The organism is Rossellomorea sp. NPDC071047 (assembly GCF_050270195.1).
In the GTDB taxonomy this organism is placed as follows: Bacteria; Bacillota; Bacilli; order Bacillales; family Bacillaceae_B; genus Rossellomorea.
The window spans coordinates 173014-230475 of the sequence record NZ_JBNNJT010000001.1 but is presented as its reverse complement, the minus strand read 5'-3'; the positions used below and the strand labels follow the sequence as shown (position 1 = coordinate 230475).

Sequence of the window (57462 nt, the reverse complement as noted above, 5' to 3'; positions counted from 1 at the left end):
CAAGGTTGTCCCATGATGCTGCTCGGCAATATCGACGATTTCCTTTGGCAGCTTATGCTTCCGCAGCATGTCGGCACCATCTGAAGCATGACTTATAATAACATCCCTGCTCGTCTCAGGCGAGACCCGATCATGTGGATTTTCCATATTAAGCTGGTTTTCTATAAAAAAGTGTGGCCTTTTTGACTTTCCGACATCATGATAGTAGCACCCGACTCTCGCTAATAGTCCGTTTGCACCAATGGATTCACATGCAGATTCTGCAAGATTCGCTACCATGACACTGTGATGATATGTACCAGGTGCATCGGTCAGCAGCTTCTTCAATAATGGTTGTGTAGGGCTTGAAAGCTCCACCAGCCTCATGGAAGAAAGTATGCCAAACCCGGCCTCGAAAAACGGCAGAAAACCGATTGTTAATATAGAGGAACTGATTCCTGATACCAGGGCAAACACGAGATAATACACATATTCACTGTTCGAATAAGAGGTTCCGCTTAATAGAATCAAGAAACCGAGGATCAAAATATTCACAAGAGCTACGTAAATCCCCGCCCTTAATATATTGGAGCGCTGATTTCGGCTCACTAGGAAAAGAATCCCGGATACGCCACTGAATAATGTATATATAGCAATTTCAATATCGATTGATCCTGAGAACTGCTGATGGAATACGATACTCGAGCACGCTGAAAGGATAAACACCATCATCATGGCGATCCGTTCATTCAGGAGGATCCTAAGTATCATCCCTGTGAACGCTGCAGGGAATATGAAGGCTATATCATTGATTTCCAGCTGCTCTATGAGTCCCACAATCTTCATGATTAAGAGTGATATCACAAACACGATGCTCGTGAGGATTAAATAATTTTGTTTACGTTCCTCGGTTACTTCCAACGTGTAGAAGAAATAATACAGTGAACTGATCACGACAAGTACAAAGAGCGCCAATCCGATGTATGGCCGGAAGGAAAACGTATTTTCCACCATACCCAACGACTTCAGGATACTGTATTTTTTAGTGGTGATCAGTTCGCCATCTTGCACGATGACGCCACCTTCGATAATTTCGACCTTCTGTACATTTGCCTCGGCAAGTTTCTTCAACTCATCCGTTTTTTCAGCATCATAGTAAAGTGTCGGCTCCAAAGCGACTTTCCCCAATTTAACGGCTGCAGTGGATAAATCACCTTCGAAGGAATAATTGGTGATCCGCTGTTCTAAGTTCAATTTTGCTTCGTTTAGTTCTTCCTCTTTCACCCCGTTTTCCATGATGATTTTCATCTGTGTGGATACGATGGTCTCTAGGCGCGACAGGTCATCTTCTGTAGCCACCAGGAGTATCTTTAACACATCATCACTTAAACTGTTGGTTATATTATTATTTTTATCCTTAGGCAATTTTGCTTTCAGGAGTTTCAGCTGATCATTAATATCGGAAATTGGTGAAGGCTTTAGATCATCTTCTTCACCTGCCTGTGCTGAAGATTCTTTCTTCACTTCGTTTACACTTTCAATCAGAGAGCGAAGGAGGGATATGGAGTTGTCGACAGCTCCTTCTTTCGTGGTATAGACATTTGCTACCTCAGCCTTCGCTTCTTCCTTCTTCTTCTCGGTGGCCTCATCGTCGACGAACTTCTTAGGAGCCCTTATCGTAGTAGGAGCTTCTTCGTACAAATTGATATCCAGGGTTTTCGGTTTTACATTACCAAATAAAACCCCGAAAACAATAATGCCAAGTAACACAAATAAGAGATTAGTAAAGAGTCGGTAGCTAAGAAAGCTCCTTATTTTGAGTAAGAATGGGTGCGTTTGCATAAAGAACCCCCTGTTATGTAAGTACAATTTCAACCAGTGCAAGGTATAGAGCTCACAGAAAGCATGAGAAAAACAATCTAGCAATTATGTAAAATGATAACAGTTTTTCACTTAATTATCCATGTTAACCCTATAAAAAAAGATTGACCCCTGCATGCGCCGCCTGAATGAACAGGTGGCATGAACACATTGGATCAATCTCTTTATCGTTTTACTTTTCAATTGTTTCATAGGCATTGATTATTTTAGCGACTAACGGGTGACGTACCACATCTGCTTGATCAAGATAAATAAAGGATACGCCTTTTACATTTTTCAATATTTTTTCAGAAGAAATCAGTCCTGACTCGCTTCCCCTCGGTAAGTCCACTTGAGAGCGGTCCCCTGTAATAATCATCTTAGAATCGAAGCCAAGTCTGGTTAGAAACATTTTCATCTGTGCTTTCGTTGTGTTTTGTGCCTCATCGAGGATGACAAACGCATCATCCAGTGTACGACCTCTCATATAAGCAAGAGGGGCAATTTCAATGGTTCCTCTTTCTATCAACCGAGCTGTATGCTCAGCCCCCAACACATCATGCAGAGCGTCATATAAGGGACGTAGATAAGGGTCCACTTTTTCTTTCAGGTCACCCGGAAGGAAGCCAAGACTCTCTCCCGCTTCAACAGCAGGCCTTGTGAGAATAATCTTCTTTACCTGCCCGTTTTTCAATGCATGTACCGCCATCACCACAGCAAGATAGGTTTTCCCCGTACCTGCCGGACCAATCCCAAACACCATATCGTGTTTTTTGATAGCCTGAATGTATTGGCGCTGTCCAAGGGTTTTCACCCTGATGGATTTACCTTTTGCATTTTTCGTGATTTCTTCATTGTACAAGTCTGTAAAGTATTCAAGTGTCCCTTGTTTGCCCATTTCCAGTGCATAATGGACATCTCTTTGGCCAATATTGATCCCTTTACGTATTACAGCTACGAGTCGATCTGAAACATCAAGGGCGAGACTTACATCTTCTTCCTTACCTGAAACCAGCAATTCTTCGCCTCTTGTTACGATCGAAACGTGTAGTTCCTGTTCTATTAATTTAAGGTGAGAATCTGAAACACCAAACAAAGCGATGGCTTCATTAGGGTTTTCAAGTTGTAATTTCATTAAGATTTCATCTGACATTCGTTAGTCTCCTTGAATAATTGGTTGTCCTACTGCAATATTTTCTAATACTTTGAAGTGAATTGTTACCCTAACTTTACCATTCTCAACCTTTTCTTGCAAAATTTTTTCACCTATGACTTCTGCATCCTCCGGGAGAGTGGATTCCAAATTACTCTTGGCCAGCTTCTTCGCGGCATCGATGGCTTCTGATTTCGTATAAGTTCTTTCCACATCCTCTTTTTCTTTAAAGCTTTTATCAATATAATATATTGGCAGCTCCCATTTCAAGAAACGAAGGTTTTTTTTGTTCTCTTCCACGATGGACTCTTTATACTCAACTTTCCCGAATCCCCAAATCGGAATATCGAAAGAGCCGACCCCGACATAATGCTTTCTTTTTTCATTGCCGCTAAAAACCAAAAACTGGGATTTCAACGGTAGATCAACGTTAGATTTATACCAAGTTTCCCCCAGGATTTTCGCCTTGGCCGGGACACCTTTAGGATCTTTTTCATTCCCGATCAAACCGGATACAAGGAGCTGACCTTTATTCACATAATCATTGACGTTCACCTGGGGATCTCCTTCTTCTACGAACATCTGAGTGATGATCGCTTTCTTCTTCGCTACAATATGCTGCAGACCGGAGGATTCAGAAGGCTCAGGGGCGTTCTTCTCAACCACTTGGAAGTGAAAGGTTGTCCCTTGCAATTCCACCCCTACCCATGTAATATTGTTCATCCTGTAGGATAGCTCTCTTTGAATATTTTCTACATCCGGGAGTGAGAATTGCAGTTTCCCTTTTGATACTCCCATTTCTTCCAGCTCTTTTCTTATACTGTGCTCCGTTTGCGGTGACGCCCCCTTAATTTGAATGCCCCACACCATATTGGAGAGCAGGAACACGATGATGAAGAAAGCAAGTCCACCAATCATGAACCCTGAGTTCTTCAGGGAGCGCTTGAACAAAAATGGAACTCCCTGACCTCTTAGAAATGTCACTTTACACTCGGATGTTCGAACAGCTCTTCTGAAGTTATGTACATCCTCTAAGGATAAGTAAAAGGTGATGGTTTCTGTTCCAGCTCTCTTCACATTCCAAATCGTGATACCCGCCCGAAGCAATTGATTGATGACCCTCTCGACTAGTCTGCCTTCCATTTTCACAAATACCTTTCCCCTTAGAAAGGTGAACCATTGATTCTTCAAATCCGTCCCTCCTATTGTTCTAAATAGATCACTTCTACGATCTTCCCCTGAAGAAGAATTTCTTCCGGAAGAATCATCTTGATGACAAATTGTTCACCTTTTATTAAAAGTTGACCTTGTTTTAGCAGAAGTCGTACCTCTCGATCTGTGAACGTTAACAGACCACGATGGTTTTCTATATAAATATGAATTTGTCCAATCATTGTGACGCGAGGAAGGTCCATCATGACATCTTCAGGTAAATCCATTTTCTGGGTCATCCATTTACGCATGTGTTGTAAAAAGCTTTTTGCCATAAAAAAAGAACCCCCTTTCATCTCATATTTATGAAATGAAAAGGGGTTTCATCACTCTTATTTTTGATGATGGCGTTTTTTTGATCTCGGAGGTCCGAATACCTCAGAAAAAATGAATCCTTTTACGATATCATCTTCCTTGTTGAAATCAATATTGAGAGTTGAACTTTTCTCCCGTATCTTCTTTGCCTGGGTTTGATGAGCTTCCAGCCTGCGGGAATAACGCTCTTCCTTCTTTTGCAAATCCGCATAAGTTGTTTCTGCTTCCTTCCTCTTTTCTTCAAATCGACTTTGAATGGAAGAGGCTGCGTCTTTCAATGGTTCTTTGTATTCTCTCGGCACTCTGCTCCGTGCCGGTCTATCTCTCTCCCTTTCTCTCTCTCTTGCATGAGGTTCGGATGGAGGGGCAGATGCCGTTTGAATCGGTTTTTGCCTTACCGGTTTATCTGAAGGCGACTCTTTCACTTTATTGAAAATCGACGTGATAAGCCCGATCAGTATGGCAATGATTAAAGGTTCCATGGAGAAAACTCCTTTCTCACAAGGGGATATTACTTATCTTTAGAATTTTTCGGATCATTTTTATCCCCGGTTAGTTTGCCAATCGAGTCTCTCATTTCCGTATCGGCGTCGATATTCTTTATGTTCATATAGTCCATTACACCGATATTACCTGACCTGAGCGCTTCAGCCATGGCAAGAGGTACTTCTGCTTCTGCTTCCACAACCTTCGCTCTCATCTCTTCTACTCTTGCTTTCATTTCCTGCTCATTGGCAACGGCCATTGCTCTTCTTTCTTCCGCTTTCGCTTGAGCAATGTTCTTATCAGCTTCCGCTTGTTCTGTTTGCAGTTCTGCTCCGATATTCTTGCCGATATCAACGTCCGCAATATCAATCGAGAGAATTTCAAATGCCGTACCTGCATCCAGGCCTTTTGATAGGACCGTTTGAGAAATCAGATCCGGATTTTCCAATACCTTCTTGTGGTTGTCGGATGAACCTATTGTAGATACAATCCCTTCCCCTACACGGGCAACGATCGTCTCTTCCCCGGCACCCCCGACAAGGCGGTCGATATTCGCACGGACTGTAATACGCGCTTTCGCTTTCACTTCAATTCCATCCATTGCGACACCGGCAATGAATGGTGTTTCGATCACTTTAGGGTTAACACTCATTTGAACCGCTTCAAGTACGTCACGACCTGCAAGGTCAATCGCCGCAGCACGCTCAAAGGTCAATTCAATATTTGCACGATGAGCTGCAATCAATGCATTCACCACTCTGTCTACGTTACCACCAGCTAAATAGTGACTCTCAAGCTGATTGATCGTTACCGTGATTCCTGCTTTATGGGCTTTAATCAATGGATTGATCACACGACTCGGGATAACACGTCTCAACCTCATTCCCACAAGTGTGAAAATACTGATTCTTACTCCTGCTGCAATCGCTGAAATCCACAGCATGACTGGTACAAATGTAAATAAAACTGCTAATACAATCACTCCCACCACAATGGCAACGAGCAATAAAATCGTACTTGGTCCTATAACCATATTCTTTTCCTCCTAAGTAATTATGAAATGTCTCTTACAACAATCCGTGAGCCTTCTACTTTCACAATCTTAACTCTTTCGCCAGCTTTAATAAAGCCGCCCTCTGTCACTGCATCAATTCTTTCATCATCCACGATCACGGTACCGGAAGGTCTTAGAGGAGTTTTCGTTACTCCTTCTTTACCGATCAACTCTAATCGATTGATGTTTGATACATATCCACTTTCTGTGCTTGTTGAATCTTTTAAAATGATTTTGTTGAAAAATTTCATTTTTTTACCAAACACCTTTACAAATATAATCATTGTAGCAACGGCAATAAGTAAAGCGATAAGAAGAGAAATTCCCATTTGCACTACATCGCCCCCTGCCAACATAATACTTGCGAGTATTGCCCCGATGCCAAGTCCGCCTGCTATGCCCCCCGGGATGAAAAATTCCGCAACGACCAGAGCGACCCCAATGATAAAGAGGATTATCGTTTCGTAACCGGCAAGTCCCGCCACTAAGTGTCCATAAAAGAATAATACAAGTGAAATCAACCCGATAGAACCGGCAATGCCAAAGCCTGGTGAATACAATTCGACAATCAACCCAAGGCTTGCCAACGAAAGAAGAATGGGTACCACGACCGGGTTGGTTATAAATCGTGCCAGCTTCTCCGCAAAGGTCTCTTCAACATTTACCACAGAAGATTTATCGACACCAAGTGATTCGTATAACTCATCCAGATTCGCAACGGTTCCTTCAGAGTACCCGACTTGCTTGGCTTCTTTTGAACCGAGGGTTAATAATTCTCCTTTTTCAATCCCCAATTCTTCGATGACTACCGATTCATCCGCCATAGCTAATGCAACTTGAGGATCTCTCCCATTTGATTCAGCGGCACTCTTCATGGCAGAAAGCCAGTAACTCTGAGCTTTCTTATCAGCGGCATTTCCAGCTTGATCGATCACGGCCGCAGACCCGATTTGACCATTTGGAACCATATAGATTTCATCTGCATGAAGGGAGATGAAGGCACCCGCCGATAAAGCATGATTATTCACGAAGGCAACCGTCTTTGTTTCTACGCCGTCTAGAAGCTGACCAATATCACCAGCTGCAGTGACCAGACCTCCAGGCGTATCGATATCAAAAACAATCAGTTCAGCATTGTTTTCCTCTGCATCCCTTATCGCTCTCTCCAGAAATGCATGAAGGCCTTTTTCAACTTCTTTGTGAATAGGAATAACATATACTTTTTTTGTATTCTCAGCAGAGCTTAACAAGGGCTGTAGAAAACTGAACCCAAGAATCATCATGAAAAATATAAGTAGACCTTTTTTCAACGCAACCCCCTCGTTTCAGGTAATATTCCTTGATACTCTATGTACGATTGACCTTTAAAAAAGTTTCAACTTTTTTAAGAATATTATGTTGTTGGCGTGGAATTTATTAATATTGCAAAAAACTTGATGGGCTGATCTTGGTTATTAAGATACTTTACTTTTTATTATCAACTTGCTCAAGCTTATTTTCAACCTTCAAACCTTATTTTTAGCTTTCCCAAATTTATTACCAATCCTCCCCGCTTATGGCACTGCCGCCCTCTTTAACGCGAATAAAAAAACCGGAAAGCATTATGGCTTTCCGGTCTCTTTAATCTTATGATAAATGTTGAAGAACAAGTTTGTTGACGAGAGCTCCATCGGCTTTCCCTTTTAATTTAGGCATGATTGCTCCCATCACTTTGCCCATGTCGGCTTTAGAAGTAGCGCCTACCTCCGCTACTGTCTGTTGGACAATAGCAGAGACCTCTTCTTCTGAAAGCTGCTTCGGCATATATATTTCGACGTAAGTCAGTTCTGTTTGAATTTTTTCAACGAGGTCTTCGCGACCAGCGTTTTGAAATTCCTGGAGGGAGTCTTTCCGTTGCTTCACTTCTCGAGAAAGGACAGTCAACTCTTCGTCTTCAGAGAGTTCCTGTTTCCCATGTTTAATCGCTTCATTTTGAAGTGAGGCTTTAAGCATGCGAATCACAGAAAGCTTCTCTTTTTCTTTATTTTTCATCGCTTGTTTCATATCATCATTTAAACGATTGAGAAGACTCATGCTTACACCCTCTCTTAGAACTTACGCTTTCTTGCAGCTTCTGATTTCTTTTTGCGTTTTACGCTTGGCTTTTCATAAAATTCGCGCTTTCTAAACTCTTGTAAAGTTCCTGTTTTAGAAACTGAGCGTTTGAAGCGACGAAGAGCATCTTCAAGCGATTCGTTTTTACGAACAACTGTTTTTGACATCTCTCTTTCCCTCCCTCCGAACACACTACACTTACATGTTCAAGTCAAGAAATGGTTTGTACCAATTTCTTAAGACGCAAAATATTCCCGCGTCCTTTACTTCACCAATAGGTTATGGCTTTGCCCTTGGATCATTGTCACAAGGGGACAGAAAGTGTATGTCTTTCTTGGATGAATTCTTTATTAATATAAAGAAATCCATGTACTTTGCCATTATAATATATGATATGTAATAGGTCAACAATTTATCATAAAACAGGTCACATAAATAGGCATGTCTCTCTCTTTTCTTCCATACATTTGTATAAAGCAGGCTGGTGTGTGGGAGGAATATCATGATTTTACATGGAGTTGCCTTTATTTTTTTTATCTTATGTTTTTTGCTGGGGATGACTTGGCTTCGGTCAGGGCTCTTTAATATTGCCAATCAGAAAATTAAGAAATGGCTTCATTATTTAACGAGCACTCCCGCTAAGGGTGTTCTTACCGGGACGGTAGTGACAGCGTTTATCCATAGCAGTTCTGCCGTTATGGTCCTCACGGTGGGACTGGCCTCTTCAGGCTTGATACCATTCAGACAGACTATCGGGATCATGCTTGGATCGAATATCGGGACAACGTTCACCCTTGAAATGTTCACACTGGATATGAATTATCTTATCGTCCCCTCCATGATTATCGGGTGTATTCTTTACTTCTTCCGCTCACCTTCCATCCGAAGTGCGGGGATGATATTCATCGGGTTTGGATTAATCTTTACGTCGATCCGCGCGATTCAGTGGTTAGCTACTCCATTAACGACTCACGAATCCTTACGCACGTATATCATTGAAGTGAACGAGCATGTTGTACTCGCCCTACTTGTTGGTTGTGTATTAACGGCGATCATCCAATCCAGCACCGTTGTGACAGGGGTTACGATGGGATTTCTGGCAGCAGGTTCCATCGACCTGCATGCAGGAATCGCCATTATGCTCGGCGCAAACGTCGGGACGTGTATTACAGCCTTTATCGCAAGCATCGGTGGAGGAATTCAAGCGAAACTGACGGCGTACGCTCATATATGGCTTAACGTTATTGGGGTCGCTCTTTTCATCCCCTTCATTCCACTACTCGGATCGGTTGTTCGATCTTTAGCAGGCTCACCCGATTTACAATTGGCACATGCCAGTGTACTATTTAACATTTTATGCTCGATCCTAGTGTTGCCATTTGCGAATCAATTCGCCCGATTCATCGAAAGAATTCATCAGCCAAAAAAAAGCTGAACAAGGATTGAGATCCCCGTTCAGCTTTTTTCTTATTAATAGTCAGAGTCGCTTGTCAAGCCTTGTACGATTTTTACACCTGAGCTTGCTCCCAGGCGAGTAGCTCCAGCGTCAATCATTGCTTGAGCATCTTCAGAAGAACGAACGCCTCCTGAAGCTTTCACACCGATATCAGGTCCGACTGTTTTTCTCATAAGAGCGATATCTTCCACTGTCGCTCCACCAGTAGAGAATCCAGTAGATGTTTTCACATAGTCTGCTCCAGCTTCTACAGATAATTGGCAAGCTTTCACTTTTTCTTCATCCGTCAGCAGACACGTTTCAATGATCACTTTTGAAAGTGCCTTACCTTTAGATGCTGCCACAACAGCTTCAATGTCGCGTTTAACCAACTCATGATCGCCACTTTTCAAAGCGCCGATATTGATTACCATATCAACTTCTGTAGCACCTTTTTCGATTGCATCCTTTGTTTCGAATGCTTTCGTTTCAGGCGTAGAAGCTCCCAGCGGGAACCCGATAACCGTACACACTTTCACTTCAGTGCCGCTTAATAATTCGCTTGAATATTTTACCCATGTCGGGTTAACGCATACAGAAGCAAACTTAAATTCTTTCGCTTCCTGGCAAAGTACTTCTACTTGGTCTTTCGTTGATTCAGGTTTAAGTAAAGTATGATCAATCATACTTGCAACGTTCGTAGTCATTCATTATCTCTCCTTTAACAGTTGTCCGTACCTCTCTTATCATAACAAAACAAAGAGAAAAAGACGAGCATTTCTTATTAGCATCTCCAAAAAAAGAAAACCTTTTCATTTTTAATAAGAAAATAAAAACAACCCCGGCAATCTTTGCCAGGGTTGTGCATTTATCATTTTAAACAGTACACTCTCGCCTCGTATGGCTTAAGAGTTATTTTGCTTACAATTTCATGTCTGTCTACATCATAGTTATTCAACAGAAGATTAGAAGAGGAGACTTCCAATTCACCAAGGTCACAAACGGCATCATCAGTGGAAAGGTTTGTGATTACGATCATGGATCGATCTTCTCCTGTGCGGGTATATGCATAGATTTGCTTGTCTTTTTCAAGAAGCAGGTCATAGATCCCGTACGTGAAGACATCTTCTTTTTTCTTTAGCTGAATCATTTTTTTATAGAAGTTCAGAATGGAGTCTTCATCCTTTTCCTGAGCTTTTACATTAATTGTTTTATAGTTTGGGTTCACTTTCATCCAAGGCTTGCCGTTTGTGAATCCACTGTTTACCTCATCAGTCCATTGCATCGGTGTTCTGCTGTTGTCTCGGGAAGAAGCCCATATGATGTCCATGATATCCTGGTGAGGTACTCCTTCTTCACGTTTCAGACGATATAGATTCTTGACCGCTACATCATCATAATCTTCAATGGATGGGAATTGGACATTTGTCATACCGATTTCCTGACCTTGATAAATAAACGGAGTCCCCTGCATCAAGAAGTACATGGTCGCCATGGCAGTGGCACTTTCTCTCCAATATTCTTCATCATTCCCCCAAGTGGAAACAACTCTTGCTTTATCATGATTTTCGATGAATAGAGCATTCCACCCGTTACCTTCAAGGCCTTTCTGCCAGCGGGTCAGCACCTTTTTCAATTCGACAATATCAAGGTCAGGGTTGGTTTCTGCGTCCCAGAGACCAAGATGTTCGAATTGGAAAATCATATCCATCTTACCATATTCTTTTCCGACCCACAGTTCCGCTTCATCGGCTTTTACACCATTCGCTTCCCCAACGGACATGACATCATAGTTTGCATACGTCCGATCCTTGAATTCTTGCAAAAACGTATGAATCCCTTTTTGATTCATATGCATATCGAAAGAAGAAACATACTTTTCCTTTTTCGGATTTGGCATATCAGGAAGTCCTGGACGTTTCTTAATATGGCTGATGGCATCGATTCTGAACCCATCAATCCCTTTATCAAGCCACCAATTGACTGTGTCATAAAGAGCGTCGCGGACTTCTTCATTTTCCCAGTTCAAATCCGGCTGCTTCGTAGAGAATACGTGAAGGAAATATTGATCTGTTTCATCGTCATACTCCCATGCCGATCCTCCAAAGATGCTTTCCCAGTTATTTGGCTCCTTGCCTTTTACGCCATCTCTCCAAATATACCAGTCACGCTTTGGATTTTCTTTAGAGCTCTTAGACTCAACGAACCAAGGGTGCTCATCACTTGTATGATTAAGTACTAGGTCAATGATCAGTTTCATATCTCTCTTGTGAACCTCATTAAGTAATTGATCGAAGTCCTCCATCGTACCGAAGTCTTCCATAATGTCCTGATAATCAGAAATATCATATCCATTATCATCATTAGGTGATTTATACATTGGACAAATCCAAATCACATCGATACCTAATTCTTTAATATAATCCAACCGTTGAATCACGCCCTGCAAATCACCAATTCCGTCGCCGTTTGAATCCTGAAAACTCCTTGGATAGATTTGATAGCCTACCGCTTCTTTACGCCATGCCTTTTTCATCATAACACCTCATCAAAGTATAGTAAGATACAAACGCTTACATTTAATGCAATCGTTTGCACTATTAGTTTAAAAAAAAGACCTGTTTCATTTATTATATTGACATTAATAGTTTACAACCTTCTTCTTCACTTATCAATAGATAAATTGATTCTATGCAAAAAAAGAAAGTGGTTTCAAAGTATTATTGTGCAAAAACAAAAAGCACCCAACCATCGTCAGGTGCCTTGATCTATTAAATTGCAGCTTTTTCTTCTGTTTCTTCAAGGACACGTACGAATTGGCCTTCGTTTAGAGGATAACCTGCTTTTGTGATCTTCACTTTCACAAGCTTTCCTACCATGTCTTCTGTTGCAGGGAAAACCACCTTCAAGTAATTATCCGTATATCCTACATAAAGGTCATCCTTATAGATCTCTTCAGGGATTACCTCTAACACTTCATTTTCGAATTGAGAAGCGTATTCTTTCGCTAATTGGTTAGAAAGTTCAATTAATCGGTGAACTCGTTCGTTTTTGATATCTTCATCGATTTGGTCGTCCATACGTGCTGCAGGAGTCCCTGTTCGCTTTGAATAAGGGAACACATGAAGCTCAGAGAATTTATGTTCATTGATGAAATTATATGTTTCCATGAATTCTTCTTCCGTTTCACCTGGGAAACCGACAATGACATCAGATGTAACGGCAAGTCCCGGTAATGCCTTCTTAAGCTTTTCCAAGCGCTCTGCAAAGAATTCCATCGTATATTTTCTGCGCATTCTCTTAAGGACCGTATTGGATCCTGATTGAAGTGGAATGTGTAAGTGTCTGACAACAATATTTGATTGATCGATCACTTCGATGACTTCATCCGTCAGTTGACTGGCTTCGATGGAAGAGATACGAATTCTCTTCAGCCCCTTCACTTTTTGCTCCAGGTCTTTAAGGAGCATGGCAAGGTTGTAGTCTTTCATGTCCTCTCCGTATCCACCTGTGTGAATACCTGTCAGCACGATCTCTTTATAGCCGGCATCCACAAGCTGTTGAGCTTGATGAATGACTTCTTCAGGATCACGGGATCTCATAAGTCCACGGGCCCATGGAATAATGCAGAATGTACAGAAGTTATTGCACCCTTCCTGGATTTTAAGAGAGGCACGGGTACGATCCGTAAATGCCGGAACATCCAGCTCTTCGTAGACACGATTCTTCATAATGTTTGTAACGCCATTGATTGGTTGGCGTTCTTGTTTATATTCTTCAATGTATGTTAGCATTTTTCTTCGGTCCTGCGTTCCTACCACAACGTCAACGCCCGGTATCGCCATAATTTCAGCAGGGGATGTTTGAGCGTAGCATCCTGTTACACAAATCACTCCGTCAGGATTCTTACGGATGGCACGACGAATGACCTGTCTGCTTTTCTTATCTCCTGTATTCGTTACCGTACACGTGTTAATGACATACACGTCGGCAATCGAATCATATTCTACACGTTCATATCCTTCTTCTTTAAACAGTTGCCAAATGGCTTCTGTTTCGTAGTGGTTCACTTTACACCCTAGAGTGTGAAACGCTACTGATGGCATTACAATCACCTCATAAGTTCTAATTGATAGCTGATGGCTGAGAGGACATACAATGGAGCAGTCTCCGTCCGTAAGATTCTTGGGCCAAGACCACATGGGATAAAGCCCTCGCTCTTACACATCTCTACTTCTTTTTCTGTTAATCCGCCTTCAGGACCGAATATGACAAGGACACTTTGTCCATTTTCAATCGTTGATAACACCTTCGAAAGATTTCCCTTTTCTCCGGCTCTTGCCTCTTCTTCATATGCGATCAGTTTGTAATCAAACTGTGCCTGTATTAATTGCTTCAATGAAATGGGGGCAGATACGTCGGGAACAAGGAGTCTATGAGACTGTTCCGCTGCTTCCTTGACGATTTTCTCCCATCGTTCCACTTTTTTCTTTGCTTTTTTATCGTCCCATTTCACAATAGAGCGATCCGCATTAAAAGGGATAAATTGAGTGGCTCCAAGCTCTGTTCCCTTTTGGAAAATCAACTCCAATTTATCCCCTTTCGGCAGTCCGCTCGCAATGGTTACTTTAATTGGTAATTCTTTAGTCGTTGTTTCCCATTTTACTATTGATAGTTGTACTGAGTCACTGGAAATCGTTTCAATACGGGCAATTGCTGATGCTTGATCCATAAAAACAACATAGACTTCATCATCTTCCTTCATTCTCATGACACGGATGATATGATGATAGTCATCCCCTGTTATCGTAATAGGATCATTTTCTCGATATGTGTCATTTATAAAATATCGTTGCATACAGTTTCAACTCCACCGTTTTTACTTAAATTCACATAGGCTTCTTGGCAATAATAGCGACCCAGTCTTCCATGACCATAATCTCTTCAATAATAAATCCGGCAGACTCCAATGCATCACGTACTTCCTGCTTCTTAGGCTGGATAATCCCAGAGGTGATAAAAAACCCGCCCGGTTTCACAAGTTCGAAGGCATCAAGTGTAAAGCGTAAAATGATTTCAGCCAAAATGTTCGCTACAATCACATCCGCTTGCCCAGTAACGCCATTCAATAAGTTATTCGCGTCAACCGTCACAGTTTGTTGAACTTTGTTCAGCTTCACATTCAGTCTCGCTGAACGAACAGCCACTTCATCCAGGTCATACGCCCTTACATTGTCTGCAGCTAATTGTGCAGCAGCAATGGATAATACACCTGAACCGGTTCCTACATCGATGACTGTATCGTGTTTTTTAACGATTCGCTCAAGGGCCTGTATACACATGACTGTTGTAGGATGCGTCCCTGTCCCGAACGCCATGCCTGGGTCCAATTCAATGATGAGTTCGTCACTATGAACCGGTGTATAGTCTTCCCAAGTAGGGACGATCGTAAATTTATCGGAGATTTTCACAGGATGGTAGTATTTCTTCCACGCCGTTGCCCATTCTTCCTCATTCACTTCTGAAATCTCCACTTTGTTTTCACCAATGTCAATATCATAGGTAACCAGGTTCGTAATGCCCTGCTTGATCTCGTCAACGGTTTCACCAAGAAAGCTATTCACGGGTAAGTACGCCTTGACTAAGACACCTTCACTCGGATAATCATCAGGATTGAGTTGGTAGATCTCTCCAAACATATCTTCTCTTTCCTTAATTAATTCGGCAGGGTCTTCAATGACCACACCGCTTGCTCCAGATTCATGAAGAATGTTTGAAATAGGTTCAATCGCTTCATTCGTAGTAAGAATACTGATTTCTGACCATTTCATTGATCTACCAACTCCGTTCTTTAGTTATTCGCCTTTAAAGGCTTTTTTCACTTTATCAAAAAAGCTTTCATGCTGTTCGTCTGGAACCTGTCCGCTAATATCCGCAAATTCTCTTAATAGTTGCTTTTGCTTATCCGTTAATTTAGAAGGGGTAACCACCTTCACCTGAACATGCTGATCACCTGTACCGTATCCACGTACATTCGGTACTCCTTTACCTTTCAAACGGAATCTCGTGCTTGTTTGAGTTCCTGCAGGTACTTTCAGCTTTACTTTCCCGTGCAGGGTCGGCACTTCAATTTCATCACCTAATGCTGCTTGTGCAAACGTTACTGGCATTTCACAATAGATATCATCTCCGTTACGCTCAAAGAAATCATGTGAGCGAACGTGGAAGACAACGTACAAGTCACCGGCAGGTCCACCATTTATACCCGGTTCACCTTGACCTGTCACACGCAGCTGCTGTCCATCATCGATACCAGCCGGGATTTTAACAGATATTTTACGGCGCTTCTGTACTTTTCCAGCCCCGCCACAAGTTGAACATTTCTCCTTGATTTGTTTACCTGTACCGTTACAGTAGTGACAAACGCGTCTGTTCACAATGCGGCCGAACGGTGTATTCTGTTCTACATTCAATTGACCAGATCCATTACAGTGAGAACATGTATTGACCTTTGTTCCCGGCTTTGCACCTGAACCATGGCAGGTATCACATTCTTCTTCTCTCGGAATCTCGATTTCTGTGTCTTTCCCAAAGACCGCTTCTTCAAATGTCAGTGACATCGTGTACTGAAGGTCGGCACCTTGCCTTGGTGCATTAGGATCTCTTCTGCGGCCACCGCCGCCACCGAAGAATGTATTGAAGATGTCTTCGAAACCACCGAAACCTCCACCGCCAAAGTCAGCGCCGCCGCCAAATCCCTGGTTAGGGTCAGTATGTCCGAAACGATCATATTGAGCACGCTTTTGATCATCACTCAATACTTCATAGGCTTCCGATATTTCTTTGAATTTTTCATCCGCATCCGCTTCTTTATTAATATCCGGATGATATTTTTTGGAGAGCTTGCGGTATGCTTTCTTCATTTCGTCTTTTGAGGCATCTTTTCCGACACCAAGAACCTCATAATAGTCCCGTTTACTCATTAAAACACCACTCCCGAATCCTTTGCATAAAGGTTATTTTAACATTGAGCTTTGACTATTATCAATAAAAACTCAACATTCCTTCTAATTGATTGTGTCAGTCAGATGAATGAATCACCTTCTGTTTCTTTCAATCATAGAAAAAGTCAAAGCCAAGAACCGCCCTGACTTTGACTTTTTCGTTCATACTAAATTATTTCTTGTCGTCGTTTACTTCTTCGTATTCAGCATCGACTACATCGTCGTCTTTCGAAGCTTCACCTTCTGCTCCTTGAGCTGCTTGAGCTTCCGCTTGAGCCTGCTCATAAAGTTTCATTGTTAAGCTTTGAACGATCTCCTGTAATGCATCTTTCTTTTCACGGATAAGATCCAGATCGTCTTTCTCGATCGCTTCTTTCAATTCTGCTTTTGCATCTTCCGCTTTTTTCACTTCATCTTCTTCTACTTTGCCTTCAAGGTCTTTTAACGTTTTTTCCGTTTGGAAAACAAGTTGGTCGGCTTCGTTGCGAAGTTCGACTTCCTCTTTACGTTGTTTATCCGCTTCGGCATTTTCTTCTGCTTCCTTCACCATGCGTTCTACTTCATCATCTGAAAGACCGGTAGAAGACTTGATTGTAATGTTTTGCTCTTTACCTGTTCCAAGGTCCTTCGCACTTACATTCACGATACCGTTCTTATCAATATCGAATTTCACTTCGATTTGTGGTACGCCACGTGGTGCCGGTGGAATATCAGATAATTGGAAGCGACCAAGCGTTTTGTTATCAGCAGCCATTGGGCGTTCACCTTGTAATACATGGATATCAACAGCTGTCTGATTATCAGCGGCAGTTGAGAATGTTTGAGATTTAGATGTCGGGATCGTTGTATTACGCTCGATCAGCTTCGTTGATACGCCACCCATTGTTTCAATACCAAGTGAAAGTGGTGTAACGTCAAGTAAGACAACATCTTTAACGTCCCCAGTAAGAACTCCACCTTGAATCGCAGCACCCATCGCTACAACTTCGTCAGGGTTAACACCTTTAGATGGCTCTTTACCAGTTTCTTTTCTGATTGCTTCTTGTACAGCCGGGATACGAGTTGATCCACCAACAAGGATGATCTTATCGATTTCACTTGCAGAAAGACCAGCATCTTTCATCGCTTGACGAGTTGGTCCCATTGTACGTTCTACAAGATCTGAAGAGATTTCATCGAATTTAGCTCTTGAGAGAGTCACTTCCAAGTGAAGCGGACCAGCTTCTCCAGCCGTGATGAATGGAAGTGAGATCTGAGTTGAAGTCACTCCTGAAAGATCTTTTTTCGCTTTCTCAGCAGCGTCTTTAAGACGTTGAAGAGCCATTTTATCTTTAGAAAGGTCAATGCCATTCTCTTTTTTGAATTCAGCTACAAGATAATCGATGATCACTTGGTCAAAGTCGTCTCCACCCAGACGGTTGTCACCGGCAGTAGAACGTACTTCGAATACACCGTCACCAAGTTCAAGGATGGATACGTCGAATGTACCGCCACCAAGGTCATAAACAAGGATCGTTTGATCTTGATCCATCTTGTCTAAGCCGTATGCTAGTGCAGCAGCCGTTGGTTCGTTGATGATACGCTCAACTTCAAGACCTGCGATTTTACCGGCATCCTTCGTTGCTTGACGTTCTGCATCATTGAAGTAAGCAGGTACTGTGATGACTGCTTTTTCCACTTTTTCTCCAAGATAGTCTTCTGCATATGATTTTAAGTGTTGAAGGATCATAGCTGAAATCTCTTGTGGAGTGTATTCTTTTCCTTCAGCTTCTACTTTGTGATCTGTTCCCATATGACGTTTCACTGAGATGATCGTATTTGGGTTTGTAATGGCTTGACGCTTTGCTACTTCCCCAACTTGCTTCTCGCCATTTTTGAACGCAACGACTGATGGAGTTGTGCGATTTCCTTCTGCATTTGCAATAACCTTTGGCTCTCCGCCTTCAAGTACTGATACACATGAGTTTGTTGTACCTAAGTCAATACCGATAATTTTACTCATAGTAAGAAACCTCCCTGTATTGTATATGTAATGTCTTTATTATTGATTGACCTTCACCATGGAAGGACGAATTACTCTGTCTTTCAATTTGTATCCCTTTTGGAATTCTTCAACAACTACATTGCTATCGAAATTTCCATCTTCTGTTTGCATAACTGCTTGATGCAAATGTGGATCAAACTCTTGACCTACCGCTTCAATTGGCTCTACTCCCTCTTTCTTAAGGGCTTCAACAATACTTCTATGAACCATTTCCATTCCTTGAAGCAGTGTTTTTGTTTGATCATTATCAGCATCTATATTTAAAGCACGCTCGAAATTATCAAGTGCCGGCAATAGTTCAGTGATCAGTCCTTGAGCACGATATTTCTCCTTCGCTTCGCTTTCTATATTGACGCGTCGGCGGAAGTTATCGAAATCAGCTCTTAAACGGAGATAACGATTCTCAGACTCATTCAGCTTCTCTTCCAATTGTGAAAGCTCATCTGATTCATGTTGTTCTTCTGCTACTTCCTCTGCTTGAGGTTCTTCAGCGAACACTTCTTCTACCGCTTCGCTGTTTTCTTCTTTCGCATCATGCTGCTCTTGTTTTGTTTTTTCAGACATAACATTCACCTCCTTAATAATCTGCGACCATTACAAGGCGCCAGTAGGCCATTAAACCTGCTTCCTGGCCCTATTTTCCTTTATACAATATGTCCACTAATCTTCACTTTGATACAGTTTCGTAAGAACCTTGGACATATCATTTGAAAAGAAATTAAGTAAACTCACGACACGGGAATACTCCATTCGGGTAGGCCCGATAATCGCGATGGATCCTAATTGTTCTTTACCAATAGAATAAGTAGCGGTTATGAGACTGCAATTCTCCATAGCAAGATGATCATTTTCTTTCCCGATTTTAATGTTCAATCCTGTAGCGGATGGACGAATCAAGTTGTAGACGCTCTCCTCTTGTTCAATCATCTCAAGGAGCATACGAACTTTATGGACGTCATTAAACTCAGGTTGGTTGAGTATATTGGTTTTCCCACCAAAGAACAGCTTATCCGTGACTGTTGGATTAAAGGAATCCGTGATCGAGTGAAGGATAAAATCATAGTTCTGAATATGCTCCCTTAGTAAAAGAGCGACTTCCTTGAAGATTTTATCGTTTAACTCACTGATTGGAACACCTGATAAACGGTCATTTAAGATGTGTACAAGCTTCTCAAGCTCTGCTGCATCCATTGTCGGCGGAATATGGAACAGTTTATTTTCAACATGTCCGTTATCCGTGACGATAATGGCGATGGCTGTATCTTTGTTCAAAGGAATGAGTTGAATCTTTTTCAGCTTGTTCTCCTTTAGATCGGGACCTAATACGATAGTCGTGTAATTCGTCAGCTCGGAAAGAATCTTTGCCGACTTCTGCACCACTTTCTCCAGTTCATATATCCGCTCAGTGAAAATGGAGCGTATTGCATGAACGTCATTCTTTTTTAATTTCTGTGGAGAAAGCAAGTGATCCACATAATAACGATAACCCTTTTCAGATGGAACACGCCCTGAAGAAGTATGTGTTTTTTCAATAAAACCCAAATCCTCCAAATCAGCCATTTCATTTCGAATCGTAGCCGAGCTGAAGGAAATTTCATCCTTCTTGGACAAGCTCCTCGAACCGACAGGCTGGGCTGACAGGATAAAATCATCAATGATCACTTGAAGAATTAGAAGTTGTCGATCTGTTAACAACATTCATCACCCCTGTTAGCACTCTATCAAGATGAGTGCTAAATCTAATTAATAAATTATCAAATCAGAAAAGGGATGTCAATATATTAGATTACTCCCAGAAAAGATTGAAATACTTCGTTACCTAAAAAGCGGCCCTGCTTCGTAAGTGCGATCCGTTCTTCATTCACAGTAAGCAGTTTCCTTTTCTTCATTTCTTCAATCGATGAACCGAAAACAGACTCGATGCTGCAGTCGAATTTTTGTTGAAAAACAGACTGACTTACACCCTCTACCTTACGTAATCCGAGGAACATTTCCTCTTCCATCATTTCGGCTTTGGTGACTTCATGCTGCTGGATGGTAGGCAGGGAACCTTCTGCAATAGGGTCCATATATTTTTTCAGGGGACCATAATTGGAATATCGTACTCCGTTTATATATCCGTGAGCACCTGCTCCTAAACCATAATATTCATTATTGTCCCAATAAACGAGATTATGTTTGCTTTCGAATCCCCTTTTAGCAAAATTACTGATTTCATATTGATTGATCCCGTATTTCTCCATCGTTTCGATCAGAATCTCGTACATAGCCGCTTCCTGATCTTGAGAAGGCAGTGACAGCTTCCCTTTCCTCATCAGGTTGTAGAAGACCGTCTTCGGCTCTACGATGAGTGAATAAGCCGAGTAATGAGGAAGATCAAGGTCAAGTGCTTTCTTCAATGTATCTTGAAAATCTTCCTCCGTCTGCTTAGGCAGGCTATAAATCAGATCAATGCTGATATTCGAGAATCCTACTTTTTGAGCCGTTTCAACAGATGTATACACATCTTCGCTTCTATGTGTCCGTCCGATTCCTTTTAGAAGCTCATCATTGAAGGACTGAACACCAAAACTCAATCGATTCACACCGTGGTCCTTTAACACTTGAAGTTTGTCCTCCGTCAAATCGCCTGGGTTTGCTTCAAATGTGAATTCCCCCTGATCAAAGGGCAGATGAGTGTTGATCGATTCGCATAATAGATCAAGCTGGCTTGCATTCAATGATGTCGGAGTGCCGCCACCGACAAAGATCGTATCCAGTTTGTCAGGAGACATGACTCTTTGCTTCATTTCATTGCCCAAGCGGATTAAATATTCATTTACGGGCTGACCTTCTAAAAAAACTTTATTGAAATCGCAATAGTGACAGATATGTTCACAGAAAGGTATATGAATATAAGCTGATTTCACCAAATATATCCCTCCTTCAGGGGCATTCATAGAGAAAAGGGGGTAAGCAGCGCTTGGTTGTTACAAGCCACTTTCCCCCTTTATCATCAAGATAATTATTTTTTATCAGTATCGTCCATCTTCAAGACGGCCATGAAGGCTTCTTGTGGAACTTCTACATTACCAACGGACTTCATACGTTTTTTACCTTCTTTTTGTTTATCAAGAAGTTTACGTTTACGTGAAATATCTCCACCGTAACATTTTGCCAGAACGTTCTTCCTAATGGCTTTGATGGTCGATCTTGCGACAATTTTCTGGCCGATCGCTGCCTGGACGGGGACTTCGAATTGTTGTCTCGGAATTAATTCCTTTAATTTCTCTACAATCAACTTCCCGCGTTCATATGCGAAATCACGGTGAACGATAAAGCTCAGGGCATCGACATTTTCAGCATTCAAAAGGATATCCATCTTCACAAGCTTGGATTCTTTGTATCCGATCAACTCATAATCAAATGAAGCATACCCTTTCGTATTAGACTTCAATTGATCGAAGAAATCATACACAATTTCAGCAAGCGGGATTTCATAGACGATGTTCACTCGTGTGTCATCCATATACTGCATGTCGATAAAGTTCCCGCGTTTTCCTTGGCAAAGCTCCATCACGGCACCAACGTAGTCGTTCGGAACCATGATTGTTGCTTTAACATAAGGTTCTTCAACATGATCCACTTTTTGAGGATCAGGCATCATGGACGGGTTATCCACTTTCACTTCTTGACCATCTGTCAATTTGACATGATAGATAACACTTGGCGCAGTCGTAATAAGGTCGATTTTGAATTCGCGCTCAATGCGTTCCTGAATGATTTCCATATGAAGTAGTCCCAGGAATCCACAACGGAACCCGAATCCTAATGCTTGAGATGTTTCAGGCTCATATTGAAGTGCCGAGTCATTCAATTCAAGCTTCTCAAGTGCTTCCCTAAGATCGTTATAGCGATTTGAATCGATTGGATATAATCCGCAATATACCATCGGGTTTAAGCGGCGGTAACCTGGTAATGCTTTTTCAGCAGGGTTTTTCGCAAGAGTGATGGTATCCCCAACCCGGGTGTCCCCAACATTCTTGATCGCTGCTGTTAAATACCCAACATCCCCGACCGTTAATTCTTTTTGTCCCGTCGGTTTCGGAGTGAAGACACCGATTTCCGTTACTTCAAACTCTTTCCCGGTCGCCATCATGCGGACTTTATCTCCGACTTTGACACTTCCTTCCATCACACGGATGTAGGCAACGACTCCTCTATATGCGTCATATAAAGAGTCAAAGATAAGGGCTTTTAGTGGGGCATCTGGATCTCCCTGTGGGGCGGGTACTTTTTCAACCACCTGCTCCAGGATCTCTTCAATCCCGATTCCCGCTTTAGCTGATGCAAGGACTGCTTCCGATGCATCCAGACCGATGACATCTTCCACTTCCTGTCGAACCCTTTCAGGATCTGCTGCAGGAAGGTCGATTTTGTTGATGACCGGCAGGATTTCCAGGTCATTATCCAAGGCAAGATACACGTTTGCCAATGTTTGCGCTTCAATCCCTTGAGCTGCATCCACAACAAGGACGGCTCCTTCACAAGCAGCTAAACTACGAGATACTTCGTATGTAAAGTCTACGTGCCCTGGTGTATCAATCAGATGAAAGATATATTCTTCTCCATCCTTTGCTTGATACTTTAATTGCACAGAATTTAATTTGATTGTGATTCCACGTTCTCTCTCAAGATCCATTGAATCCAGTAATTGCTCTTTCATCTCACGCGCCGTCAGTGCTTTCGTTTTCTCCAAAATACGATCGGCAAGGGTAGATTTCCCATGATCTATATGAGCAATAATTGAAAAGTTTCTAATTCTCGATTGTCTTTCTAATTTCTCTTCACGGTTCATTATACGTTCAACTCCTGTTATTTCCACACATGTACACTATTTTGAATTATAGCAGTAGACTATATATTATTCAATGTAAACTAAAAGGCTATACGGGAATTGTCCATTTTCAAAGTAATTCATTGAAGTTCCTATAGAAAAAGCCACAAAAAAAGAGAAGACTGGAACAAGTCCATACGCCCTCCCTTATATTAACGAAGCAATAAAGTTCACTATTTCATTGGTGATACTTTCAATCATATTCGCCAGCGCCTTTCCGATTGAGGAAAACGCATTAAAAGCTTTCATGTCCTCTAATTTCTCTTTCTTTTCGCTTAACGTTTTCGATTCTACTTCATTTCCAAGGAAAGACGCTTCCACGTTTCCTTCCCCATCCTGACTCACTCCCACCGGCGAAGTGAATTTTTGTTGTTCATGTCCCTTCATTTCCACGATGCCTTCATTCGCATACTGCATTCCGATCAGTACCCCGATAAATAATGCAGATATAAGTAATGCACATTTAAAAAAGAATTTTGTCATTGGTTCCTTCATCCTTTTTACTACTGACTTGAAGCAGGAGTGACAGGTGTATGATTCACCTTTTCAGCCTGCCAATAATATTCAGCGAATACTTCAGCGAAAACCTGTGCAGATCGTTCCAATTCCTCGAATGTATTATCGACTCCACCAAACTCCAGTAACATGGCATTGCTAGAAAGATCCTGGTTGAACTTCCCGTTGGTCCCGCTTCCCTTTTTCGCAATCACTCCACGTGAAATCCCTTTATAGTTCGCTTCCAATAATTTATGAAGCTCTGTTGCCACCTTTAAGTTCTGCTCGTAATTCGGATGCTCTTCCCCAACGACAAATGCAAGCTTGGCATACGATTTTCCATTGATCGTCCCTGTTGTGACAGCCCTTCTTTGAGAATCACGATGGATGTCAACGAGATACAGCAAGTCTTTATTACTTGTCATGGCAGCCTGCACTAAAGGTCTCGACTCCTGGTAAGCGGCCCAATAATCCAATCCTTTATTGTTTAAGGTCTGAATCACATCGGTTTTATCTATGCTTGTTCCGATACCCTGGTCCTCTAAGTTCCTCTTCACCATGTCTCCCACCTTGGTGACATTGACTTCTGAGTGCATGGCTGAATCCGGATTGGTCACACCGTCCAAATAAGGGAGATAGGATTCACGGGTATGAGTGAAGTAAAGATGAACCGTTTTTTTATTTCCGGTTGATAATGGCGGGGCCACGTCCCCACTCTTTTGATCCGGGTCTTTAAGATTCTCAACATTCTTGAGTGGAGCTTCATTTCCTGCCTCAAGTGCTTCAGGAGGCGGGACCGACTCAATCGGCATATTCGTAAAATCCGTTCCTTCCCCGGCCACAAGGATATCCCCGTCGAAAATCGAGAATCCCGGAAGCTCTCTCCCCAGGAAACTTCGGGGATCTTCAAAGCTCACATTGGTAGCCACCTGAAAAAGGAGGGATGACACATTTGGTAAATCCTGCTCTTCTTCAGTCAATATTTGATTAAAAGTCCGGTTTTCTAATGCCAAGATCTTATATAATGCATCACCCTTCACATTGGAAGCCGCTTGATTCAATGAATTCGATGTAATCCTATATTCAGGGTCCAGGGAGGTGAGGATGCCCGTTATCGAAAATATCGAGAGCAACCCTGCCACGAAGATCAACATCCCTTTCAGTATCGTTGACATATTAATCGCTACTACATAATTAGGAGCTTTATACGACCTCATCCTCCCACCCTTTCCTTTAATCTACTCTAGTACAACGTATGCCATTACTAGAGATAGTAGAACTATATTTAGTAGTCATTATGAGGTTATTGGCGGAAAGTTAAACGGGGGAATCTATTATTTTTAAACAATCTAAACTTTAGCGCACACTGATTCAGGAACCGGGAGATCCGAGAGCTGACAAATTCCTCAAGACCCGATCACTCTACTCCCAATTCATCAAAAAACGCCTCAAGGGTCAATACCTACCCCTAAGGCGCTACTTTCACCTGCCATCTATCTCGTCTGATAACCCGTATTCTCCTGATCAACCGCATCATGCAGTGCAGCATTCAAACCGCTTGCGATGAGGTTGGCCATATCTTCCATGAACACGTCCACTTCTTTAGGTGTGACCATCAGATTATGCCCGATGGGAGCCAATACTTCATGTATCAATTTTCGTTTTTCATGATCCTCGAGTGTTCCGACAATTCCCATGTAGGTTTGACGATGTTGTTCTTCCGGAAGATCTTCTTCTGTTAATTTTCTTCTCTCGCCGAAGCTTAATCCCGCCGGGGCAAGGGATCTGGATGGACGGTCCCCTTCTCTCATTTCCTTCCCAAAATGCTTTAGTAGAAAGTCGACTGTATCACTTACAATTGTGACAGCATCGAGTACGGTCGGAACGCCGATGGCAATAACGGGAACCCCTAACGTTTCCTGATCCAATCCTTTTCGCTTGTTTCCTACACCTGACCCTGGATGTATGCCTGTATCCGAAATCTGGATGGTTGAATTGACACGCTCAATGGACCTTGAGGCCAGGGCATCGATGGCGATGATGAAGTCGGGTTTGGATTTCTCCACTACACCGAAAATAATATCGCTCGTTTCAATGCCCGTGAGCCCCATCACACCAGGAACCAGGGCACTGACCGGTCGATATCCCTCCTCCACTGATTCCGGCTGCAGTTCAAAAAGATGTCTCGTCACAATGATATCCTCACATACGCGGGGCCCTAATGAATCGGGGGTTACATTCCAGTTACCGAGCCCAACAATTAAACAGCTGGCATTTTTACTGATTTTATTATTACTTAAAAATTGATTAAATTCATTGGCAAATACTTTTTCAACTCTTTGTTGCAGTTCTGCATCTTCCTGGCGAATTCCATGAGCCTCGATGGTTAAGTAATTACCAGGTTTTTTACCGATTTTCTCTTCTCCTTCAGGTGTAACGGTGACTAGGGAAACCTTTACACCATCCTCTTCTTTCTCTTTAATCATGACTCCTTGGATGGACGACGTATCTTCCGCTTTATCACTGACGACCATTTCTCTTGCTTCAACGGCAAGATCGGTTCGAATGGAATATTTACTAAGATCGATTTCTTCTTTTTTCATTTCGACTCTACCTCCAGGCTTGGGATGATATCTACTATTTTTTTATGTTTACCTTTTTCGTATGGGTTCATTCACTCGTTTAATTTCACTACATAGTATTGCAATATCACTGTTCGTTTGATAAAATATCATTTGTTCTTATTGTTTAGGAATTTAAATCGAGTCACATAGAATCTCGATCCTTTTATAGGAGGTGACAGGAATGCCAAATATCAAATCAGCTATCAAACGTGTAAAAACTAGCAACGAGCGCAACGCTCAAAACGCTGCTGTGAAATCTACAATGCGTACTGCTATCAAGAAAGCAGAAGCTGCAGCTGCTAACAGCGCAGATAACGCTAAGGAATTAGCAACAGAAGCGGTTCGTCAATTAGACAAAGCAGCTCAAAAAGGTCTTATCCACAAAAACGCTGCGGATCGTCAAAAGTCTCGCCTTATGAAAAAAGCGAACTAATTAAAAAAACCACCTCGCCCTATGGCCAGGTGGTTTTTCTTTTGCTCATTATTTCATCGTAATGACTCAGAAATCACGTGAAACTCTGATCATGAAGTTTAAACAGAAACATTTCAATCATCAGTTCTTTTTTGATTTTTCCAGTTTTGATTTCGTAATCTCCTTGAGATAGCAATTCGATGATATGGGCGAGTTGTTTATCGTTGAAGTGCTTTGCCTGACCTGCTGCAAGTTTCACTCTGAAAGGGTGTACTTTTAGGTAGGAAGCAATTTTTTGCTGTCCGTATCCTCTTCGTGAAAGTTCCTTCGTTCCATATATCAGTCTGAATTGTCCTGCCAGAATCGATAGAATCTTCAACGGTTCTTCATTTTGTTTGAGAAGATCGTAATAAATTCTCAATGCTTCATCGATTCTTCTGTGAACGACCTTGTCCACTAATGTGAAAATATTTTGTTCCAGCGACCGTGCTGTTAACCGTTCCACCACTTCTACGTCGATTCTGTTTGTATCGCTTGCGTATAAAGAAAGTTTGTCAAGCTCTTGTGTGAGCATCATTAGGTTTGTTCCAGCCAGGGTCAGTAATAGTTCAATCGCATCTTCATCTATCTGAACACTATTAGAGGCAGCACGTTCTCTTACCCAGGATTTTAGTTCATGCTCGTTCAGCTTTTTGGCCTCTACCACTTCTGCCAGTTTCTTCAGGGACTTTGTGATTTTCTTACGCTCGTCCAGTTTTTCGTAATTCGCTGTAATGACCAAAATCGTATAAGGAGCAGGGGATTGTATGTATTGTTCCAGTCGTTTAATGTTGTGCTCTACCTTCTCTTTTGTTTTTTCGGCTGTCAAAAAAACAGGGTTTTGTAGGATGACGACCCTTCTCTCCCCCATAAATGGAAAGGTTTCTGCATCTTCTATCGCCACTTCCACAGGAGTTTCCTCCAGATCATAACTGGAAAAATTAAAATCCATTTCTTCTTCGGAAAGGGCATTTGATACAATTCTTTGTTTCGTTTCATTAATAATAAATGACTCATTTCCGTAAACTAAATATATAGCTCCGAATTGAGATTTCTCTATTTTTTTCCAAATATCAATAACCAAGTCAGCACTCTCCATTAAGTCTTTTCTCTACTCTATGGTAAAAAAGCTTTTTGGTTTTGGCAAGGGGTAAAGGGGACATCCGTCATATGGGACACCCCCTATATCTATATTAACGTTAACGGAGAAGACCTAGGAACCATCTCCGTCAAGCGGTATTTCCTTTGTATTGATTAGTGTCACCTGAGCTCGGGTAACTTATAGGTGACAACTCTTGTCAGTAAAGGAAAAAGTAAAGTGAAGTATAGATTTTTCAGTAGCGATGTTCTATACTAGAATAGAAATAGGAGGGGTAGTTGTGAACCAATTTGAAAAGAATGTACAATCAAAAAGAAATGATGCAGTAGATTCAGGCGTTGGATTTATTGTTTCTTTTGGATTCTTTGCGACAATGTTCGTTATTGCAACTGTTATTCAGTTAATCGGCTCTTAATGAAGATAGGAGGCAGACCTTAAAGAGATTCCGGTTTCTTCAACTTCCACTTATGGTACTGGTGTATCATACAGATGGCTTGAAGGTGCCTGACTTCTTGTGATAGGTCTGCCCCTTTTTCATTAGCGCTTAATTTGTTTTGTCATACATCCTATGGCAGGTGGGCTGAAAACGTTCCTTTTTTATCCCAAAAACGATAGGTGATGGCCCCATTTTCTCCCGTGCTATATATAGTTATTCCTCTTCTCTTCAATCGTTCCATTACTTCAGGATGCGGATGCCCAAAGCGATTGGTTTCACCTGCAGAGATCACCGCCACAGACGGATTCGTTTCAACGAGGAACTCTTCAGTTGTACTCGTATTACTCCCATGATGACCTACTTTTAACACATCAATCGGCAGATCGAAGTTTCGGATGAGCTCTTTCTCACCCTGCTCTTCTAAATCTCCGGTAAATAACCATTTCAATGACCCGATTTCTCCATACAATACAATAGAGTCATTATTCCCTTCATACTCTTCATCCTGCGGGGAGACAATATGCAATCCATCATTATCACCTGCCCACCTGTACGGATAATGGGCTTCTTTCACAGGAATTCTCTTTTGTCGGGCGATTTTCATGATTTTCCTCATTTCGCCTTTCTCTTCGCTGTTAGGACTCATCAGGATTTCCTTCACTTTCATCTCCTCAAGAACCGCTTCTGATCCGCCAATATGATCGAGATCTCCGTGTGTTAAAATCAGGGCATCAACGGACGTGATACCTTTACTTTTCAAAACAGGAACGACGATGTCTTCCCCAACAGAAAAACGATTCTTTCTCTCTTCCCATTCTTCTTTCGGAAACTGCACTTCCCCACCTGTATCGATAAGATAAGTTCCCCGATTGTACGGCAGCTTAATCAATGTAGCATCCCCTTGCCCAACATCCATAAATACAATCTCTCCATGAGGATGATAAGTATTTAAAAGCAGATGAAACGCTGCATAAAATAGCAAAAAAAGCCCGGAAAGCATGTATTTCCTCTTTTCAAACCAAACAAACGCAAGGTAAATAGCAATGAGGTAACCAATCAATAACAGAAATGAAGGCTTTCCCGTTACTATTGTGCTTAATGGAAAAGAAGCGATAAAGGTTGATACCCATTGTATTCCATCCATAAGATGTTTATGGAGAAGAATCATCCACTCAACTGATAGAATATAGACGATGATGGTCAAGGGAAGAACAATGACTGAGAATAGGGGTACATAAAGAAGATTCGTGAGAAAGCCCATCAAAGAAAATTCATAGAAATGATAGATGACGATGGGTAACGAAGATAGCTGAGCAACAAGTGTTACTCTCATTAATTGTGCAATGGATGAAGAAGTATTTAGAATAACTGCTGAGGATACTACAAGTGAAAAACTCACCATAAATGACAGCTGAAACCCAACATTGAAGACAGTATAAGGATCATATAAAACCAACATCACAAACACAACGGACAAACTGTCGATTGTTCTTAACTTACTTGCCACTTTTCTACTTATCAGTATCACGATCAGCATGGAAGATGCCCTCATCACGGAAGGAGATGCGCCCGTCAGTACGATATAACATAGGAGAAAAACAATCCCTATCCATGTCACCGATTCTTTTGTGACGCCGATCCTCAATAGACAATAGTAAAGAACCGCAAAGATCAACCCGACGTGCAGGCCGGAAATAGCCAGTAAATGAACAACACCCAGCTCTCTGAATGCCTTCATCGTGTCTTCTGTGATCATCCCTGTTTCACCAAACAGTAACGCTTGGGTCACTCCTACCGTTGAAGATGGGAATTCCCTTTCTATTTTTTTCAACCCATCAAACCTTAGATGTATGAGGGCGTGTTTCCATTTGTTTTGATTCACGCATCCCCCGAATGCTTGTACTTCGAGTATCCAATAAACTCCTCGATGAGCCAAATAATTTTTATAATGAAACAAGTTTGGGTTTTTATTCGGTTTTGGTTCTGTAAGCTGCCCCTTCACTTCACACACAAAACCGGGTTTCACTTGTTGGAATTCTTGTTTTTCTTCTTCTGAAGAGAAATAATAGCGCATGAGAACCTTCTCATTCTTGATTTGAGCGAGGGTAACAAAGGAATTCCCATCGATGGTCGGAATGTCTCTGATCACAATTTGTAAGTCGACCGGTTCAGGTTGTGATGACAGAACGGTTTTCTGTTTCTTATCTTGAATAGTGGTGTTAAGAAAGGAAATAAGAAGAAATAGAAGACAGAGAAAAAGGATGGTGGAGGTCGTTTTTCTGAGGAAAAGGGATAGAAGGAGCACAGCAAGGACGACAGCACCCCATTGGAATTGAAGTGCAAGGAGCGTCCCTGTCAGTACTGAAAATGCCGAGTAAAGGCATATCCCTCTATTCATTAAAGAGTTTTATGTATTCTTGTTCATAGTAAGCAAGCTTCTCATCTTCAGCACCCTGATTTCTCAAGTCTTCGATTAATTGAAGCACCATGGAGGCTTTTTTATTGTGTTTTACGTCGATGCTGCTCTCTTGAAAGGGCACTTTCTCTACATGGACGTTTGCCTTTTGAAAAAGTTCAATCGCATAAGGATGATTTTTATAATCTTTTGCATAATAAACTGTTTTGATTCCTGCCTGGATAAGAGCCTTACAGCATTGAAGGCAGGGGAAATGAGTAACATATATATCCGCATTCTCCGTTCCGACCCCGAACTTTGAACACTGCAGCAGGGCATTCATTTCGGCATGAATGGTCCTCACGCAGTGATTGTCAATCACATAGCATCCTTCATCTATACAATGATCCCCTCCTGCAATGGAGCCGTTATAGCCTCCTGCAATGATTCGTTTTTCACGAACGATGGTTGCCCCCACCGCCAGTCTTGTACACGTGCTGCGCAGGGCAAGGAGCTGACTTTGGGCCATAAAATATTGATGCCAAGCGATTCTTTCCATCACCAATCCCCCTTCTATGTTTTTAGATGCTTGTTTAAGTGTATAAAGACTTCCTATGTTTCGTCAATTCATTGAACATAAATATATTCTTTTAATTTCTCAAACGTTTTTTCCCCGACTCCAGAGATGTTTTGAATCTCTTCTATAGTCGCAAACGGTCCATGTTCTTCGCGATATTGGATAAAGGTTGAAGCTTTCGCAGGGCCAATTCCGGGCAGTGTTTCGAATTCCTGTTGAGTGGCTGTATTAATGTTGATACGATCCTTTCCCGAATCGTTCCCAGACATTGGAGAAGCCAGCAGGGGCGGTTCTATTTCCCCGATTCTAGGGACATAAATCATCATTTCGTCTGAGACCTTTACCGCTAAATTGATCACTTTCTTATCTGCATCCGGGGTGAAACCACCGGCTCGATCGATCACAAACTTTAACCTGTCTCCCTGCCTGACTTCATATAATCCAGGTTTCACAACCTCTCCCTTTACGTCTACAAATACTTTTTCGACTATTTTCAATTCTTCAGGCTCCTTTTCTGTTTTAATGGGAGCGGCTGTAAAAGAAGCCTCTTTAACTGGAGGGGCGGAAGCGTTTTTTAATATATACGCAATCAGGACAATGGCACAAATCACAAGAATCACAAGAACCGTTCTGTATTTTTCAATTAGGGATTGCACAGGAAATCACCTCTGGTGGAATATTCATTGAAAGGAATTCATAAGTTTTAGGAGAGAGTGTGATAGAAGGAGGGCTGCACATGAAAGTGGGTATCATTGGAACGGGGAACATGGGGAAAATCATTATTGAAGCTCTCATTGAATCAAAGGCGATTTCTCCTTCACATCTTCATATTACGAATCGTTCATTAAAAAAAGCCGAGGATATAAAGGAAAAATGGAATGAATTGAATGTAAGCCATTCAAATGAAGAAGTGATCAAGTCATCTGATTTAATCTTCATATGCGTAAAACCTCATGATGTTTATGATGTGATTCAGGAGAATAAAAAAAGTTTTAACAGGGATAAATGCGTAGTTTCAATAACCAGTCCAGTAAGTGTGGAACAATTAGAATCGATCCTGACCAGTTCCTGTGCCCGATTCATTCCAAGCATTACGAATCGTGCACTAAGCGGAGTGTCACTTTTAACGTATGGAAGTCATTGTTCAGATAAATGGAGGCTGGATTTAATGACACTGGTTGAGCATATTTCCACACCGGTAGTCATTGATGAAAATGTGACGCGAGTGGCTTCTGACATTGTCAGCTGTGGACCTGCTTTTTTCAGTTATGTTACACAAAGGTTTATAAACGCCGCTACAGAAGTTACAGAAATCGACAGGGAAACGGCCACTGTTTTAGCATCTGAAATGCTTGTTGGTCTAGGGGACTTATTGAAGAAAAATATCTATACATTACCGACACTTCAAGAAAAAGTTTGTGTAAAGGGCGGAGTGACTGGAATAGGAATATCAGTAATGGAAAGAGAGCTGGGAGATGTTTTCGAGAAATTATTTGAAGCCACACAGGAAAAGTTCGTGGATGATATTGAAGGAACGAAATCACAATTTGGAGTCTAGTGAGGCTCCTTTTTTATATTTCGACACGAATTGATATTTTCCTTCTTTTTTAAAAAATCTTTTTCATAAAAAAGCCGGATCAATCTCTTTTCAAGAGATTGATCCGGCTTTTATCATTTCTTCTTACACGTAAAGAAAATTCTTTCGCTATGGTCTGTTGGGGCTTCTTCTGTGAAGTCTGCAGAGATATTCAACACTTCGAACCCTGCATCCTCCAACCATTCATTTAAGGTCAGAATGGGATATGTGCGCTGTTTGTGAAGCTCTTCTACTCTGTCGTACTGATTCGTTTCCTCATCTTTCACGAAAAAAGTCAGTTCATGCTCTACACTATTGGGAGCTTCTCCAGGGAAGCAATCCCAAATGTACGAGACATGTTCGTCCGAAAGGGTAAATGTCTGGTTTATAAATATTTGAGTCATTTTATAAATGGAATGTACATCAAACAAGAATAAGCCATCATGGTTAAGATGAGCATATATACTTTTGAACGTATTTTTCACGTCTTTTTCGTCTTCCAGGTAATTCAGGGAGTCACAAAAAATCGTGATGAGGTCGTATTCACCTAGAGAATCAAGCTTTGACATATCCTGTTGAAACAGATTAAGCCTTACGTTCATTTCTAAAGCCTTTTCCTGAGCTACCATCAGCATATCCTGAGAGAGATCGACACCTGTCACATCATAGCCGTCCCGGACAAGGCGCAGCGATAATTCCCCGGTGCCACAAGCGATGTCAAGGACGCTCTCCCCTTGGATAGAATAGGCTTTAGCTTGTTTATTGACAAACTCCAACCAGCCGTCGTATTGGACGTCCTGCATTAAATAATCGTACACATAAGCAAAACGTTCATAACTCATTTAGTTACTCTCACCTTGTCCAACCTCGACGAAGGATGCATCTCCCCATAAACGCTCTAGATTATAGTAGCCTCTTTCCTCTTTATGGAACACATGAGCGACTACATCACCTAAGTCGACTAAGATCCAGCGTGCTTGATCAAAACCTTCCAACCGTTTGACTGTATAGCCGTTTTCTTCTGCCCTGTCCTTTAATTCTCGTGCAATTGCCTGTACCTGTTTGTCTGAGTTACCGTGACAGATCAGAAAATAATCCGCAATTAAAGAAACACCTTTCATATCTAATACAACAATATCTTCAGCACGCTTATCATCAGCGGCATTAAACGCTAATTCTACTAAATTTTGTTCCATTCCTTCATCTCCTCTTGTTTAAAATTAATCCGTTATAAAAGCGGAATGTATCTGGGTAGATTGCTTGATTTTTTTTCATAAGAAACGTCATGGTATTTTGAAGTGCCTTCAACAGTCCTCGGTCTAATGATTCTTGTGCGAGTTCCCGCACTTCTTCCACTCCGGGAAAATGTCGATTCGGTTCGATGTAATCAGCTAAATAGATCACTTTGTCAAGGATGGTCATCTCTTCTTTACCCGAAGTATGGTATCGGATGGCATTTAAAATATCTTGATCCTGTATACCAACTTCACGCTCTACAAGTAGCGCTCCTACAGGTGCATGCCAAAGCTCGCTATTGTACTGCAAAAGATCCTGAGCCAGCTTCTCTTCTACAATGATGGTTTGCATTTCCTCTTTATCCCGGAACTTCGCATAGTCATGGAAAATCGCCGCTAATTCTGCCTTTTTCTCATCGGCTCCATATCGCTTTGCGAGCTCTATGCTTGTTTCCATGACTCCACAAGTGTGTATATAGCGATGTTCCGTTAAATGTTCTTTCACGATTTCCAAGGCTTTTTCCCTATTCATACAATTTCTCCTCCTTTATGAACCGATACACATCGTCGGGGACTAAGTAGCGTACTGATTGTCCCAGTTTCACTGTGTTGCGAATGTAGGAAGAAGAAATATCAATGGCCGGTACTTCAATCAATTGAACGTTAAACGAAGTGTCATGTGAATAGGAAGGACGATTGACACCAATGAACCTGACCATTTCCTGAAGCTCCTCTATCCGGTACCACTTCGGGAGATATTCAATCATATCCCCGCCGATGATAAATGAAAACTCGGTGTCCTCTTCCCTCTCGGTTAATAGCTTGATGGTGTCGTAAGTGAATGAGGCACCCTCTCTTTCAAGTTCAATCCGTTCAATGGAAAAGTGAGGGTTTCTCCCAATCGCTTTTTGCAGCATGAAGAGACGCTGTTCTACTGATACACTTTCATCCGCCTGTTTATGAGGAGGAACGTGATTCGGTAGAAATCGTATTTCATCCAAATTCGCCTTCTCTAAAACTTGTTCCGCAATAACCAAATGGCCCATATGAGGAGGATTGAATGTCCCTCCCAGGAGTCCAACCTTTTTCATCATTTTATCAATCCTTATCGTGGTAGGATTAATTGCTTGTTTTCTTTCGATTCCTTGTATAGGACAATTGTATTACCAATGATTTGGACAATTTCTGCCCCTACTCCTTTGGATAACTCGTCAGCAACCTCGGACTTATCCATATCACAGTTTTGGAGAATACTGATTTTCATCAATTCTCTTACTTCAATCGCTTCTCCGATTGTTTTGATCATATTTTCATTGACTCCGCCTTTTCCTACTTGGAAAACCGGATTTAAATGATGCGCTTCTGAACGTAAATATCTTTTTTGTTTACCTGTTAACATGTTGACCTCCTAGTTGTTGTAAAACGGTGTTTTTCATAATTGAATATGGTGGAAATATTCCCGTCCACTTTTCAAATGAAAGGGCTCCCTGGTACACAAACATATCAAGACCATTTTGAGTACGGGCACCTTTCTGATTCGCTTTCTTCAAGAATGCTGTTTCCAAAGGATTATAGATAATGTCACTAACGATGCATCCCTCTTTTAACTCTTTGATCGTTAAAGGACTATCTTCTATATGAGGAAACATTCCTATAGATGTTGTATGGATGATCACATCATACTGGTTCAATGTGTTTTCAGCAGCCCCAAGAGATAGAAAATCCGATTTCAAATCAAAAGGGCACGCTTCAATCATCTTCTCAGCTCTCGGTGCCGTCCGATTGGTCACATCGATTCTCTTCACTCCAATAGAAGCAAGGGAATAATAAATGGCTCTTGCAGCACCACCGGCACCGATGATCAGCATCGATTTATCTTCAAGTTGTTCATCAGTTATATTTTTTAAGCCTTCCACAAACCCAAGACCGTCTGTATTATAACCGATCAGCTTGCCATTTTCATTGACAATCGTATTCACTGCCCCGATCGCAAATGCCAATGGATCCATTTCATCTAATAATGGCATGACATGTTCTTTATGGGGAACTGTCACATTCACTCCTTGAACCCCCAACGCCTTTATTCCATCAATGGCTTGGGATAGCTGCTCTTTTTTTACGTGAAATTTCACGTAAGCAGAATCCATTCCACATTCCAGGAACGCAGCATTATGCATCTGTGGAGACATAGAATGAGCAATCGGATCTCCTATAACACCATATAGAGCCACAGAATCCCTCCTAGATTAATGATTTTCTCAAGAAAACACTAACGCCTTTAGGAACATGGGCAGCAATGGTAGCCCCTCTGTCATTCACTGTAATCCATCCTAAACCTGAGAAGACGATATCCGTTTTTGCTTCTTTAATTCTGAATTCATGCCTCACAAGTGGAGGGAATGTGTCCATATCATCTTTTCTTGGCGGCTGCAACAGTTCTCCAGCATGATTCTTATAGAGCTCATCGGCTTTCTCAATCTTTGTGCGATGAATGGATAGCTCATTTGAGAAATAACAGGTATATGCCTGACGCTCGCCAGCCATGAAGTCAAAGCGTGCCAACCCACCGAAGAAAAGGGTTTGTTCTGGATTCAACTGGAAGGTTCTCGGCTTGATTTCTTTCTTAGGAGTAATGATTTTCAAATCCTGTTTATCAACAAAATGGGCCATCTGATGATGATTGATAATTCCCGGCGTATCAATGAGTGACTCTTCGTCATCAAGTGGAATTTGAATCATATCAAGAGTGGTGCCAGGGAAGTGAGATGTCGTAATGACATCTTGTTCACCTGATACATGCTTGATGATACGGTTAATGAACGTTGATTTCCCAACGTTTGTACACCCTACTACATACACGTCTTTTCCATTTCGATAATGTTCAATCGCTTCGATGGCATCAGTAATTCCCTGACCTTTTGCGGCACTCACTAACTGAACATCAATCGGCTTTAATCCTAATTGACTTGCTTCATGTTTCATCCAATGAATCAGCTTGCTGGGTTTCACAGACTTGGGAAGGAGATCCACTTTGTTACCAATAAGCAGAATCGGGTTAGATCCTACGAAACGATGCAATCCAGGCAGCCAGCTCCCATTGAAATCAAATATATCGACAATCTTGACAATCAACCCTTCTGAATCACCAAGTTCATTCAATATTTTTAAGAAGTCATCATCCGTTAAGGGGACATCCTGGACTTCATTATAATGCTTTAATCTAAAGCAACGTTGACAAATAATCTCTTCTTTTTGAAGAGCTGAGGAAGGTGCATACCCCATTCCTTCCTTGTTCTCCGTCTGGATTTCAACGCCACATCCTATACATACAACTTGACTCACTTTTTATCCTCCCACTCAAGCATGCCTTTACGCTTGAAAAACTTCATTATTCTTCGTTCTACACGACGATTGAACTTAGTGATGAACCCATCTGATTGTGCAACGGGAACAACCAGTATCGTATGGAAGCCGTTTCGATTTCCGCCTAAAACATCCGTTAAAAGCTGGTCTCCAATGACTACCGACTCTTCCTTCTTTACACCCATCTCCTGAATCGCCCTTTTAAAAGCACGTCCCATCGGCTTACGGGCCTGGAATATAAACGGAACGCCTAAAGGTTCTGCAAATGCCCCCACCCGGTTTTTGTTATTATTGGACACAATCGTCACAAGGATTCCATGCTCCTGCATTTCTTTAAACCACTGAATTAATTTAGGGGTGGCATTGGGACGATCCCATTCCACTAACGTATTATCTAGATCTGTAATGATCCCTTTGATTCCTTTTTCTTTTAAATACTCCGGTCTGATACTGAAAATATCTTGAACCTGTTCATCGGGTAAAAATTGCTTTATCACTTGCAGCACCTCAAATTTCATTATCATTTATATACTCTAATGTTTACTTTTCTTCTTAGTCGTATAGCTCCACGTCCATTGTTCCTGCGGATACCTATTCTCTCTATAGTGTCATTAACCTATAACAGATTAATGATAACCAATTTTTCCTGCAGATTCAAAATAAATCACATATATTCCTGGAATTCCATAAATATTCCCAAGGAGATTAAATATTTTTCGACAAATTTCCAGATGCATTCATGGTTGTGGATAACCTTATTCACATTATACAAGACATAAACATCGCTTATTTACCAGTTATATACAAGTTAGTCACAACTTATCCACCGCGAACTGTGGATAACGGAACGCTTGTTCTGAAAAAACAAATTTGGTAAAGTTTAATTACTACTTAAAAACGTACTGACATTATGTTTCGAAATACAAAAAAGATGATGATTATTGGAGGTGGCATTAATGAGGAAATTATCGGACGAACTGTTGATTGATTCTTATTTCAAAGCGTTGGAGTTGAAACTCAATACAGAATTCATTCGCCTCATCGAAATGGAAATTCACCGTCGATCTCTTACTAATAAAATAAAAGCTTCATCGTAGAATACTAACATGAAATGGGACGGATTTGTTTAAAATCCGTCCTCTTTTTTATATAAGGATGTTTTCGTAATCTTTAGAAAGCAGCGTTATTAAATAAAATCTCCAATCGTTTCCCCTACCGTCACATTACTAGGTACTTCCTTATTCGGCGAGAATCGGAACGTACCTTTTTCAAAAAGAAGAATGACGGTGGAACCGAAGCTGAAGTATGCGACTTCTTCGCCTTGCTTCCATTCTTTCCCCTCATGCACATAATCAACACTGTTGACAAACATGGCCCCTACTTTTACGACGGCCAATTTGGCCTTTACATGTTGAAGCTCCGTAATTGAACGGAAGTTTTTTGAAAGGGCTTCTTTTCCGTACATCAATCCCAGTTCATTGACCGGGTAGGAATGCTGTCCCAATGACCATCTCTTTAGAATCGTGCCTGACACCGGGCTGTGAATGCGGTGATAATTTGCAGGGCTTAAATAAAATACCGCAAATTCTCCCCCACTATAATCAGAAGCATCCCCTTCACTGCCAAGCATATCAAGAATGGAGTAGGACTTTCCTTTCACTTCAATGACAAGGTCATCGGAAATGCTGCCCGTATCGGCCAATAATCCATCGACTGGACTGACCGCTTGATTCTCACTATAGTTCACGACCCTTGCATCTTCTTTCAGGTTTCTTATAAAGAAATCATGTAGCGTTTTATAGTCAGCTACTTGACCTTCAATTTCATCCACATTTATTTTGTACGTTTTAATAAATGATGAAATAAACGGCCGACTCAAAGGAGACTGTACAAATTTCCTGATCATATAGGAGGACCATTTTTTATTTGTTAGTTCGATAAATAGACGATAAATGGATTGCTTCATTAATATCCCTCACAAATTTCTAAAAAACGATTAACTTTAACAGTTTAATAAGTATATAATAAAATATTATTATATACTATATTTATAAGAATCTTTTTTCACTGTGGAATTTAACATTTATTGTTATTGCCGGTCCAAATGTATGTAAATCGAATATGCTAGCCAAAAGACATGTTCAGTAGTGAACAAACTTATTCAAAGGGAGTGAGTGATGATTGTTTCTCTCCGAAGTCGTCGATCAAACATTTAAAAAGCTTAAAAGTCAAACGGCCAACCTCATTACTTTGTCCAACTTATCATTAGGTGGATTTGCTATTATTTCAATACTTCATAATCAATTAAACCTAAGCTTGTTATTGATTTTCATTGCTGCCTTAACGGACCGCTTCGATGGAATGGTTGCGAGGAAAATGAACATTGAGTCAGAGTTAGGGAAACAGCTGGATTCCATGAGTGATATCATATCATTCGGTATAGCTCCTGCCTTGCTCCTGTATATATCCGTTCTTAATCAGTATGACTTTCCCGGAATGTTTTTCACCATATTCTATATAGGGTGTGGCGCTTTTCGGTTAGCCCGCTTCAATATTTCAGAAAACGATGGCTACTTTACGGGATTGCCGATCACCGTAGCCGGATGTTTACTGACCCTGTGCTACCTGGCTATCCCGTTTGTTTCAGGTGTACTGATTTTATGTATGACAATCACTCTAGCTGTATTAATGATAAGCCCTTTTACATTGAAGAAGATGTAAGAGGTATAAGAGAGCCCTGTTCACCTTGTGAACAGGGCTCTCTCAGGTTATTAATGTGGTCAGGCTAACAGTTATTGTAGTACCACCATCCACCAAATAGGAAAAGTAAGATTAGTAATACAACGACTAGAGCGAAGTAGAATCCGCCACCACCATAATAACCTGGATAGACTGGTCCATAACAAGGGTATCCATACGGCATTGCAATACCTCCTCACCTACTTTTACTACTAGTATATGTTCATAAGGAAATAGCGTATAGGCAGATTCCAACTTTCTTACCCGCATCCTCCCGAAAGAAAGTTTGCGTTTTCTCTGATTACTTTCTGAAGGACATGCAAGGACATCCCTTTCGTAACATATGAATGAGTATAGGCTTAAGTCCTCATGGAGGTGTGAATATGTCTGGAGTTCTAACGGCACTGGGGTATTTCTTTAAAGAGTTAATTTTCCTCGTTTCTTACGTAAAGAACAATGCATTCCCTCAACCTCTATCTGCAGCAGATGAACGAAAATATTTAAGGCTGATGGCAGAAGGAGATGAGCATGCCCGTAATATGCTCATTGAACATAATCTGCGATTGGTTGCTCACATCGTTAAGAAATTCGAAAACACAGGCGAAGATCCAGAAGATCTAATTTCCATCGGGACCATCGGATTGATTAAAGCAATTGAAAGTTATTCAGAAGGAAAAGGTACAAAGCTTGCTACCTATGCGGCAAGATGTATCGAGAATGAAATACTTATGCACCTTCGTGCACTCAAAAAGACGAAAAAAGATGTCTCTCTTCACGATCCTATCGGTCAAGATAAAGAAGGAAACGAAATCAGCTTAATTGATATCTTAAAGTCTGAGAGTGATGATGTCATCGATACGATTCAATTAAGCATGGAACTTGAAAAGGTAAGAAAATACATTTGTGTGCTGGACGAGAGGGAAAAAGAAGTGATCGTCGGTCGATTCGGATTAGACTTAAAAGAGGAAAAGACACAACGGGAAATTGCCAAAGAATTAGGAATCTCAAGAAGCTATGTTTCACGAATCGAGAAAAGGGCACTCATGAAAATGTTTCATGAATTTTATCGTGAGGAAAAAGAAAAGCGGAATAAATCATGAAAGCGATCCAGACTCGGATCGCTTTTTTCATTTTTTATTCTACACTGACTTCAGCGGCAATAATCAGACCAATCACAGATGTTACGACAAGACCCATTATCATTGAAAACACCGTAATCACACTCCCTCTTCAGCAGTCATTACTACCTGCTCTTCTTACTATTAATGTATCATGAAAAGCCGGATATTCCCCTCTCATCCGTGAACAACTTATTACTAAAGATTGACAGACCTGTGTCTGCCCTAAGCCCTCGTAAACCCCAATAAAAAATGAGGAGGACACCATCCAAAAAGGCATCCTCCTCACTCATTCTATTTCTTATCCTGCTTCTTCTTTTTATGGAAGAAAGCCGACCAAAAAACAATATTTAAAAACATCGTTCCACCCACCTTTTGTTTCGTTAGGCAGTATCCTTCTCTACCCATAGCGCATTAAGCATTTTCTCCTGTACATAAATCATATTTCATTCTCCTCTCCATTATTTAGATATCATTAGAACAATTGCGACATGTATTGGCTCTTGGTTTTCGTTTCTTCATAGGATTTTGAAACCGTTTCATTGTGAGTCGCTTCTTCAAACGTTTCTTGTTTCTTATTGAACGTTACCGTAATAAATAAAAGATTAAGTGTCATACGTATCACCCCTTTCAAAGTGCCCCAAAGCTTCAAGGCATACTAAAAAGCCACAAAGAGACCGATCCTTGTGGCACAAAAAAGCCACAGGAACCTACATTCTCCCTGTGGCTATCATTTAATGGATTTAAAATTAAACGTAAAACATCCCACAAGTGGTCGAATGATGAAAACAATATGAAGTTGTGTCTTTTTTTCCAATAAGCACGAACATTTTCTTCGACCTCCCTCTTGTGATTTTCTTCTTACATTGGTTAGTATATCCAATTTTCACAGTAAAGTAAACCACTTTCCTCATTATTTTTTCTACAAATTTCCACATAAACATCTAAGTCGGTTTTGAAGCAGGGTTGAACCAAACGAAAAAAAACGGGTCCTCAATGAGAACCCGCTTTCCATGATCTATTCATCTATAGATTGCATATCTTTTTTATATTTGATCGCTTTTGTAAAAAATATGAGTGACAATCCGAGTAAAACAACGGTCCCTGTCATGAGGGTCATGGTTTTACTTGGTGTGACGGTTTCTGTTGGAATAATTACCCCTAAATACATAAAGACACTAAGTGCAAGTAACGTAAAACCAAATCGTTTGAAGTCGTTCATCTTTTGTTGAATGGTTCTTTTTTTTGCGTTCTTCATGTGCATTCACCTACTTTAGAACTAGTAAACTCTCATTCTATGGTAACATACTGACCCATGTCAGCTGCCATGTAATTGATACCAGTTCTGCCAGTAGACGAATTACTTGGAAAGGGCATTTTCAATATCTTCAATCAGGTCCTCTACGTCTTCAAGACCGACAGAGATACGTACCAACCCGTCGGTGATCCCTAACTCATTTCGTCGATCCGCCGGAATGGACGCGTGAGTCATGCGGGCAGGTACTGATATTAAACTTTCTACCGCGCCAAGACTTTCTGCCAACGTGAAGTATTTTGTGTTCGTGAGCAGACGATCTGCATTTTCTTCACTACCTACATCAAAGGAAACCATTCCCCCAAAGCCGGATGCCTGTTTCTTGGCAATGTCATGGTTGGGATGAGTTTCTAATCCTGGATAGTATACCTTTGATACTTTCGGGTGTGATGTAAGATACTCGACTATTTTCTTCGTGTTTTCTTCATGCTCTTCCATTCTCAGCCCTAAGGTTTTAATGCCTCGAATCAGTAACCATGAATCCTGCGGTCCAAGAACCCCGCCCGTTGAATTCTGTACAAAGAATAATTCTTCAGCAAGTTCTTCGGAATTCACAACGACCAGTCCTGCCACCACGTCACTGTGTCCACCGATGTATTTCGTTGCACTGTGGAGAACGATGTCTGCTCCCAGGCTGATTGGGTTTTGCCAGTATGGCGTGCTGAACGTATTATCCACGATCGTCAATAGATTGTGCTTCTTGGCCAAAGAAGCCGCTGCCTCGATATCGGTAATTTTCAGCAGTGGATTCGTTGGTGTTTCAATGTAGACAGCCTTTGTATTCGGCTGAATAGCACGTTCAATATTGCCGATATCACTTGAATCAACGAAAGTGGATTCGATGCCGATGCGGTTTAAGACCTTGGTCATGACACGATACGTTCCACCATACACGTCGTCCGTCATGACTATATGATCTCCGCTATTGAACATCATCATAACTGCCGTAATACCTGCCATTCCCGATCCGAATGCAAAGCCTTTTTCTCCTCCTTCCAGATCTTTAATCAACTCTTCAAGTGCATGTCTAGTCGGGTTCCCTGAACGTGAATATTCAAACCCTTTATGCTTTCCTACTTCATCCTGCTTATACGTACTCACCTGATAGATGGGAGTTGATACAGCACCTGTTTGAGGATCTGTAGGAATACCGCCGTGAATTAGTTGTGTTTTCTTCTTCATGATTAGAGTCCTCCTTCATATATTTTCTTACTTAGATAGCGCTCACTCGAGTCCGGGAAAATCGTGACGATATGGCTTCCCGGCTCAGCTTCATCCGCTTCCTGTAATGCAGCATGCAGCACTGCACCAGAAGAACTTCCGACCAGCAAGCCTTCCAGCAGCGCAAGCTCTTTTACTCGTTTAAAGGCATTGTCGTCCGTCACAGTATGGATGCTGTTAAAATAGCTTGGATCCATATAGTGAGGTAAGAATTCCATGCCGATCCCCTCTGTTTTATGAGGTCCTGATGTTCCACCGTTCAAGATGGAGCCTTCAGGTTCAACAATGACTGTTTTGATGTCCTTATTTCTTTCCTTCAAGTACTGAGCAGTCCCCATGAAGGTACCCCCTGTCCCTGCACCCGCAACAAATGTTTGAATGTTGCCATCCATCTGATTCCATAGTTCAGGTCCCAACGTTTTGTAATACGTCTCAGGATTGGCCGAATTCCCAAATTGCTGCGGAGAATAAGAGTTCGGGATTTCCTTTACCAGTTCATTTGCTTTTGAAATGGCCCCCTTCATTCCTTCCTCGGTTGGGGTATGAATGATTTTGGCACCTAATGCTTTCATAAGCTCCTGCTTTTCTATGCTGAATTTTTCGGGTACGCAAAACATGACGTTGTATCCTGAATTCACAGCTGCAAGAGCCAGGCCGATCCCCGTGTTCCCTGCAGTCGGTTCGATGAAAGTGCCTCCCGGTTCTATTTTACCGTTACGGATGGCATCTTCTAATAATTCCCTGCCCAGACGATCTTTCACACTACCTCCAGGATTGAAGAATTCCAGCTTAGCAAAGAGGCGAACTCCCTTCTTTAATGGGAAGTTTGTAAGCTCGACAATCGGTGTATTCCCAATCAGGTCATGTACGCTATTATACACGTCCATGTATTCAGTCCCCCTTCATAAGAAAAGCTGACTCCATGCACCTCTCCTGTCCCCAAGTGCATACGATTGGAGGGCTCTCCTGAACACCCCTGTTCCATATGTTTTAATGAGAAAGTTGGTACCCGGGTCAGCTTTATTTTTCTCGTATTATACAGACTTTACAATGCTCATAACCATTTTGGCAGAGTGGAGGGCTGCCTTTTCTAAATATTGTTCGAAGGAAACATCTGATTCCTTGCCGGCAATATCAGAAAGAGATCGGATGATGACAAATGGTACGTTGAATTGATGAGCCACTTGCGCAATGGCGGCTGCTTCCATTTCAACTGCTTGTAAACCGATGAATTTGTCACGGATCGCTTCTACACGCTTAGGATCATTCATAAATGAATCTCCCGTGGCGATCAATCCTGACACCACTTGTGCATCTCCAAGTTCCTTCACGCTATCAATGGCTGTCTGCATTAATTTCTTGTCTGCTGTAAATGCGGCAGGAAGCTGTGGTACCTGTCCGTATTCATATCCAAAAGCCGTCACATCCACATCATGATGCCTTACTTCTGTTGAGATGACAACATCACCGACATCTAGCGAAGGATCGAATCCTCCGGCTGATCCTGTATTGATGATGCAATCCGGTTTAAAATGTTGCAGAAGAACGGCTGTTGACATCGCTGCATTCACCTTGCCGATTCCTGAGCGAAGTAAGATCACTTCTTTGTCTTTCATCATTCCACTTGTATATTCACACCCTGCGATTGTTTCCACTGTCGGGTTTAAAATATTTTCTCTAAGTAAGGCTACTTCTTCTTCCATTGCTCCAATGATGGCGATTTTCATTACTAAAACCTCTTTCTACTGTTTAGTCGCCTCCATAATCCACACAAAGGTATTAACTTGCTTAAATGTGACTGAAAACCCATTCTGGTCCAATAATTCCCTTAGAACACCCAAGGTAGTGTAATATTCCCGTTTTAAATCTTCAGCAAGGTTGTAATACTCTTTTTTGACTGCTTGGGATATGGCGGCTTGATAGTGCTGATCCGTTTCAAACATCGTATCGGCAAATACTATTTTACCACCATGTGCTAGGAGCTTTCCATATATGCGAAAAGCTTTTCCCTTTTCTTCATCTGTTAAGTGATGAAATGCATAGGAGCTCACGATGGAATCTGCCGTTCCCTCTAAAGAAAAGTCGAGAAAATCTCCATCCATGAACGTTACCTCTTTTCCAAGCTTCTGCATCCCAATGGCTCTCATTTCAGGGGAAGGTTCAAAAGGAACCACTTCAAGTCCTCCGTCCAATAATCTCCTGGTCAAGTTTCCTGTCCCCGGCCCAAATTCAACGACCCTTCCCTTTGACCGGGAAACCACTTCGTCAAGAATGGATTCATAGTGCTCGAAAACAGCTTGATATTCAACATCTTTCCCCGTTACTGTATCGTCATAAGAATCTGCCCAATCCTGGAACAAATCCAAAAATTCTCTACCCATGGTTAAGCACCTCAGCTACATTAAGTTTATAATCCCTATAAACATACTATGAATTAAAAATAAAACTGTTATTAAATTATCATATTCTTTGAATGAATTCAACAAATAATAATTGTAAAATCCTTTTTCCGACTCTAAAATAAGGGGGGGATATCCTGTCTGTAAGGAGTTCACAGTAATAGAGGAGGATAAACATATGAATATTTCATTTGACTTAATAGAAGATAAAGTGGAGTTTTTTGAAGCAGATAGCTTACGAACGTTGGAAAAGAAGGTAGATGAACAAATCCAGCATAATAAAGCGATCATGCTGAGCGTCCATCATGTAAATCATGCCGTTTCCATTGATGAAACTGGCAGAAGATTGTATAGTGCAGCTGTTCATTTTAAAGTGAAAAAATGATTCAAAAAAGGCTCTCCCAATGGGAAGAGCCTTTTTCATCATATATTAATCTTTATCATTTTCCACTAATTCCTGCACTTTGGTAGGCTGCCATCCTTTACCGTCCACCCATTGTAGATATACCCTGTAAGGCGTCTTTGTATCTTTAGCCGTCACGGTGGCCATGGACTTCTGAGGACCGCCATTCCCTTCCATCCACCAAACGGTCATGTTTTCTTCGGGAATGCCTGTTGCATAAGAAGTAGCCTTGATTTTTTCCTGCCAGTCTACGGTGCCTTCATCATATACAGACACGTGTTCACCGGTTTGCTCTGTTCCGATCGGCTTCCAGTTAGGGTGCACCATCGTTTTCTTCACATTGGGTTCGTCACTATCTTCCACTTTTAATTCGCTTTGTTCTTCACCCTCTAATGCGACAGTATCCTCTTCATCAGAAGCTTTGTCTTTTTGCTTTTCTTCATCGTTTTTCTTTTCTTCGTCCTTATTTTCTCCATTATCTTTTTCCTCAGATTTTTTATCCTCATCTAAAGAAACAGATTTATCGTCTTTTTCAGCATTCTTATTGCTAGAGCCTTTAGATTCTGTATCAGCAACGCCGGAAGATGCCTTCTCATCGCCGCCTCCCATCACTATTGTTGCTCCGACAACGACAATCAATAAAAGTACGACTGCAATCATTATGTTCAATATTTTATTAGAATTCTTCTTGGATCGTTTATCTAATCGAGATTGGTATTTCGCCATTACGTTCCCTCCCTATTATCCTAAACATTTTAACATGATTAGAGGAAAAGAATAAAGCGAAACATTATCCATCTCAGTTGGCTTTAATTACTTTCATAAGAAAGGGAAAAAGGTCGCAGGACCATTGTACATCAGGGCTAATTATTCTCAAGATTATATATGGCATCTACGCTATCTTTGAAAATCGGATAGATCCCTCCCTCATCGATCTTTACATCCATGTTGACGGCAACGAGGGAGTATTTGGGATTTTCAAAGGGAAAATATCCTGCAAACCATTTATTGTACAATTCATTTTCCTTCGTTTCTTCTCCCCGATAATTCCCTGTCTGGGCCGTTCCCGTTTTGCCGGCAATCGTGTAGGCAGCCGTTTGCAGGTATGGAGCTGTTCCTTCAGGGGAGTTCACCACTCCCCTTAAATACTGCTGAAGCTTCATGGCCGTAAATGGAGTGATCGTTTCACCCTCAGCCTCCTGTTTGGGGAAAGAAAACATCTTCGTTCCGTTTTGGTACTCGACTGCGGATACGGCACTAACCTGATATTTTCCCCCTCCCCTTGCGATGGTGGCCATCATATTGGCCATACCAAGGGGGGTGACACGAACTTCTTGTTGTCCAATGCCTGTTTGGGAAACAAGTTTTGGTTCTTTTCTGTGTTCTTCATTCGCGAAAATCCTTCCTTCACTCACCTGAAGCTGAGGAAAGCTTTCATAATGAAAGACGTTCCCTTTCCAGGCAATGTCTCCAAGCAAGCCGATCTTTTCAGCATATTCATCAAGAAGATTGGCATCTTTCTCCGTTAGTTCATTCGCCAGATCCGCAAACGTCCGGTTACAGCTGACCGCGATACTTGTCTTGATATTAATGTTTCCGTGGGGTTTTTCTGCAGGACCGCCTAGAATATCTTCATCACAAGCAAACAGCCTGCTTTCATCCACAATCCCTTCGTCCATGGCTGCAGCGGCGACAACGGTCTTAAACACGGAACCGGGGATCAACGCTTTCAGCATGTAATTCGTTGCCCCTCCACTAAACGGGTCACGGCTTTTCATGGAAGGTCTTGAAACACTTGCAACGATTTCACTTTTTTCAATATCAAGGAGCAGCAATCCTCCCTTTTGAATGTTATACGTATCGGCGACTTCTTCCAATGCTTTCTGCATCCCGGCATCGATTGTCGTTTTCACATTAAGAGGGTAGAAGGGATTGGCGGGGGCCAGATATTTCACGTCTACACCAAAGAGCGGACCTCCGATGGCATCCACATGATAGATCAGCTTTGCTTCTTCTTCAGCGACCAGCCACTCGTCAAAGCTTTCTTGAAGGCCGGACACGCCAATTTTCTGGTTCGCTCCTTTTACTTTATCCGGATAACGCTCATGAAACACCTCTGTATTTTCTCCTGTTACGCCGATCAACTGAGAAGCAGGGACTTCGGTGCTTTTGAACTTCTTAGTGAGTGCAAACACTCCCTGTATTTCAAGGGCATTAATGTCACTCATTTGACCTTCCGTCAGCTGTAAGGGTTCTTTTCCGCCAAAGATGATCGGTCCTTTCGCTTCCGCAAGCTTTGATAGGATTGTTTCAGGTGGTACATGGAGAACATCTGCCACTTTTTCTGCAGGCCAGTCCATTTTTTTCAAGAAAGGAAAAAGAACAAGAACATTTTTCTCCGTATACGTAAGTGGTTCCCCGTTCCGATCGAGAAATTCTCCCCGGCCTTCATCGATCACCAATTGCTGCGTTCGTTGAGAGACACTTTCTTCAAGAAGATTGATTTGATGTTTCGAATAGGATTCTGTTTGAAATAATTGCAATTGCATAAGTCTGGCTGATAGCGCAAAAAGAGCAAGTAATAAAAAGATACTGAGTAACCTGATTCGTTTTCGTTTCATTTTGTCACCTCGTCCCCATTGTTGACGAGTTTCGGATGAAATAATCTTTTTCAATGCATAAAAAAGAAGAGACTCCTAATGAGTCCCTTCTACATGATCAGCTTACTTCAACAATCTTCACATTCATTTCTCCACCTGGAGTTTGAACGCTTACCTTCGCCCCTACTTTATGACCTAGAAGGCTTTTCGCGATTGGTGAATCATTTGAAATTTTCCCCTCAAATGGATCCGCTTCTGCACTTCCAACGATTGTGTATGTTTCTTTGTCTCCGTCCGGCAGTTCAACGAACGTTACTTTTTTACCTAATTGTACTGTATCTGAGTTCATATCATCTTCTTGAATGATTTTCGCATTGCGAATCATGTTTTCTAATGTAGAAATACGACCTTCAACAAATGCTTGTTCATCTTTCGCTGCGTCGTACTCTGAGTTCTCGGATAAATCTCCAAAGCTGCGGGCGATTTTAATGCGCTCAACAACTTCTTTACGTTTAACCGTTTTCAAATTCTCCAATTCTTTTTCTAACTTCTCTTTACCTTCTGCTGTCATCGGAAATACTTTATCTGTACTCATGACCCTCTTCACTCCTTTTCTATCTAAGAGTTTCCCCATACTCTTTATGTAAATGTTCATTTGCAGGTTATGTAAAGGTAGGGAATGGAGAGAGAATTCATTCTCTCTCCATTCCCTGCTTCTTTACAATGTGGGAAAATGTAAAATCTACCTATATGTCTTTATCTATGCTATCGTATTACAAAAATGACTTTTGTTCAAGAATTGTTTGAATTTTTGTTACCATTAAATCGATTGCCACGTGATTATGCCCGCCTTCAGGAATGATCACATCAGCATATCGCTTTGTTGGTTCAATGAATTGATTATGCATAGGACGAACGACTGTGATGTATTGATCGATGACTGAATCGATAGAACGGCCGCGCTCTTTAATATCGCGAAGCATTCTTCTGATGATGCGAAGATCGGCATCTGTATCTACATATAGCTTAATATCCATTAAGTTACGCAATCTTTCATCTTCTAATACTAAAATTCCTTCTAAAATAATAACATCTTTCGGTTCAACGAGAATGGTATCCTCTGAACGGGTGTGCATTTTATAATCATAGACCGGTTTATTTACGGGCTGATGATCAATTAGACCGTTCAAATGTTGAATTAATAAATCATTATCAAATGCCAATGGATGATCATAATTCGTTTTAAGACGTTCCTCAAAAGGTAGATTCGATTGATCTTTATAATAATAATCCTGCTGCAGCATTAAAATCGAATGACCTTGAAATTGTTCATATATGGCTTTGGTAACACTTGTTTTACCTGAGCCGGATCCTCCTGCTACACCAATCACAACGGGTTTATGCTTCATAAGTATTAGGTGTTCTCCTTTCGCATCATGTTATCAGGATATACTCTCTGATGAACCTTGAATTTCACAATTTGTAATGGGTGACGTGCAACATCAAGCTCATTTCCTTTTTCATCCCACATCTTCTCGACAACTTGTGTAAAGTTGGAGATTTCAGGACCGAAAAATTCTACTTCCTGTCCTATTTTAAAATAGTTTCTCTGTTGCAGAGTGACGATTTGAGTTTCTACGTCGTAATCTAGCACAAGTCCGACAAATTCATAATTTGTGTTTTTCTTATTATGAACTCCAAACATTTGCTCCTTGAAGCCTGGAACTCCCTCAAAAAACGCTGGAGCTGTTTCACGATTTGCACATTTATCTAGCTCTTTCAGCCATTCTTCTTGAATCGTAAAGTTATCGGGATCTTTACAGTACTCGTCAATCACTTTACGGTATACACTTACGACAGTGGCTACGTAGTGAATGGATTTCATGCGTCCCTCGATTTTTAAGCTGTCAATGCCCAATTCAATCATTCTCGGTATCGATTCAACCAGCTTTAAATCTTTAGGGCTCATGGCAAATGGTGCATCACCATCGCCGTAAAGAGGATTTTCATTTTCTCCGTCGACTTCATATAAATCGTAATCCCAACGGCATGATTGACAGCAACCGCCACGATTTGAGTCACGGGCCGTCATATGGTTACTTAAAGTACATCTGCCGGAATAGGCAATACACATGGCACCATGGATAAAGGTCTCGATTTCAATATCTATCTTTTCTTTCATTTCACGGATTTCGTCGCCGCTTGCTTCACGTGCCAATACCACTCGATCAAGTCCTTCTTCCTTCCAGAACTGGACTGCTTTCCAGTTTGAAAGGGACTGCTGGGTGCTTAAATGCACTTCCACATTTGGTGCGACTCTTCTGCATGTTTCTATGATGAGTGGATCAGCGACAATAATCCCCGCGACTCCCGCCTCCTGAAGCCCACGTAAGTAGTCTTCCAGGCCATCCATATTCTCATTATGGGCATAGATGTTGGTTGTTACATAAATCTTTGCTCCATAACCTCTCGCAAAATCCACGCCCTCTTTCATTTGTTCGAAGGTGAAATTCCCGGCGTTTGAGCGCAGACCATATTCCTGTCCGCCAATATAAACTGCATCTGCACCGTAATGGACAGCTATCTTCAATTTCTCCAGATTACCGGCAGGAGCCAGTAACTCAGGTTTCTTCACAATGACACGTCTTCCATCTACAATCTTGGATATTGGTTTTTTTACAACCGTGGCCATCGTAACTCCTCCGTTCTAATCAATCTTCATTTCGTTCTTAATACACTGTTTCTTTAAAGAAAAATCCAGTATCCAATGGACGATTTTCTGGTTGCAAGCTTTTCGCTTCTTCCAAAAATCCGTCTTTTTGCTCGTCATATTGATCTTCGTCTTCTATACATAGATCAATGGCTTTTCGATATAGTTTCGTCACCCCAAGTATATATTCTGATGATTTCAGGACACCATCGATTTTGAAGGAATCAATGCCTGCCTCGATCATCTCACCCAGTTCATCGACAATACACATATCATTCGGACTCATAATATGAGTGCCATTCTCATCTTCATAGATTGGGTATTTATTATGACGTTCTTCATCGTGCAGGAACATATTACGTTGTTCTTTACGGTTTTCAATCTCCATCGCCTTTCCTCTATACTCAAAATAGTTTCCAAGTAAAGAGCGTTTTGATTGAAACATGCAGGTCATTCCGTGGACCTGGACCTCGATTTCTACTTCTGCATTCTCTTTCATCTCCACAATGGTATCCATGCTTAACTCCCTGGCCAGAACAGCGCGTTTCGCCCCTTTTCTGCCCCAATAATTACATGTATACCAATTGGTGGCGGTCGTTTCCGTGTTCCAATGAAGAGACATATCCGGTGCCACTTCTCGGGCAGCCATCAACACAGCAGGATCCCCGAACACAATCGCATCCGCGCCGGCTTCTTGAAGAAATGCAATATAGTCGTCAAGTTCAGATATTTTATCATTATGGAAAAGGGCGTTCATGGCTATATACACTTTTTTACCGTGTTTGTGTGCCACTTTGATCGTTTCTGCTACATCTTCTCTTGAAAACTCGCCAGCAAGCCTTAAGCCATATCTTTGCTCGCCAATCATAAACGCATCCGCTCCCGCCAACGCTAACGGTTCAATATCAGAAACAGAGACAGGGGTCACAAGTAATTCTGGTTTTTTCATGAGCGATCACCTCTTTTTTTACTGATGGCAATGCCGTCTCCAACGGGTAAAATACTCGTATCAAATTGCCCATGACTCATGAGCCACTCGTTATAATTCCTTAATTTTTTGACCATGTTCCGGATTCTTTTCTGTTCTACCTCTTCTTGGGCGACAAGTCCCTTGAACAAGACATTATCCGAGTAGACGACCCCTTCCTCTGAAAGCATTTCTGAGTATAGTTCAAAGAATTTAAGGTATTGTCCCTTGGCGGCATCTATAAATATGGCATCAAAAGGACCGTGCTTTTCGACTTCTTCGCCGAGCTCCAAGGCATCACCGAATAAAGTTACGACCCTCTTTCCCATCTCAGAACGGGAGAGAAAGCCCTGCGCTGCATCAAACCTTTCTTCGTCACGTTCAAGTGTAACGATTGTCGAGTTAGGAAGAGCCTCCGCCATTCTGAGAGCGGAATATCCAATGGCAGTCCCAATTTCCAAGATACGTTTCGGTTGTTGTATACGTAACATCCCCAGCAATGCTTCAATCCCTACCAGCTCCATAATCGGAACGTTATGAGCTTCTGCATATTGCTCCATCTCAGCAAGTAACGGGGGACGTTCTTTCACGATTGATTCTATATAGTGAATAACCTGTTCATTCATAAATAAGCCTCACGATCATGTTCATAAGTGGTCCCGGGTAACGATCCATTCTCAGACAACATGAAAAGAAGAAAGCTACAATGAGCTTTCTACTTCACACACATCTTCATAAAGATATCGCCCGTATATAAAAATAACTTGTACTATTTTATCACATAGAGAAGAGGAAAGCGAATATTTCTTTCCTCTTCTAACCGCGTTATTCTTCTTTGTTTGTAATGTACTTCGCCTTTTTCTCGTTATGTTCTTCTAATGTTTCAGAATAATAGACGGATCCATTGGCAGAAGCCAGGAAATAGTAATACTCTGTATCCTCCGGTTCCAAAGCCGCTTCAATCGAAGACACCCCTGCATTCGCGATCGGACCTGGCGGTAAACCCTTCACTTTATAAGTGTTATAAGGTGAATCCACTTCAAGATCTTTGTAGACGGTTCTTTTTTTATGTTTACCTAATGCATAAAGCACTGTCGGATCGGTTTGAAGAGGCATACCTTCCTCAATACGATTATAGAAGACACTTGAGATTTTTCCTCTGTCTGCTTTTTCTGTTGCTTCTTCTTCAATGAGGGAAGATAACGTAAGAAGCTCATGGGCCGTGTATTCCCTATCTGCCATCGCTCCTTCATATTGAGCGAGTACTTCGTTCGTTTGTGCAATCATCTTCGTTAAAATCGCTTCTAAAGAAGGCTTTTTCTCATAGAAAGGGTACGTCGCAGGATATAGATATCCTTCCAAAGGACGTTTGATTTCTTTATTTAATATTTCATCAGTTATCAATGCCGGATATTCCTGTTTTAATTGCTCGAGCCATTTCTTATCATTTAATTTATCTACAATTTCTTCTTTTTTGTATGGCGACTTATCAGCAATAAGCTCAGCGATTTGATCTAATTGCAGTCCCTCAGGTATGGTAATCTTAAATTCTGCTTTTCTCATTACCTTACCTGTTTTTAAGCTATTAACAATTTCATTTAATGTCATGGAAGGTGTCAAGTCATAAGAACCTGCTTGAAAACCGGATTCATTGTTAAATTTCACATAGTATTTAAAAATTGTAGAATTCTTAACGATTCCTTCATCCTCCAGAATGTTCCCGATGGATGTCACTCCAGAGCCTATAGGTATTTCGACTTTCACTGGTTTCGTATTGTCCGGATCGACGGGTTTTAATGCTGAATTCACGTAAAGGTACCCACCAATGGCCGTTCCTCCAATAATGATGACAAGACAAAGAATGACAAGTCCTACTATTTTTCTAATGACCTTTGCCTCCTCTTGTCTTTCCAGCAATTTTTTCATAAGTGTCTCTTTTATATTTTTGTTCTTTTCCAAAGCTATATTTCCCCCTTTCGAGCAAAAAAGCGGGATATCCGTTAAAGGTAATTCGACATCATCTCCACTATTATACAATATTTTGCACAAAGTGAAACAGGGACCTGCAAAAAGGTGAATTTTTTGTCCCTTTTTGCGGTCCCTGTTTCTTATGAAACTATAGCTTATTGCTTATTCTGCGTCTTCTTCTTCGTCTAAGAAAGTGTTTAACATTTCTTCGATCATGTCCCACTCATCTTCAGTTTCAATCGGCTTTAATTCGCCTTCTTGACCTTCGTCTCCAGGAAGGAATGCAGAAGCATGAATTTCAATTTCTTCTTCGTCGTTCTCATCTGCTCCCAGTGGATAGTAAAGGACATATGATTTATTGAATTTATCTGATTCAAACGTGAAAAGAACCTCGCATAATTGTTCATTTCCTTGTTCGTCAACTACTGTAATTTGTTTTTCTCCGTGTTCCATGAACATTCACCTCATTATTTTTGGCTGTCAAGATATCCTTGGAGGATCATCATTGCCGCCATTTTATCAATTACTTTCTTACGTTTCTTCCTACTTACATCGGCTTCTAAAAGGACTCGTTCCGCAGCCATTGTACTCAGTCGTTCATCCCAGTACTTAACGGGAAGGGATAACTCTTGCTGAATTAATTCTCCATAAGCTTTAGACGCTTCTCCCCGGGGACCAATTGAGTTGTTCATGTTTTTAGGCAATCCGACTACAACTGTATCCACCTGGTACTCTTCGGCAAGTTCCTTTAATCTGTCGATCCGGAACACACCTTGATCTTCGTCGATCTTAATCGTTTCAATTCCTTGAGCGGTCCAACCAAGCTCATCGCTAATTGCGACTCCCACTGTCTTAGAGCCGACGTCTAAACCCATTACACGCATGTATTATCCCTCTTTGTGCTGTTTCAAATACGATTTGACTAATTCTTCGATGATCTCATCACGTTCTAAACGGCGGATGATATTTCTGGCATCTTGATGTCTAGGAATGTAAGCAGGATCTCCAGATAATAAGTACCCTACGATTTGATTGATCGGGTTGTATCCTTTTTCTTGAAGAGCATCATGAACCTGCAGGAGTACTTCCTTCACGTCATGTTCGAACGGCTCCTCTGAAAAATCAAATCGCATCGTTTTGTCAAAAGAACTCATTTTTAGCACCTCTCTTTAGGCTTGTCTTTTTGACAACCGAATTGTTAATCGTTACCTACATTGTACACCACTTTAACACGGAGTTAAATGGATTTGACCCATTCTTCTACAATTTGCAGGGCTTCTTCTACTTTTTCCGGGTGTTTACCCCCGGCTTGAGCCATGTCCGGACGGCCACCGCCTCCTCCACCACAGCGTGAAGCCACTTCTTTAACAAGTTTTCCAGCATGATATCCTTTTTCGACTAAGTCCTTCGTAACTCCTGCAATGATCGTAACTTTGTCGTCTCCAGTTGTTGCCAACACAATAACCCCGGAGCCCAATTTCAGTTTAAGATCATCCATCATTGTACGTAATCCATTGCTATCTCCAGCAGCCACTTTCGCGGAAAGAACATTCACCCCGTCAATGACTTTGACTTGATCCGTTAAGCTACCTGCTTCTATGTTAGACAACTTTGCGGATAATGATTCATTTTCTCTCTGAAGCTCTTTCATTTCTACTAATAAAGAGTCCACCCGGTTGACGACTTCTTTAGGGTTCGCTTTAAGTTTGCCTGCTACTTCTTTCAGTTGAGAAACTTGATCATTCAACACTTTATAAGCATTCTCTGCTGTAACAGCTTCAATCCTTCTTGTGCCTGCTCCGATTCCACTTTCAGAAAGGATCTTAAATAACCCGATTTCAGACGTGTTCGATACATGACAGCCACCACAAAGTTCTAAGCTATATTCTCCAATCGATACGACGCGGACTTCTTCGCCGTATTTTTCTCCGAATAGAGCCATCGCCCCCATCGCTTTTGCCTCTGATAATGATTTAAGGGCTGTGTTCACTGAAATAGCCTTCCAGACCTTCTCATTGACGATGGTTTCGATTCGCTCAATCTCTTCCTGGGAAACAGAACCGAAATGAGAGAAGTCGAATCGGAGGCGATCTGGTTCTACTAAGGAACCTGCCTGGTTTACATGATCTCCAAGAACATCTTTCAATGCCTGATGAAGGATGTGAGTAGCTGTGTGATTTTTCTCGACTCTTGTTCTGGATTCACGGGATACTTTAGCAAGCACCTGTGCATGTTGCTCTATTGTACCTTCTTCAACGA

Annotated in this window: 63 protein-coding genes (2 of these 63 cut by a window edge); 8 read left to right on the top strand and 55 right to left on the bottom strand. The window is 41.5% G+C overall.

The genetic code is table 11. The features are described from left to right. The 9 genes from ACQKFO_RS01130 to rpsU form a co-directional block, all read right to left on the bottom strand. On the bottom strand, positions 1 to 1821 hold the 5' portion of the coding sequence (locus ACQKFO_RS01130; RefSeq protein WP_427596506.1) for an HD family phosphohydrolase. 345 nt of this gene lie to the left of the window's left edge; only the first 1821 of its 2166 coding nucleotides appear in the window; it begins with the start codon at positions 1819 to 1821; its stop codon lies beyond the left edge, outside the window. Between the two features lie 211 nt (positions 1822 to 2032). Next, positions 2033 to 2992 carry a PhoH family protein gene (locus ACQKFO_RS01125; protein WP_427596505.1) on the bottom strand — a complete coding sequence of 320 codons (960 nt, stop codon included), beginning with the start codon at positions 2990 to 2992 and terminating at the stop codon, positions 2033 to 2035. Between the two features lie 3 nt (positions 2993 to 2995). Continuing rightward, positions 2996 to 4183, bottom strand: a complete 1188-nt coding sequence (gene yqfD / locus ACQKFO_RS01120) for a sporulation protein YqfD (protein WP_427596504.1) — start codon at positions 4181 to 4183, stop codon at positions 2996 to 2998. A gap of 11 nt (positions 4184 to 4194) precedes the next feature. Next, positions 4195 to 4479, bottom strand: coding sequence for a sporulation protein YqfC (yqfC, locus tag ACQKFO_RS01115; RefSeq protein ID WP_148969724.1), 285 nt, complete (start codon positions 4477 to 4479; stop codon positions 4195 to 4197). Between the two features lie 57 nt (positions 4480 to 4536). Then, positions 4537 to 5001, bottom strand: coding sequence for a hypothetical protein (locus ACQKFO_RS01110; RefSeq protein WP_427596503.1), 465 nt, complete (start codon positions 4999 to 5001; stop codon positions 4537 to 4539). A 29-nt stretch (positions 5002 to 5030) separates the two neighbouring features. Continuing rightward, positions 5031 to 6032 carry a flotillin-like protein FloA gene (gene floA / locus ACQKFO_RS01105; RefSeq protein WP_148995875.1) on the bottom strand — a complete coding sequence of 334 codons (1002 nt, stop codon included), beginning with the start codon at positions 6030 to 6032 and terminating at the stop codon, positions 5031 to 5033. 26 nt (positions 6033 to 6058) lie between these two features. Next, positions 6059 to 7369, bottom strand: a complete 1311-nt coding sequence (locus ACQKFO_RS01100; protein ID WP_427596502.1) for an NfeD family protein — start codon at positions 7367 to 7369, stop codon at positions 6059 to 6061. 316 nt (positions 7370 to 7685) lie between these two features. Then, a complete protein-coding gene (locus ACQKFO_RS01095) occupies positions 7686 to 8132 on the bottom strand; it encodes a GatB/YqeY domain-containing protein (RefSeq protein ID WP_148995755.1) in 447 nt (148 codons plus the stop codon). Positions 8133 to 8146: 14 nt separating this feature from the next. Beyond that, positions 8147 to 8320: a 30S ribosomal protein S21 gene (rpsU, locus tag ACQKFO_RS01090; RefSeq protein ID WP_032087602.1), complete on the bottom strand. Its 174-nt coding sequence runs from the start codon at positions 8318 to 8320 to the stop codon at positions 8147 to 8149. 335 nt (positions 8321 to 8655) lie between these two features. Between rpsU and ACQKFO_RS01085 the strand changes: the two genes are divergently transcribed. Beyond that, on the top strand, positions 8656 to 9588 hold the full coding sequence (locus tag ACQKFO_RS01085) for a Na/Pi symporter (RefSeq protein WP_427596501.1): 933 nt from the start codon (positions 8656 to 8658) through the stop codon (positions 9586 to 9588). A gap of 35 nt (positions 9589 to 9623) precedes the next feature. On the opposite strand, the gene deoC is transcribed toward ACQKFO_RS01085, so the two are convergent. The 14 genes from deoC to gpr all read right to left on the bottom strand — a co-directional run bounded on the left by deoC (position 9624) and on the right by gpr (position 26610). Continuing rightward, positions 9624 to 10295 carry a deoxyribose-phosphate aldolase gene (gene deoC, locus ACQKFO_RS01080; RefSeq protein ID WP_427596500.1) on the bottom strand — a complete coding sequence of 224 codons (672 nt, stop codon included), beginning with the start codon at positions 10293 to 10295 and terminating at the stop codon, positions 9624 to 9626. A gap of 164 nt (positions 10296 to 10459) precedes the next feature. Continuing rightward, entirely contained in the window at positions 10460 to 12124 is a 1665-nt protein-coding gene (locus ACQKFO_RS01075; protein ID WP_427596499.1) for a glycoside hydrolase family 13 protein, read from the bottom strand. Positions 12125 to 12359: 235 nt separating this feature from the next. Then, entirely contained in the window at positions 12360 to 13694 is a 1335-nt protein-coding gene (gene mtaB, locus ACQKFO_RS01070) for a tRNA (N(6)-L-threonylcarbamoyladenosine(37)-C(2))-methylthiotransferase MtaB (RefSeq protein WP_427596498.1), read from the bottom strand. A 5-nt stretch (positions 13695 to 13699) separates the two neighbouring features. After that, the gene (locus ACQKFO_RS01065) at positions 13700 to 14446 is read right to left on the bottom strand and encodes a 16S rRNA (uracil(1498)-N(3))-methyltransferase (RefSeq protein WP_427596497.1); all 747 of its coding nucleotides are present in this window, start codon (positions 14444 to 14446) and stop codon (positions 13700 to 13702) included. A gap of 31 nt (positions 14447 to 14477) precedes the next feature. Further along, complete coding sequence (prmA, locus tag ACQKFO_RS01060; protein WP_427596496.1) at positions 14478 to 15419, bottom strand: 50S ribosomal protein L11 methyltransferase; 942 nt, start codon at positions 15417 to 15419, stop codon at positions 14478 to 14480. 24 nt (positions 15420 to 15443) lie between these two features. Next, on the bottom strand, positions 15444 to 16571 hold the full coding sequence (gene dnaJ, locus ACQKFO_RS01055; protein WP_113970634.1) for a molecular chaperone DnaJ: 1128 nt from the start codon (positions 16569 to 16571) through the stop codon (positions 15444 to 15446). A gap of 193 nt (positions 16572 to 16764) precedes the next feature. After that, the gene (gene dnaK, locus ACQKFO_RS01050) at positions 16765 to 18594 is read right to left on the bottom strand and encodes a molecular chaperone DnaK (protein WP_201713547.1); all 1830 of its coding nucleotides are present in this window, start codon (positions 18592 to 18594) and stop codon (positions 16765 to 16767) included. A 39-nt stretch (positions 18595 to 18633) separates the two neighbouring features. Next, positions 18634 to 19200 carry a nucleotide exchange factor GrpE gene (gene grpE, locus ACQKFO_RS01045; protein ID WP_427596495.1) on the bottom strand — a complete coding sequence of 189 codons (567 nt, stop codon included), beginning with the start codon at positions 19198 to 19200 and terminating at the stop codon, positions 18634 to 18636. A gap of 96 nt (positions 19201 to 19296) precedes the next feature. Then, a complete protein-coding gene (hrcA, locus tag ACQKFO_RS01040; RefSeq protein ID WP_427597751.1) occupies positions 19297 to 20331 on the bottom strand; it encodes a heat-inducible transcriptional repressor HrcA in 1035 nt (344 codons plus the stop codon). Positions 20332 to 20417: 86 nt separating this feature from the next. After that, positions 20418 to 21575, bottom strand: a complete 1158-nt coding sequence (gene hemW, locus ACQKFO_RS01035) for a radical SAM family heme chaperone HemW (protein ID WP_427596494.1) — start codon at positions 21573 to 21575, stop codon at positions 20418 to 20420. A gap of 65 nt (positions 21576 to 21640) precedes the next feature. Continuing rightward, on the bottom strand, positions 21641 to 23473 hold the full coding sequence (gene lepA / locus ACQKFO_RS01030; RefSeq protein WP_397541022.1) for a translation elongation factor 4: 1833 nt from the start codon (positions 23471 to 23473) through the stop codon (positions 21641 to 21643). Between the two features lie 186 nt (positions 23474 to 23659). Continuing rightward, positions 23660 to 23995, bottom strand: coding sequence for a DUF3679 domain-containing protein (locus ACQKFO_RS01025; RefSeq protein WP_427596493.1), 336 nt, complete (start codon positions 23993 to 23995; stop codon positions 23660 to 23662). A 20-nt stretch (positions 23996 to 24015) separates the two neighbouring features. Beyond that, positions 24016 to 25224 (bottom strand): stage II sporulation protein P, encoded by a 1209-nt coding sequence (gene spoIIP / locus ACQKFO_RS01020; protein WP_427596492.1) that lies wholly within the window; start codon positions 25222 to 25224, stop codon positions 24016 to 24018. A 276-nt stretch (positions 25225 to 25500) separates the two neighbouring features. After that, a complete protein-coding gene (gene gpr / locus ACQKFO_RS01015; protein ID WP_427596491.1) occupies positions 25501 to 26610 on the bottom strand; it encodes a GPR endopeptidase in 1110 nt (369 codons plus the stop codon). Between the two features lie 202 nt (positions 26611 to 26812). On the opposite strand from gpr, the gene rpsT reads away from it, so the two are divergent. After that, positions 26813 to 27064, top strand: a complete 252-nt coding sequence (gene rpsT / locus ACQKFO_RS01010; RefSeq protein WP_044339591.1) for a 30S ribosomal protein S20 — start codon at positions 26813 to 26815, stop codon at positions 27062 to 27064. A gap of 73 nt (positions 27065 to 27137) precedes the next feature. Here rpsT and holA read toward each other — a convergent pair whose 3' ends face one another. Next, a complete protein-coding gene (holA, locus tag ACQKFO_RS01005) occupies positions 27138 to 28166 on the bottom strand; it encodes a DNA polymerase III subunit delta (protein WP_427596490.1) in 1029 nt (342 codons plus the stop codon). 295 nt (positions 28167 to 28461) lie between these two features. Here holA and ACQKFO_RS01000 point away from each other — a divergent pair, with 295 nt between their 5' ends. Then, positions 28462 to 28596 (top strand): YqzM family protein, encoded by a 135-nt coding sequence (locus tag ACQKFO_RS01000; RefSeq protein ID WP_172251312.1) that lies wholly within the window; start codon positions 28462 to 28464, stop codon positions 28594 to 28596. A 151-nt stretch (positions 28597 to 28747) separates the two neighbouring features. On the opposite strand, the gene ACQKFO_RS00995 is transcribed toward ACQKFO_RS01000, so the two are convergent. From ACQKFO_RS00995 to ACQKFO_RS00985, 3 genes are all read right to left on the bottom strand, one after another. Continuing rightward, positions 28748 to 31015: a DNA internalization-related competence protein ComEC/Rec2 gene (locus ACQKFO_RS00995; protein WP_427596489.1), complete on the bottom strand. Its 2268-nt coding sequence runs from the start codon at positions 31013 to 31015 to the stop codon at positions 28748 to 28750. Beyond that, on the bottom strand, positions 31008 to 31571 hold the full coding sequence (locus ACQKFO_RS00990; RefSeq protein ID WP_427596488.1) for a ComE operon protein 2: 564 nt from the start codon (positions 31569 to 31571) through the stop codon (positions 31008 to 31010). Before ACQKFO_RS00990 ends, ACQKFO_RS00995 begins: the two co-directional genes overlap by 8 nt. 68 nt (positions 31572 to 31639) lie before the next feature. After that, positions 31640 to 32245 (bottom strand): helix-hairpin-helix domain-containing protein, encoded by a 606-nt coding sequence (locus tag ACQKFO_RS00985; protein ID WP_427596487.1) that lies wholly within the window; start codon positions 32243 to 32245, stop codon positions 31640 to 31642. A gap of 80 nt (positions 32246 to 32325) precedes the next feature. Between ACQKFO_RS00985 and comER the strand changes: the two genes are divergently transcribed. Then, a complete protein-coding gene (gene comER / locus ACQKFO_RS00980; RefSeq protein WP_427596486.1) occupies positions 32326 to 33147 on the top strand; it encodes a late competence protein ComER in 822 nt (273 codons plus the stop codon). Between the two features lie 113 nt (positions 33148 to 33260). On the opposite strand, the gene ACQKFO_RS00975 is transcribed toward comER, so the two are convergent. Genes ACQKFO_RS00975 through ACQKFO_RS00940 form a run of 8 tightly spaced genes read right to left on the bottom strand, consistent with a single transcriptional unit; the run spans position 33261 to position 38281 of the window. Then, entirely contained in the window at positions 33261 to 34007 is a 747-nt protein-coding gene (locus ACQKFO_RS00975) for a class I SAM-dependent DNA methyltransferase (RefSeq protein WP_427596485.1), read from the bottom strand. Next, positions 34008 to 34361, bottom strand: coding sequence for a ribosome silencing factor (rsfS, locus tag ACQKFO_RS00970; protein WP_427596484.1), 354 nt, complete (start codon positions 34359 to 34361; stop codon positions 34008 to 34010). A gap of 4 nt (positions 34362 to 34365) precedes the next feature. Beyond that, positions 34366 to 34932, bottom strand: a complete 567-nt coding sequence (gene yqeK, locus ACQKFO_RS00965) for a bis(5'-nucleosyl)-tetraphosphatase (symmetrical) YqeK (RefSeq protein WP_427596483.1) — start codon at positions 34930 to 34932, stop codon at positions 34366 to 34368. After that, positions 34925 to 35491 carry a nicotinate-nucleotide adenylyltransferase gene (locus tag ACQKFO_RS00960; RefSeq protein ID WP_427597750.1) on the bottom strand — a complete coding sequence of 189 codons (567 nt, stop codon included), beginning with the start codon at positions 35489 to 35491 and terminating at the stop codon, positions 34925 to 34927. The genes yqeK and ACQKFO_RS00960 overlap by 8 nt, the downstream gene beginning before the upstream one ends. 14 nt (positions 35492 to 35505) lie before the next feature. Then, positions 35506 to 35799: a ribosome assembly RNA-binding protein YhbY gene (yhbY, locus tag ACQKFO_RS00955; protein WP_148969748.1), complete on the bottom strand. Its 294-nt coding sequence runs from the start codon at positions 35797 to 35799 to the stop codon at positions 35506 to 35508. Next, a complete protein-coding gene (gene aroE, locus ACQKFO_RS00950; protein ID WP_427596482.1) occupies positions 35786 to 36631 on the bottom strand; it encodes a shikimate dehydrogenase in 846 nt (281 codons plus the stop codon). Before aroE ends, yhbY begins: the two co-directional genes overlap by 14 nt. 10 nt (positions 36632 to 36641) lie before the next feature. After that, positions 36642 to 37742, bottom strand: a complete 1101-nt coding sequence (gene yqeH / locus ACQKFO_RS00945; protein WP_427596481.1) for a ribosome biogenesis GTPase YqeH — start codon at positions 37740 to 37742, stop codon at positions 36642 to 36644. After that, positions 37739 to 38281, bottom strand: coding sequence for a YqeG family HAD IIIA-type phosphatase (locus tag ACQKFO_RS00940; protein WP_427597749.1), 543 nt, complete (start codon positions 38279 to 38281; stop codon positions 37739 to 37741). Before ACQKFO_RS00940 ends, yqeH begins: the two co-directional genes overlap by 4 nt. A 438-nt stretch (positions 38282 to 38719) precedes the next feature. On the opposite strand from ACQKFO_RS00940, the gene ACQKFO_RS00935 reads away from it, so the two are divergent. Continuing rightward, positions 38720 to 38860 carry a sporulation histidine kinase inhibitor Sda gene (locus ACQKFO_RS00935; protein ID WP_113970654.1) on the top strand — a complete coding sequence of 47 codons (141 nt, stop codon included), beginning with the start codon at positions 38720 to 38722 and terminating at the stop codon, positions 38858 to 38860. Between the two features lie 89 nt (positions 38861 to 38949). Here ACQKFO_RS00935 and ACQKFO_RS00930 read toward each other — a convergent pair whose 3' ends face one another. Next, on the bottom strand, positions 38950 to 39729 hold the full coding sequence (locus ACQKFO_RS00930; RefSeq protein ID WP_427596480.1) for a phosphatidylserine decarboxylase: 780 nt from the start codon (positions 39727 to 39729) through the stop codon (positions 38950 to 38952). Between the two features lie 215 nt (positions 39730 to 39944). Here ACQKFO_RS00930 and pssA point away from each other — a divergent pair, with 215 nt between their 5' ends. Beyond that, a complete protein-coding gene (pssA, locus tag ACQKFO_RS00925) occupies positions 39945 to 40484 on the top strand; it encodes a CDP-diacylglycerol--serine O-phosphatidyltransferase (RefSeq protein WP_427596479.1) in 540 nt (179 codons plus the stop codon). Between the two features lie 64 nt (positions 40485 to 40548). Here the strand turns inward: pssA and ACQKFO_RS00920 are convergent, their stop codons facing one another. Beyond that, positions 40549 to 40686, bottom strand: coding sequence for a hypothetical protein (locus ACQKFO_RS00920; protein ID WP_172655779.1), 138 nt, complete (start codon positions 40684 to 40686; stop codon positions 40549 to 40551). A 199-nt stretch (positions 40687 to 40885) separates the two neighbouring features. Here ACQKFO_RS00920 and sigK point away from each other — a divergent pair, with 199 nt between their 5' ends. Continuing rightward, on the top strand, positions 40886 to 41602 hold the full coding sequence (gene sigK / locus ACQKFO_RS00915) for an RNA polymerase sporulation sigma factor SigK (protein WP_044339577.1): 717 nt from the start codon (positions 40886 to 40888) through the stop codon (positions 41600 to 41602). 493 nt (positions 41603 to 42095) lie between these two features. On the opposite strand, the gene ACQKFO_RS00910 is transcribed toward sigK, so the two are convergent. The 6 genes from ACQKFO_RS00910 to ACQKFO_RS00885 all read right to left on the bottom strand — a co-directional run bounded on the left by ACQKFO_RS00910 (position 42096) and on the right by ACQKFO_RS00885 (position 46537). Next, positions 42096 to 42236 (bottom strand): YrzI family small protein, encoded by a 141-nt coding sequence (locus ACQKFO_RS00910; protein WP_427596478.1) that lies wholly within the window; start codon positions 42234 to 42236, stop codon positions 42096 to 42098. 402 nt (positions 42237 to 42638) lie between these two features. Then, positions 42639 to 42878: a YrhC family protein gene (locus ACQKFO_RS00905; RefSeq protein WP_427596477.1), complete on the bottom strand. Its 240-nt coding sequence runs from the start codon at positions 42876 to 42878 to the stop codon at positions 42639 to 42641. A gap of 102 nt (positions 42879 to 42980) precedes the next feature. After that, a complete protein-coding gene (locus tag ACQKFO_RS00900) occupies positions 42981 to 44117 on the bottom strand; it encodes a bifunctional cystathionine gamma-lyase/homocysteine desulfhydrase (protein WP_427596476.1) in 1137 nt (378 codons plus the stop codon). A gap of 2 nt (positions 44118 to 44119) precedes the next feature. Next, positions 44120 to 45043 carry a PLP-dependent cysteine synthase family protein gene (locus ACQKFO_RS00895; RefSeq protein WP_427596475.1) on the bottom strand — a complete coding sequence of 308 codons (924 nt, stop codon included), beginning with the start codon at positions 45041 to 45043 and terminating at the stop codon, positions 44120 to 44122. A 147-nt stretch (positions 45044 to 45190) separates the two neighbouring features. After that, on the bottom strand, positions 45191 to 45883 hold the full coding sequence (gene mtnN / locus ACQKFO_RS00890; RefSeq protein ID WP_427596474.1) for a 5'-methylthioadenosine/S-adenosylhomocysteine nucleosidase: 693 nt from the start codon (positions 45881 to 45883) through the stop codon (positions 45191 to 45193). Between the two features lie 15 nt (positions 45884 to 45898). Continuing rightward, positions 45899 to 46537, bottom strand: coding sequence for a class I SAM-dependent methyltransferase (locus ACQKFO_RS00885; RefSeq protein WP_427596473.1), 639 nt, complete (start codon positions 46535 to 46537; stop codon positions 45899 to 45901). A gap of 196 nt (positions 46538 to 46733) precedes the next feature. On the opposite strand from ACQKFO_RS00885, the gene ACQKFO_RS00880 reads away from it, so the two are divergent. Further along, positions 46734 to 46940: a DUF2536 family protein gene (locus ACQKFO_RS00880; protein WP_427596472.1), complete on the top strand. Its 207-nt coding sequence runs from the start codon at positions 46734 to 46736 to the stop codon at positions 46938 to 46940. A 45-nt stretch (positions 46941 to 46985) separates the two neighbouring features. On the opposite strand, the gene ACQKFO_RS00875 is transcribed toward ACQKFO_RS00880, so the two are convergent. The 12 genes from ACQKFO_RS00875 to alaS form a co-directional block, all read right to left on the bottom strand. Continuing rightward, a complete protein-coding gene (locus ACQKFO_RS00875; protein WP_427596471.1) occupies positions 46986 to 47684 on the bottom strand; it encodes a YrrS family protein in 699 nt (232 codons plus the stop codon). Positions 47685 to 47821: 137 nt separating this feature from the next. Continuing rightward, positions 47822 to 49579, bottom strand: coding sequence for a peptidoglycan D,D-transpeptidase FtsI family protein (locus ACQKFO_RS00870; protein WP_427596470.1), 1758 nt, complete (start codon positions 49577 to 49579; stop codon positions 47822 to 47824). Between the two features lie 97 nt (positions 49580 to 49676). After that, on the bottom strand, positions 49677 to 50153 hold the full coding sequence (gene greA / locus ACQKFO_RS00865; RefSeq protein WP_148969762.1) for a transcription elongation factor GreA: 477 nt from the start codon (positions 50151 to 50153) through the stop codon (positions 49677 to 49679). A gap of 178 nt (positions 50154 to 50331) precedes the next feature. Then, positions 50332 to 50967, bottom strand: coding sequence for a uridine kinase (udk, locus tag ACQKFO_RS00860; RefSeq protein WP_148969763.1), 636 nt, complete (start codon positions 50965 to 50967; stop codon positions 50332 to 50334). A gap of 5 nt (positions 50968 to 50972) precedes the next feature. Next, positions 50973 to 52250, bottom strand: a complete 1278-nt coding sequence (locus tag ACQKFO_RS00855) for a peptidase U32 family protein (RefSeq protein WP_427596469.1) — start codon at positions 52248 to 52250, stop codon at positions 50973 to 50975. Positions 52251 to 52287: 37 nt separating this feature from the next. Beyond that, entirely contained in the window at positions 52288 to 53217 is a 930-nt protein-coding gene (locus ACQKFO_RS00850) for a peptidase U32 family protein (protein ID WP_427596468.1), read from the bottom strand. Continuing rightward, positions 53214 to 53861, bottom strand: coding sequence for an O-methyltransferase (locus tag ACQKFO_RS00845; RefSeq protein ID WP_427596467.1), 648 nt, complete (start codon positions 53859 to 53861; stop codon positions 53214 to 53216). Before ACQKFO_RS00845 ends, ACQKFO_RS00850 begins: the two co-directional genes overlap by 4 nt. 199 nt (positions 53862 to 54060) lie before the next feature. Continuing rightward, the gene (gene mltG / locus ACQKFO_RS00840; RefSeq protein ID WP_427597748.1) at positions 54061 to 55200 is read right to left on the bottom strand and encodes an endolytic transglycosylase MltG; all 1140 of its coding nucleotides are present in this window, start codon (positions 55198 to 55200) and stop codon (positions 54061 to 54063) included. Between the two features lie 165 nt (positions 55201 to 55365). After that, complete coding sequence (locus ACQKFO_RS00835; protein ID WP_427596466.1) at positions 55366 to 55656, bottom strand: DUF1292 domain-containing protein; 291 nt, start codon at positions 55654 to 55656, stop codon at positions 55366 to 55368. A 14-nt stretch (positions 55657 to 55670) separates the two neighbouring features. Continuing rightward, positions 55671 to 56087: a Holliday junction resolvase RuvX gene (gene ruvX, locus ACQKFO_RS00830; RefSeq protein ID WP_148969767.1), complete on the bottom strand. Its 417-nt coding sequence runs from the start codon at positions 56085 to 56087 to the stop codon at positions 55671 to 55673. 3 nt (positions 56088 to 56090) lie between these two features. After that, entirely contained in the window at positions 56091 to 56357 is a 267-nt protein-coding gene (locus ACQKFO_RS00825) for an IreB family regulatory phosphoprotein (RefSeq protein ID WP_034757362.1), read from the bottom strand. A gap of 83 nt (positions 56358 to 56440) precedes the next feature. Beyond that, positions 56441 to 57462, bottom strand: the 3' portion of a protein-coding gene (gene alaS / locus ACQKFO_RS00820) for an alanine--tRNA ligase (protein WP_427596465.1). It continues 1612 nt past the right edge of the window; 1022 of the gene's 2634 nt are visible here — the last part of the coding sequence; the start codon falls outside the window, past its right edge; it ends in the stop codon at positions 56441 to 56443.

Excerpts from the sequence above, each read along its gene's own strand:
- ACQKFO_RS01125 (WP_427596505.1), bottom strand. The coding sequence starts at position 2,992 with ATGTCAGATGAAATCTTAATGAAATTACAACTTGAAAACCCTAATGAA.
- yqfC (WP_148969724.1), bottom strand. The coding sequence starts at position 4,479 with ATGGCAAAAAGCTTTTTACAACACATGCGTAAATGGATGACCCAGAAA.
- ACQKFO_RS01110 (WP_427596503.1), bottom strand. The coding sequence starts at position 5,001 with ATGGAACCTTTAATCATTGCCATACTGATCGGGCTTATCACGTCGATT.
- ACQKFO_RS01095 (WP_148995755.1), bottom strand. The coding sequence starts at position 8,132 with ATGAGTCTTCTCAATCGTTTAAATGATGATATGAAACAAGCGATGAAA.
- rpsU (WP_032087602.1), bottom strand. The coding sequence starts at position 8,320 with ATGTCAAAAACAGTTGTTCGTAAAAACGAATCGCTTGAAGATGCTCTT.
- ACQKFO_RS01085 (WP_427596501.1), top strand. The coding sequence starts at position 8,656 with ATGATTTTACATGGAGTTGCCTTTATTTTTTTTATCTTATGTTTTTTG.
- deoC (WP_427596500.1), bottom strand. The coding sequence starts at position 10,295 with ATGACTACGAACGTTGCAAGTATGATTGATCATACTTTACTTAAACCT.
- ACQKFO_RS01075 (WP_427596499.1), bottom strand. The coding sequence starts at position 12,124 with ATGAAAAAGGCATGGCGTAAAGAAGCGGTAGGCTATCAAATCTATCCA.
- mtaB (WP_427596498.1), bottom strand. The coding sequence starts at position 13,694 with ATGCCATCAGTAGCGTTTCACACTCTAGGGTGTAAAGTGAACCACTAC.
- ACQKFO_RS01065 (WP_427596497.1), bottom strand. The coding sequence starts at position 14,446 with ATGCAACGATATTTTATAAATGACACATATCGAGAAAATGATCCTATT.
- prmA (WP_427596496.1), bottom strand. The coding sequence starts at position 15,419 with ATGAAATGGTCAGAAATCAGTATTCTTACTACGAATGAAGCGATTGAA.
- dnaJ (WP_113970634.1), bottom strand. The coding sequence starts at position 16,571 with ATGAGTAAACGGGACTATTATGAGGTTCTTGGTGTCGGAAAAGATGCC.
- dnaK (WP_201713547.1), bottom strand. The coding sequence starts at position 18,594 with ATGAGTAAAATTATCGGTATTGACTTAGGTACAACAAACTCATGTGTA.
- grpE (WP_427596495.1), bottom strand. The coding sequence starts at position 19,200 with ATGTCTGAAAAAACAAAACAAGAGCAGCATGATGCGAAAGAAGAAAAC.
- hemW (WP_427596494.1), bottom strand. The coding sequence starts at position 21,575 with ATGAATGCCCCTGAAGGAGGGATATATTTGGTGAAATCAGCTTATATT.
- lepA (WP_397541022.1), bottom strand. The coding sequence starts at position 23,473 with ATGAACCGTGAAGAGAAATTAGAAAGACAATCGAGAATTAGAAACTTT.
- ACQKFO_RS01025 (WP_427596493.1), bottom strand. The coding sequence starts at position 23,995 with ATGACAAAATTCTTTTTTAAATGTGCATTACTTATATCTGCATTATTT.
- spoIIP (WP_427596492.1), bottom strand. The coding sequence starts at position 25,224 with ATGAGGTCGTATAAAGCTCCTAATTATGTAGTAGCGATTAATATGTCA.
- gpr (WP_427596491.1), bottom strand. The coding sequence starts at position 26,610 with ATGAAAAAAGAAGAAATCGATCTTAGTAAATATTCCATTCGAACCGAT.
- rpsT (WP_044339591.1), top strand. The coding sequence starts at position 26,813 with ATGCCAAATATCAAATCAGCTATCAAACGTGTAAAAACTAGCAACGAG.
- ACQKFO_RS00995 (WP_427596489.1), bottom strand. The coding sequence starts at position 31,015 with ATGAATAGAGGGATATGCCTTTACTCGGCATTTTCAGTACTGACAGGG.
- ACQKFO_RS00990 (WP_427596488.1), bottom strand. The coding sequence starts at position 31,571 with ATGGAAAGAATCGCTTGGCATCAATATTTTATGGCCCAAAGTCAGCTC.
- comER (WP_427596486.1), top strand. The coding sequence starts at position 32,326 with ATGAAAGTGGGTATCATTGGAACGGGGAACATGGGGAAAATCATTATT.
- ACQKFO_RS00975 (WP_427596485.1), bottom strand. The coding sequence starts at position 34,007 with ATGAGTTATGAACGTTTTGCTTATGTGTACGATTATTTAATGCAGGAC.
- rsfS (WP_427596484.1), bottom strand. The coding sequence starts at position 34,361 with ATGGAACAAAATTTAGTAGAATTAGCGTTTAATGCCGCTGATGATAAG.
- yqeK (WP_427596483.1), bottom strand. The coding sequence starts at position 34,932 with ATGAATAGGGAAAAAGCCTTGGAAATCGTGAAAGAACATTTAACGGAA.
- ACQKFO_RS00960 (WP_427597750.1), bottom strand. The coding sequence starts at position 35,491 with ATGAAAAAGGTTGGACTCCTGGGAGGGACATTCAATCCTCCTCATATG.
- yhbY (WP_148969748.1), bottom strand. The coding sequence starts at position 35,799 with ATGTTAACAGGTAAACAAAAAAGATATTTACGTTCAGAAGCGCATCAT.
- ACQKFO_RS00940 (WP_427597749.1), bottom strand. The coding sequence starts at position 38,281 with ATGAAATTTGAGGTGCTGCAAGTGATAAAGCAATTTTTACCCGATGAA.
- ACQKFO_RS00935 (WP_113970654.1), top strand. The coding sequence starts at position 38,720 with ATGAGGAAATTATCGGACGAACTGTTGATTGATTCTTATTTCAAAGCG.
- ACQKFO_RS00930 (WP_427596480.1), bottom strand. The coding sequence starts at position 39,729 with ATGAAGCAATCCATTTATCGTCTATTTATCGAACTAACAAATAAAAAA.
- ACQKFO_RS00920 (WP_172655779.1), bottom strand. The coding sequence starts at position 40,686 with ATGCCGTATGGATACCCTTGTTATGGACCAGTCTATCCAGGTTATTAT.
- sigK (WP_044339577.1), top strand. The coding sequence starts at position 40,886 with ATGTCTGGAGTTCTAACGGCACTGGGGTATTTCTTTAAAGAGTTAATT.
- ACQKFO_RS00910 (WP_427596478.1), bottom strand. The coding sequence starts at position 42,236 with ATGACACTTAATCTTTTATTTATTACGGTAACGTTCAATAAGAAACAA.
- ACQKFO_RS00905 (WP_427596477.1), bottom strand. The coding sequence starts at position 42,878 with ATGAAGAACGCAAAAAAAAGAACCATTCAACAAAAGATGAACGACTTC.
- ACQKFO_RS00900 (WP_427596476.1), bottom strand. The coding sequence starts at position 44,117 with ATGAAGAAGAAAACACAACTAATTCACGGCGGTATTCCTACAGATCCT.
- ACQKFO_RS00895 (WP_427596475.1), bottom strand. The coding sequence starts at position 45,043 with ATGGACGTGTATAATAGCGTACATGACCTGATTGGGAATACACCGATT.
- mtnN (WP_427596474.1), bottom strand. The coding sequence starts at position 45,883 with ATGAAAATCGCCATCATTGGAGCAATGGAAGAAGAAGTAGCCTTACTT.
- ACQKFO_RS00885 (WP_427596473.1), bottom strand. The coding sequence starts at position 46,537 with ATGGGTAGAGAATTTTTGGATTTGTTCCAGGATTGGGCAGATTCTTAT.
- ACQKFO_RS00880 (WP_427596472.1), top strand. The coding sequence starts at position 46,734 with ATGAATATTTCATTTGACTTAATAGAAGATAAAGTGGAGTTTTTTGAA.
- ACQKFO_RS00875 (WP_427596471.1), bottom strand. The coding sequence starts at position 47,684 with ATGGCGAAATACCAATCTCGATTAGATAAACGATCCAAGAAGAATTCT.
- ACQKFO_RS00870 (WP_427596470.1), bottom strand. The coding sequence starts at position 49,579 with ATGAAACGAAAACGAATCAGGTTACTCAGTATCTTTTTATTACTTGCT.
- greA (WP_148969762.1), bottom strand. The coding sequence starts at position 50,153 with ATGAGTACAGATAAAGTATTTCCGATGACAGCAGAAGGTAAAGAGAAG.
- udk (WP_148969763.1), bottom strand. The coding sequence starts at position 50,967 with ATGAAGCATAAACCCGTTGTGATTGGTGTAGCAGGAGGATCCGGCTCA.
- ACQKFO_RS00855 (WP_427596469.1), bottom strand. The coding sequence starts at position 52,250 with ATGGCCACGGTTGTAAAAAAACCAATATCCAAGATTGTAGATGGAAGA.
- ACQKFO_RS00850 (WP_427596468.1), bottom strand. The coding sequence starts at position 53,217 with ATGAAAAAACCAGAATTACTTGTGACCCCTGTCTCTGTTTCTGATATT.
- ACQKFO_RS00845 (WP_427596467.1), bottom strand. The coding sequence starts at position 53,861 with ATGAATGAACAGGTTATTCACTATATAGAATCAATCGTGAAAGAACGT.
- ACQKFO_RS00835 (WP_427596466.1), bottom strand. The coding sequence starts at position 55,656 with ATGGAACACGGAGAAAAACAAATTACAGTAGTTGACGAACAAGGAAAT.
- ruvX (WP_148969767.1), bottom strand. The coding sequence starts at position 56,087 with ATGCGTGTAATGGGTTTAGACGTCGGCTCTAAGACAGTGGGAGTCGCA.
- ACQKFO_RS00825 (WP_034757362.1), bottom strand. The coding sequence starts at position 56,357 with ATGAGTTCTTTTGACAAAACGATGCGATTTGATTTTTCAGAGGAGCCG.